We start from the raw sequence: 54,593 nt of genomic DNA, 5'->3' as shown, positions 1-54,593 counted from the left end.
CACACGAACATCCAGCCTTCGAATCGAAGGTGATTCTCAACCGGAGGTGTCGTTCACGCTATGTCACGATCTTCGCAAGTTTTCCAGTCCCTGTCAAATCAACCGATTTGACATCGACCTGATCATCTTGCGGAACTTCGGACCGCCCCGTTTCCGGGGCAACCCCTCTAACTTACCAGCTCTTCGGACGCCATGCGAATCGACACCCAAGCGGCTTGTGAGAGGGGAGCCGGCGGCCAACACCACGACCGTACCGACTCCTGAAGATTAACATCCTCCCCGACCGTCCGCGCCCCAAACCCGCGGCGTACCAATCGGAAGACCGGATCTTTGCGGGCTCTGGGGGTACAAACGGAGCGTGAAGGAATTACTGGTGCCGCGTGCGCTGATCGTCCTGCTCTGTGCCGCCGGAGCGGTGGTGACGCTCGCCGGGATCCAGGCGGTCGGGTCGATTCTCGGGCCGGTGGTGCTGGCCCTGGTGCTGGTGATCGCGGTGTCGCCGCTGCGCGACTGGCTGGCCAGGAAGAACGCGCCGACCTGGGTGATGGTGCTGATCCCGCTGGCGGTCGTGCTGGTGGTGCTGCTCGGCATGGTGGCGATCCTCACCATCGCGGCGGCGCAGCTGGCCCTGCTCGCGCCGACCTACTCCGACCAGTTCACCCAGCTGGTCGCGGAGGCGCAGCGCTGGGCGGCGAGTCTCGGCATGGGCAGCGAGCAGATCAACAAGGCGATCTCCAGCTTCGACCCGGCCAACCTCATCGGGGTGGCGCAGGGCGTGCTGTCCGGGCTGCTCGGGGTGCTGTCCAGCGTGTTCCTGATCGTGGTGCTGCTGCTGGCGATGAGCCTGGACGCGCCGATCTACAGCCGGATCATCAAGGCGTCCGAGGAGCGGCGCCCGGCGATGTACAAGGCGCTCACCACGTTCACCAACCGGACCCGCCGCTACCTCATCGTGTCGACGATCTTCGGTCTGATCTGCGCGGTCCTGGATGTGGTCGCGCTGTACATCCTGAGTGTGCCGCTGCCGCTGCTCTGGGGGATCCTGGCGCTGATCACGAACTACATCCCGAACATCGGCTTCATCCTCGGGCTGGTCCCGCCGGCGCTGCTCGGCCTGCTGGACGGCGGCTTCCGGACCATGCTCTTCGTGATCGTCGCGTACATCGTGATCAACGTGGTGATCCAGTCGTTCATCCAGCCGAAGTTCCTCGGCGACGCGGTCGGGCTGTCCACCACGGCGACCTTCCTGTCGCTGATCGTGTGGGCGTTCGTGCTCGGGCCGCTGGGCGCGCTGCTGGCCATCCCGCTCAGCCTGCTGGCGCGGGCCATCCTGATCGACAGTGATCCTAACGGTTCGATGGCGGCCGCCCTGATTTCCGGGGAGCTGCCCGCCGAGGAACCTACCGCGACGTAAGGTCGTGGCCATGACCACGCGGCGCTGGGACATCGACGAGCGGCAGACCGGGATCGCGGACGGCTCCGCCATGGATCCGCAGGTCCAGAGCCTGCTGTCGACGATGCGGCGGGACGGCTGGGTGACCGAGGAGCCCGAGGTCCGCCTGCTCCCGCACCTGCGCCGCGCGTGCGGCGAGGACTGGACGCTCACCGCCGAGCAGCTCCTGGACGACGGGGTCTACGAGGTGACGCTGACCCAGGCCGCGGACCTGAAGAACATCGAGCTGCACCGCGCCGCGATCCGGCTGCTGTCCGCGATCGCCGAGCCCGTCTTCTTCGTACGGCAGAGCGAGCCCGGCGTCTTCGACTGCGTCACCGGCGTGCTCGACGGCGACCCGCCGGGCTACCGCAGCCACGGTCACTTGGTCCGGCTCATCCTCAACTGAGGCATCTCCGCGTCCACCGAAACGAGAACCCGGCGGCCCCACGGCATCCCCGCGACGATCAACGGGAAGATCAGCACCGAGCTCATCGCCCACGGCGCGTGCAGCGCGCCCCAGTCCGCGCCCCGGAACTGGGTCAGCACCAGATACCCGGTCGCCGCCCAGAGCGAGCAGCCGATGATGGCCGGCCAGGCGAACCGGGTCGGCCGGGCGACCAGGAACGGCATGAACCACAGCAGGTACTGCGCCCCCAGCCGCGGCGTGACGATCATGAACCCGAGCAGGATGGCGACGGTGACGTCGATCGGGTCGGCCTTGCGCCACCAGTACAGGCAGAACGCGGCCACCGCGTAGATCAGGTACTGGCCGACCTTCAGCTTCCACGCGCTGAGGTCCCAGTTTCCGCCGCTGGTCAGCGCGGTCCACCCCCAGTCGCCGGTGATCGGGCGCACGTCGCTGGGGCGCAGGCTGATCGTCTTGAGCACCTCGGTCAGCTGGTCCCAGCGCACCCAGCCGCCGAGCGGCATGGTCAGCAGGAACAGCACCGGCGGCACGGCGACGCCGACCACGGCGATGATCCGGGAGCGCACCCCCGGCAGGAACATCAGCAGGCCGGGGATGAGGATGGCGGGCCAGCTCTTGGCGCACAGCCCCAGGCCCATCAGCAGGCCCGCGTAGATCGCCCGCCGGGTGGCGTCCCGGTCGGTGACGAAACTGCGCCACATCCGGGACGGCCGGTCCAGCAGTGGCGCGCCCGGGGTCCATTCCCCCGGCCCGCGCGCCACCACGTACGCGGCGACCGCGAACACCAGCGACACCGGCTCGACCTGCCCGTGCACGGAGGCGACCAGGATGGCCAGCGGGTTGCACGCGTACTGGAAGGCCCGCAGGTTCGCCTTCGCGCCGCCGGCGAGCCGCCCGACCAGCGGGATCAGGATCAGGTCGGCGACCACGGTGACCAGCCGCCCGGCGATCTCCCAGGGGATGCCGAGCCAGAGCAGCAGTCCGTACACGTACGGGATGGTGGGCAGGAAGTGCCAGCCGCTGTTGACCGGGTTGTCGCCGTTGAGTATCGCCTCGCCGGCCGGCCGGAAGCTGTTGACGTAGTCGATCGGCTGCCAGTCGTCCGCGGCCGACAGCCCCATGATCAGCACCCGGACGGCGAGACCGACAGTCAGCGCGACCGCGAGGGAGGGATTCCACCCCCTCCGCTGGGCGAGGATGGCGAGCACGACACCGGTGACGAGAACGAGGCCCGTGGGGATTGCGTAGTCCATGACGGCCCCAAGACTGCCCCAATCGTGGGCCGGTCAGCCACCCGGGCGCCGAAATGAGCGCGGGAAAGTGAATGTACGGCTCGCGCCCGGCGTCCCGGCGCGGGCGCGAGCCGTACAGCCTCAGGGCCGGTTAGAAACCGGCGGTGATGCGGGTGAACTCCCACTGGGGCTGGGAGATCCCGCTGCAGTTGGACACGACGCCGCCGCCCGGGCAGGGCCGGTCACGGTTGACCGCCCAGTACGCGAAGCGGGTCAGGCCCTTGGACTTGGCCCAGTCCCTGATCGCGGTCCAGGCCGCGGTGGAGGTCAGCTCCTGCTGGTCGGACAGGCCGTTCATGCCGGAGATGCCCATCCGCGCGTACGCCTGGGCGTCGGTCCAGCCGTTCGCCGACTTGAGCGCGTTCTTGAGGCCCTCGGAGGCGTTGATGGTGTCGGTCTGGATGTTGCCGCTGCCGAAGTCGAACGGCATGATCGTGTAGTTGTCGATCGGCACGGCCAGCGCCTTGGCCTGGTTGATCAGGCGGATGCCGTGCGCGTTCGGCCCGGTGGTGGTGGTGCCGAAGGTGACGACGACCTTGACGTTCGGGTTGTTCTGCTTGACGATCTTGAGGCCGTTCAGAATCCGGTCCTGCACGGTGTAGTTCTCGAACTCGTCGAAGTTCTCGATGTCGAAGTCGACGACGGCCGGGCCGACCGCGTTGATGACGGTCTGCACCGCGCCGGCGAACGCGGCCGGGGTGGCGCAGTTCGGGCCGAGCTTGTTGCCGGACCAGCCGCCGAACGAGATCTGCACGCTGCCGCCCGCGGCCTTGATCGCCGAGATGGCCGCCGCGTCGGCGCCGCCGGTGAGCGGCCTGTTGCCGTCCCAGGCCGGGTTGCAGCCGCCGCTGGACAGGATGAACGCCATGGTGAACGACTTGACGCCGGTGGCGGCCATCACCGTGGCGGGCGCGGGCGGGTCGCCCCAGCCCATGTAGAGGTAGGGCGCGCCCGGCATCTTGCTGCCCGGCGGGGGCGGCGTGCAGCCGGTGGTGGATCCGGTCACCGGGTTGCTGGCGTTGGATTCACCCTGCGCGTTGTACGCCTTGATGGTGTACGTGTGGCTGGTGCAGGTGGCGAGTCCGGAGTGGGTGGCGATGGTGCCGGTCACGGTGGCGCGCACTGTGCTGCCCTCGTAGACGCGGTAGCCGGTCACGGTTCCGCTGGACCCGCCCCAGGACAGCGAGATCGAGGTGTTGGTCGCGCCGGTCACCGACGGGTTGCCCGGCGTGCCGGGAGTGCCGGGCGGCGGCGGAGTGCCGCCAGCGCAGGACGCGCCGTTGAGCGTGCAGTTGCTGACCACCGCACCCGCGCCGCCGGGACTGCCGTTGAAGCCGAAGCTGGCCGTTCCGCCCGGCTGAATGGTGCCGTTCCAGCCCACGTTGGTGAAGGTGAAACGCTGCCCGCTGCGGGACATCGCCGCGTCCCAGAACGACCCGATGTTGGACCCGGACGGCAGGTTGAAGGCGACCGACCAGCCGTTGATCGCGGTGGCGCCGCCGTTGGTGACGACGAACTTGCCCTCCCACCCGGTGCCCCAGTCGGAGACCTTGGTGAAGACGGCCGTGTTGGGGGCCGCGTGCGCGGGCGCGGCCAGGGCCACGCCGCCGGTGAAGGCGATCGCGAGCGCCGCGAGCGCGGACCCCGCCCGCCGACCGGCTAAGAACCGAAATTTCATGATCTGTCCCATCAGAGCGCGTTGAGGTACGAACGATGGCTGCGGGAGAACTCGAACCCGTGGTACTTGTCCCAGTTGATCGACCAGGTCATCAGGCCCCGCAGGTTCGGGTAGACCCCGCGCGGCCTGTAGGTTCCGCACCCGGTCCCCTTGGCCAGGCAGGTGAACGCCTTCTGGACCTCGGCCACGGTGGTGAAGCCGTTCCCGGCGAACGGCGCGGCGGGCAGGCCGATGGCGACCTGGTCCTGACGCAGCGCCGGGAAGACGTCGGCGGTGTTGCCCCGGACGGGGAACCCGGCGAGCAGCATGTCGGTCATCGCGACGTGGAAGTCGTGGCCGCCCATGTTGTGGTACTGGTTGTCGAGGCCCATGATCGGCCCGGAGTTGTAGTCCTGCACGTGCAGCAGGGTCAGGTCGTTGCGCATGGCGTGGATGACCGGCAGGTAGGAGGCGGAGCGCGGGTCCGCGCCGCCGGTGCCGGGTCCGTAGAACTGGTAGCCGAGCTGGACGAAGAACGTCTCGGGGGCCATGGTGAGCACGAAGCGGGAGCCGTACCTGGTCTTGAGGGAGCGGAGCGCCGAGATCAGGTTGACCACGACCGGGGTGGTCGGGCTGCGGAAGTTCGTGTCGCCCTGGTTGAGGAAGAGGGAGTGGCCCTCGAAGTCGATGTCCAGGCCGTCCAGGCCGTACCTGTCGATGATCGCGCCGACCGACTGGACGAACTTGTCGCGGGCGGCCGTGGTGGTGAGCTGGACCTGGCCGTTCTGGCCGCCGATCGAGACCAGCACCTTCTTGCCCGCGGCCTGTTTGGCCCGGATGCCGGCGATGAACTGGGCTTCGGTCTCCACGTTCGGGCATTCGGCGACCGGGCACTGACTGAACCGGATGTCGCCGGAGGTGACCGAGGTGGGTTCGCCGAAGGCGAGGTTGATGAAGTCCCACTCGTTGGGCACATCCGCCATCCGGATATATCCGGATCCGTTGGCGAATGAGGCGTGCAGGTAGCCGACCATCCACCGGTTGCCCACCGGAGGCTGCGGCGACGGGCTGGGCGACGGTGACGGGGAGGGCGAAGTGGGCGGAGAGGGCGACGGCGACGGGGAGGCCGGCGGGGTGCCGGGACCGTCGAAGACGATGTCGTCGGCGTAGTAGGCGCCCTGCCCGTGCCAGCCGTTCACGTAGATCGTCACGCTGGTCTGCCCGGCGGCCGTGGTGAAGCCGCGGGTCAGCTGGGTCCAGGCCGCGCCGGGCGCGGCCCAGGTCTCACTGAACCCGACCGCGCCCAGGAACACGAAGTTGCCCCGGACCCAGGCCGACAGCGTGTACGCGGTGCTCGGCCGGACGGTGATCGTCTGCTGGCAGCGGGCGATGTCGTTGCCCGCCGGCGTGGCGGCCAGCGCCCGGGTGCCGGTGCGCACGGGCGTGGTCACCGCCTGCGCGCCGGCGGCGCAGTTCCAGCCGGTCAGGCCCGACTCGAAGCCGGGATTGACGGCGAGGTTGGCGGCCTGGGCCGGGCTCGCGTAGAGCCCGACCGCGACCAGGACGAGGACGGCAAGAGCCGCGAGGCGTCTCATCTGCACCCCTTAAGGAAGCGTCGCGAGGTGCGGCTTGACGGTCCTGGAGAAGTTCCAGTTGTTGCTGGCGTCCCAGTTGATCGACCAGGTCATCGCGCCCCTGATGGCCGGGTACGCCCGCGGCGGCACGAAGCTGCCGCAGTTGGCGCGGGTCGCCAGGCAGGTGAGCGCCTGGTTCACCAGCGCCGGGCTGATCACGCCGCCGCCGGCCGCGCCGGGCCCGGCGGGCAGGCCGAGCGCCACCTGGTCGGGCCGCAGGCCGTTCTCCAGCTGGATGCAGGCCAGCGCGGTCATGAAGTTGACCGAGCCCTGCGAGTACGCGAAGGACTGGTCGCAGCCGAGCATCGAACCGGAGTTGTAGTACTGCATGTGCACCACGGTGAGGATGTCCTTGATGGCCAGCGCCAGTTTGAAGTACTCCATCCCGACGGACTGCATGTCGATCGTCTGCGGGGCCATCGTGATGATCAGGCCGGAGCCGGCCCTGGTCCGCAGCTGGCGCAGCGCCTCGCCCATCCACTGGGCGTTGAGGCCGTTCTCCAGGTCGATGTCGACGCCGTCGAAGCCGTAGCTCTGCATGATCGCGAAGACCGAGTTGGCGAAGGTGGCGGCCGCGGTGGCGTTGGCCACCTGGACCCGGCCGAGCTCGCCGCCGACCGAGAGGATGACCTTCTTGCCGCGCGAGTGCAGGGTCTGCACGTCGGCCCGGAACTGGGCGTCGGTGTAGCCGCCGAGCGCGCTGGACAGGCCGGCGTCGAGGTGGAAGGCGACCTGGCCGGGCGTGGTGGTGGCCTCGCCGAAGGAGATGGCGATCAGGTCGTACTCGTTGGGCACCGCGGACAGACGCAGTTCGGTGGCCGCGTTCACGAAGTTGTGCCAGTAGCCGGTGAGGAAGTGCTTGGGCAGCGGGCCGATCGGGCACCCGGTGGTGGAGCCGCTGGCCGGGTCACTGGCCGCCGACTCGCCGATCGAGTTGTAGGCGCGCACGGTGTAGGTGTGCGAGGTGCAGGTGCCGAGCCCGCTGATGGTGGCGCTGGTGCCGGTCACGGTGGCGCGCACGGTCGTGCCCTCGTAGACGCGGTAGCCGGTCACGGTTCCGCTGGACACGCCCCAGGACAGCGAGATCGAGGTGTTGGCGACCCCGGTCACCGACGGCGTGCCCGGCTTGCCGGGGGCGCTCGGGCCGGACGGGGTGGGCGAGGGCGACGGATTGGTCCCGCCGCCGCAGGCCGCGCCGTTGAGCGTGCAGTTGCTGATCACCGCGCCGGCGCCGCCCGGGCTGCCGTTGAAGCCGAAACTGGCCGTTCCGCCCGGCTGAATGGTGCCGTTCCAGCCCACGTTGGTGAAGGTGAAACGCTGGCCGCTGCGGGTCATCGAGGCGTCCCAGAAGGAGCCGATGTTGGACCCGGCGGGCAGGTTGAAGGCGACCGACCAGCCGTTGATCGCGGTGGCGCCGCCGTTGGTGATGACGAACTTGCCCTCCCACCCGGAACCCCAGTCGGAGGTCTTGGTGAAGACGGCGGTGTTGGGCGCGGCCTGCGCGGGACTGGCGGCGACGAGGACGGCGGCGAACGCGACCACGATCGCGAGGATCGCGGATGGCACACGCCAGGCAAACCTGCTCTGCATGTCACAACCTCTGCGGGGTCGGATGGGGAGGCCATGCGGATACGTACGGCCGGTGGACGGCGGCCGTACGGCGTTCTGACGCGTCTGGTGACGGGACGCAGAGGGAGGTCGGTTGTCGGGGGGCTAGTTGATGTTTCTTTTAGGAAAGTTTCCTAAAAGTTGTGAGGATCGTAGCTCCGGGTTCCGGCACCGGGCAAGGCCCAATTCACTGGGGTTTCAACCACATGAACCCCGGTTGCGGAGCTCGGGCAGAAAGTGCTGAGGACCGCCCGGTTCAACCGGGCGGTCCTCGTCAAGATCCGATAATCGGCGAGTCAGTCAAGGCCCCTGTCGGCTTTGTGCGCCCGCCAGCGCTCCAGCAACTCGGGCAGCTCCCCTTCGACGAACACGAAATAGTCCCGCATTGTGGCCATCCGCCGCCCGGCCACGGACTGGTCCCCGAGAGCCCGGACGTTGTCGTCCGCCATGTCACCGAGAACCTTGAATATTCCGCCCTTCAGGGCGGTCACCTCGTACCACGCGTTCTGCGGCAGCCGGTACACGTCGCGCCGCGACCCCGGCGCCGGTTCCCGGCCGAGCATGCCCAGCTGGATCAAGTAACGGACCGCCCCGGACACGGCCGCGGGACTGACGCCGAGCCGATCGCCGATCTCGGCCGCCGTCAGCAGCTCCTCGTCGGCCGTCATCACGGTCATCAGCACCCGCGCGGGCATGCGGGGAAATCCCCAGTCGGTCAACACCATGGCCATCCGCTCCGCCGACTGGCGGACGGCGTCTTCGTCTCGCATGTCCCTCCCTACGGAAACCATACGGGGTACAGAGGTTCCACACCTTTCACAAATTCGTGAATACAGTGTAGCTTCTGAAACATGTCAAACGCCATCATGGTGTCCGGCCTCCACAAGAGTTTCGGCCGGACACACGCGCTGAACGGACTGAACCTGACGGTCGGGACCGGGGAGGTGCACGGCTTCCTGGGGCCGAACGGATCAGGCAAATCCACCACGATCCGGGTGCTTCTCGGCCTCCTGAAGGCCGACGCCGGCACCGCCAGGCTCCTCGGCGGCGACCCCTGGCGGGACGCCACCACCCTGCACCGGCGGCTGGCCTACGTGCCGGGCGACGTCACACTCTGGCCGAACCTGTCCGGCGGCGAGGTCATCGACCTGCTCGGCCGGCTGCGCGGCGGCCTGAACCGGCAGCGCCGCGCCGACCTGCTGGAGCGCTTCGACCTGGACCCGCGCAAGAAGGGCCGGGCCTACTCCAAGGGCAACCGGCAGAAGGTCGGCCTGGTCGCCGCCCTCGCCTCCGACGTCGAGCTGCTCATCCTGGACGAACCCACCTCGGGCCTGGACCCGCTGATGGAGGAGGTCTTCCGGGACTGCATCCTGGAGGAGAAGCGGAACGGCCGGACCGTGCTGCTGTCCAGCCACATCCTGGCCGAGGTCGAGCAGCTGTGCGACCGGGTCAGCATCATCAGGAACGGCGAGACCGTCGAGACCGGCACCCTGACCGAGCTCCGCCACCTCAGCAGGACCTCCGTCACGGCCGACCTGGCCACCCCGATCAAGGACCTGCCGGACGTGCACGACCTGCACATCGACGGCTCCCGGGTGCGCTTCCAGGTCGACGCCGACCATCTCGACGCCGTGCTCAAGCACCTCTCCCACGCCGGGGTGCGCGGCCTGGTCAGCCAGCCGCCGACGCTGGAGGAGCTGTTCAAGCGGCACTACGAAGTGGCGGCCAGGTCATGACCGGCAGCTGGCAGCTCATCCGCCTGATCCTGCGGCGGGACCGGATCATCCTCCCGCTGTGGGTGCTCATCCTGTGCGCGCTCCCGGCCAGCTACGCGGCCAGCTACGCCGGGCTCTTCCCCGACGACGCGGCCCGCCGCCAGTACGCGGCCGGCACCGCGGGCAGCCCGTCGTTCGAGTCCCTGCTCGGCCCCATCTTCGGCGACTCGGTCGGCGCGCTCACCGCCCAGCGGGTCGGCACCCTGTACGCGATCGTCGCCCTGATCAGCCTGCTCACCGTGATCCGGCACACCAGGACCGAGGAGGACGCCGGCCGCCGCGAGCTCATCGCCGCCACCGTGGTCGGCCGGCACGCGGCCCTGTCCGCCGCGCTGATCGTGACCGCCGCCGCGAACCTGCTGCTGGGGCTGCTGATCGCGGTCACCCCGACCGGCTCCGACCTGGCCGCCGGCGGCTCGCTGCTGCTCGGCCTGTCGATCGCGGTCACCGGGATCGCGTTCGCCGGCGTGGGCGCGCTGGCCGCGCAGCTCACCGAGAACGCCGGCCCGGCCCGCGGCCTGGCGATCCTCGTGCTCGGCGTGGCCTTCCTGCTCCGCGCCGCCGGGGACCCGACCGGCTCGTGGGTGTCCTGGCTGTCGCCGGTGGCCTGGGGCCAGCAGGCCCAGCCGTTCGCCGGGGACAAATGGTGGGTGCTCGCGCTGCCGCTGGCGCTGTTCGCGCTGCTGGCCGGGGCGGCGTACATGCTGTCGGTCCGGCGGGACGTCGGCGCCGGGCTGCTCCCCGCCCGGCTCGGCCCGGCCGGATCCACCCGGCTGGCCAGCCCGCTGGCGCTCGCCTGGCGGCTGCAGCGCGGGCTGCTGATCGGCTGGAGCGTCGGCCTCGGCGTGGCCGGGCTGGCGCTCGGCGGCACCGCGACCGCCGCGATGGACGCGCTCGCCGACAATCCCGAGATGGCCGACATCATGGCCAGGCTCGGCGGGACCGCCTCGCTGGCCGACGCGTTCGTGTCCGGTCTGCTGGGCATCCTGGCCATCGCCGTCTCCGCGTACGGCATCCAGGCCGCGCTGCGGATGCGGGCCGAGGAGACCGGGCTGCGGACCGAACCGGTGCTGGCCACCTCGGTCGGGCGGGTGTCGTGGGCGCTCAGCCACGTGGTGTTCGCGATCATCGGGCCCGCGTTGGCTCTGCTGGTGCTCGGCCTCACGCTGGGGATCAGCTACGGCGCCGGTCTGGGCGACGTCGGCGGCCAGATCCCGAGAGTGGTCGGCGCGGCGCTGGTGCAACTACCCGCCGTGGCGGTGCTGACCGGCCTGTCGGTGGCCCTGTTCGGGCTGCTGCCCCGGCTGTCCACGCTGGCCTGGGGGGCGCTCGCGGCCTTCCTGCTGCTCGGCCAGGTCGGCGCGATCCTGCGACTCGACCCGGTGGTGCTGGACCTGTCGCCGTACACGCACACCCCGCACCTGCCCGGCGGCACGCTGACCGCGACCCCCGTGCTCGCCCTCAGCGCCATCGCCGCCCTGCTGATCCTGGCCGGCCTGTACGGCTTCCGCCGCCGCGACATCGGCTAACCGGGAATCAGTTCCAGCGCACGCGAGGCGGTCGCGCCGAACGACCGCCGGGCACCGGTCGCCCAGGCCGCCTCGTACGCCTCAGGGCCCAGCCGATACCGGACCGCCGCCAGGGCTGTGTCCAGCCGGCGGGCCTCGATCCCGTATGAGGCGACCGGGGTGGTCGCGTCCAGGCCGCCCGCCAGTTCCGCCGCGGCCCGGTCGCGCGCGGTCCTGGCGAGCAGCAGCACCAGGTTGCGGAGCGCGGTGACCAGCAGCGACCTGCTCTCGGTGGCCACCCAGTGGGTGATCACCTCGCGGAACAGGCGGAGCGCGGGCTCGGCGGGGCCGTACCGGCCGCGCAGGGCCACGCTCGCGGTGCGGACGACGCCGGAGACGAGCCGGTTGCCGATCTCGTCGGCGGTCACCCTGGCGGTCTCGAAGAGCTGGAGCGCGGTGTCCGGGTCCAGGTCGGCGATGACCTCGGCGTGCACGAACCCGGCGAAGCAGATCGCGGTCGGGTTGCCGGACCCGAGCGCCAGCGCGACCGCCTTCTCCGCCCGCGCAGCCGCCTCGGCGTCGTCGCCGCCGTAGGAGCAGGCCAGCGCCTGGTTGCCCAGGGAGATCGCCTGGGCGGCCGGCTCTGGCTGGCTCTGGGCGGCCCGCTGGAAGGCGGCGAGCGCGTCGTCCAGCGTTCCGTTGAACAGCGCGAGGTCCCCGAAGACCTCGGTCACCACCGGTGAGTCCGGGTCCATCGCCATCGCCTGCGCGGCCATCGGCAGCGCCTCGTCCAGGCGGCCTTCCATGGAGGCGGCGAACGCGGTGGCGGCCAGGCACTCCGCGGATCCTGCGACTGCCCCGGGGGCGGCCAGCAGCAGCAGGTCGCCGCGCAGCCGCCAGTACGCGAACCGGAACAGCGGCACGACCAGCCGGAGCATCAGCCCGGGATCGGCGTCCCTGGTCCAGGCCCAGGCGGCGCGGATGTCGTCGAGCCTGCTCTCCAGCCGCTGCGCCCAAGCCGCCTCGTCGGGCCCGAAGAGTCCGCTGTCGGCCCGCCGGGTGAACTCGGCGAACACTTCGGCGTGGCGGCGGCGGTAACGGTCGGCGTCGGGCAGCCGGGCGGCGGCGTACACCCGGATCGTCTCCAGCATCCGATAGCGCCCGACCCCGGCCGGGCCGGGGCGGGTGAGCATCGACCGGTCGGCCAGCCGCGCGACCAGGTCGGCGATCTTCCCGGCGGGCAGGTCCGCGTCGGCGGCGACGGCCTCGGCGGTGGCGAGGTCGAAGGAGGAGGCGAACACCGACAGCCGCAGGAACAGCCGCTGCTCGTCCTCGGTGAGCAGGTCGAAGGACCAGTCGATGACGTCCTCCAGCGCGCTGTGCCGGCCCTCCCCCGCCTGGCGCAGCAGCGAGAACCGCGCGCCCAGGCGTTCGGCCAGGTCGTCCACGGTGAGCGAGCCGATCCTGGCGGCGGCCAGCTCGATCGCCAGCGGCAGCCCGTCCAGGGCCGCGCAGATCCGGCCGATCGCGGTCAGCAGGGCCGGGTCAGGGTTGAAGCCGGAGACCGGCACCCGGGCCACGAACAGTTCGACCGCGCCGGCCTCCGGCAGCGGCGGCACGTCCACGACCAGTTCGCCGGGCAGGCCCAGCCGCTCCCGGCTGGTGGCCAGGATCCGCAGCCGGGTCCCGGCCGCCAGCAGCGCGGACACCGCCGCGGCGACGGCGGGCAGCAGGTGCTCGCAGTTGTCCAGCACCAGCAGGCCATCCGCCCGGCGGGCCCACTCGCGCAGCGCGCCGGACGGCTCCACGCCCGGTTCCGCGAGCACGCCCGCGGCCTCGGCGATGGCCGGGATGACGGCCTCGGGGTCGCGCAGCGGCGCCAGGTCCACCCAGCGGTTCCGGTCGGCGAACCGGCGGGCCAGGCTGGTCTTGCCGACCCCGCCAGGCCCGACCAGGGTGACCAGCGGCCGGGCCGTGAACGCCGCGGTGACGACCGCGAGCTCGTGCTCCCGCCCGACCAGGCCGAACGCGGCCGGGGGCGGCGCGACGGCGGCCGACGGGGTGAAGTCCTCGCCGCGCAGCAGCCGCTGGCGCAGGTCGCGGAGCGCGGCCGACGGGTCCAGGCCCAGTTCGTCGCGGAGGCTGTCGCGGTGCCGGGCGAAGGCGGCCAGCGCGGCCGGGATCCGGCCGGCGGCGGCCAGCGCGTTCAGCTGGAGGGCGACCGTGCGCTCCCGCCAGGGCTCGGCGGCGGCCAGGCCGTCGAGTTCGGCCGCCGCCTCGGTGGCCCGGCCGAGTGCCAGCAGCGCGGCGGCCCGGTCCTCGCGGGCGGCCAGGCAGAGTTCGGCCAGGCGCACGCCGTCCGGTCCCGGCTCGGACATCGGGCCGCGCCAGAGCGCGAGCGCCTCGTCCAGCAGGGTCAGCGCCCGGGGCGGGGCCGACTGGCGGGCTTGGTCCAGCAGCAGGGTGAAACGTTCCGCGTCGATCGCGTCGGCGGGCGCCTCCAGCAGATAGCCGGGGGCGCGGGTGCGGACCCTTCCACCGAGCGGGCCGAGTGCCTGGCGCAGGCGGGTGACATAAGTCTGCAGGGCGTTGCGCGCGCTGCGCGGCGGGTCGTCGCCGAACACCTCGTCCACCAGCAGGTCCACCGGGACCACCCGGCCGCGCCGCAGCACCAGGGCGGCCAGCAGGGCACGCTGCCGCCCGGCGGGCGCGCACACCAGACGCCCGCCGTGCCAGGCCTCGACCGGCCCGAGAACACGGAACTCCACCCCGTCACGATCCCCCGCCGTCCGGGGCGGGGTCTACGTAGTTTTCCGGGTTCGGGGCGTACGTCAGGCGTACGCGGGATGTAAGGACCGGCGGGCACAGTCACCGGTATGAATGAGACGACAGACCCCCGTGACCTGCTCGCCGAGCGAATGATCGGCGACGTGACCACCGCCGCCGAGGTGCTGACCGTGCACCTCGGCCTCGAACTCGGCCTCTACCACGCGCTCGCCGCCGGACCGGTGACCGCCGAGCAGGGCCTGCCCGGCATCGCGCCCCGGTACGCCCGCGAGTGGCTGGAGCAGCAGGCCGCCGCCGGCTACCTGGACTACCGGGACGGCGCCTTCAGCCTGTCCCCCGCCCACGCCGAAGTGCTGCTGGACACCGAGAGCCCCTACCACGTGGCACCGGCCGCGAAGCTGTTCGCCGGGATGGCCGGCGTGCTGCCCGCCTTGCTGCGGGTGTTCCGGACCGGCGAGGGCATCCCGTACGAGGCGTACGGGCGGGACGTCCGGCACGGCATCGCCTCGATCAACCGGCCGATGTTCCTGAACGAGTACATCCAGACCTGGCTGCCGGCCGTGCCGGGACTGCGCCTGCGCCTGCGGGCCGAGCCGGGCGCGCGGGTGCTGGACCTGGGCAGCGGCCTGGGCGTGTCCTCGATCACGCTGGCCCTGGCCTACCCGAGGGTGCGGGTGCACGGCGTGGACCTGGACAAGGTCTCGGTCGAGGAGGCCGGCCGGGCCGCCGCCGCGGCGGGGGTGGCCGACCGGGTGACGTTCGCGCACGGCGACGCCCGGGCTGCGGTCGGCGCGTTCGACCTGATCACCATCTTCGAGGCGCTGCACGACATGGCCGACCCGGGCGAGGTGCTGCGGGCCGCGCGCTCCCAGCTCGTGCCCGGCGGCTCGATTCTGATCGCCGACGAGCGGGTGGCCGACGAGTACGCCGCCCCGGCCGGGCCGATCGAGCGTTTCCACTACGCCTGCAGCGTGCTGCACTGCCTGCCCGCCACCATGGCGGAGTCCCCCGCCGAGGCTTCCGGCACCGCGCTGCGCGCTCCGACCGTGGCCCGCTGGGCCGCCGCCGCCGAACTCGGCTACCAGGAGCTCCCGATCGACTCCCCGTTCTGGCGCTTCTACCACCTCACCCGCCCGTGACCTGCCGAGACCTGCCGACACCGGCCACCCGGGACGGATGGCCGGTCTCCGTTTCCACTATTCGACCGTGAAACCGCGCTGGGGAGATTTCATAGTAATCCCATAGGGATTAGAGGTAAATATCCCGCGAGCGATCTAGCAGATCGGGCGATACCGTGTCATCTCCGGCAACACAGGGAGTGACATGTTCTTCGGGATCACCGACATCTGGGCCTACGTCATCGGCGCGTTTCTGATCGTCCTGCTACCGGGGCCGAACTCCCTCTACGTCCTGTCGACGGCCGCCCAGCGCGGCGTCAGGCTGGGCTACCGGGCGGCCGGCGGGGTGTTCGTCGGCGACACCCTGCTGATGGTGGCCACGGCCGCAGGACTGGCCTCGCTGCTCCAGGTGAACCCCGTGCTGTTCGGCATCCTGCAGTACGCGGGAGCCGGTTACCTGGCCTGGATCGGCTTCACCATGATCAGGTCCGCCTGGCGGTCCAGGAAGGGGACCGTCGAAGCGGTGGAGGCCCCGATGGTGACCGCCGGGCACCCGTTCCGCAAGGCGCTGACGATCAGCCTGCTGAACCCGAAGGCGATCCTGTTCTTCGTCACCTTCTTCATCCAGTTCGTCGACCCGAGCTATGGCGCGCCGGCGCTGTCGTTCGTCATCCTCGGTGTGATCATCCAGGTCTTCAGCCTGCTCTACCTGTCCGCGCTGATCTTCGGCGGCACCTTCCTGGCCGGGCAGTTCGAGCGCCGCCGCGCCCTGTCGTCGGGCCTCACGTCCGCGGTCGGCGTGCTCTTCGTCGGCTTCAGCGCGAAGCTGGCCACCACCAGCCTGGGGTGAACCCTGAGGTAAGAACCCTGTAACCAACGGCCTATCCCCTAAGGGATAGGCGCGTGCTCCCCTAAGGGTCAGGTACCTTTACTCACCGGCCATGGTCTGCCCAAGGGTTTCTCCATACCTGCCACGGGCAGGAGAGTAAACCCTTAGCGTCGGTTCGCCGTCGCCATTTGAGGAGCCCCATGTCTCACCCTCCATTCGCGCTGCCCCGCGCCACCGCCATGCTCAGACAAGCGGTGCCGCGGCTGCTGGAGGGTGTCGTCGCGCCGCTCGCGGTCTTCTACGCGGCGCTGTACGTGCTCGGTTTCACCGGCGCGCTGATCGCGGCGGCCTCCTGGGTGTACGGAAGCGTGGGATATCGCCTGATCCGGCGCATGCCGATCCCCGGCACGATGGTGGTCGCCACCATCGCCATCACCTTCCGTACGCTGCTCGGGCTGTGGACCAACAACGCGGTCGCGTATTTCATTCAGCCGGAACTCGGCACCATCTGCATCAGCGTGATCTTCCTCGCCTCGGTCCGGTTGCGCCGCCCGCTGGTGCAGAAACTCACGCTCGACTACATCCATCTGCCCGCTTTCGTGCTCAGGCACGAGCGAATGCGGCGATTCTTTGCCCGGATTACTCTGCTCTGGGCGTTCGTCCTGCTGGCCAACTCCACGGTGAGCATCTGGCTGCTGGTGCACCAGTCGATCGCGGCCTATCCGATCACCCGCGCGCTGATCGTCGCGGTGATCACCGGGCTCGCTTTCCTGGGTTCAGTTTGGGCGTTTCGTAGGGTGTTGAGCCGTTTGCACGTTGAGGCCCCCGCTTAAGTTAAAGGTCATGTTTGGCGTGCTTCATATCAGTTTGTCTGCTTTGTTGAGCGGAAATCCTTTTGGCATGAATGCTAAGAAGAAGAACCCGCGTCAGTCCAGCACCGACCGGGACATGCGTCCTGGCGAGAACAACCCACAGTCGCCGCAACGGCGGCAGGACGAGATGCCCGGTCAGCAGCCGGGCAGCAAGCCTGGCATCGGCCGTGAGCCCGGGCGTGAGCCCGGGCGTGAGCCCGGTTCGCGCGATTCGATGCCGCCTCGCCGCCAGGGGAGTTAAGCCGCACTCCTGGTAGCGATCAGCACAGTCACTGTTCGGCCCGGCACGGCGGACGGGAGAGATCCCGATCGCCGTGCCGGGTCGGCGCTGTCGTACGATCATGACGCCTGGTGAAAGGACCGTCATGACCGGAAATCCCCTCGGTACCGCTCTTGTCACCGGTGCTTCGCGCGGTCTCGGCGCGTTCATGGCCGACCGGCTCGCCGCCGACGGCTGGCAGGTGGCGCTGAACTACGCGCACGACACCGCCGGGGCCGGTGCCGTGGCCGACCGGATCACGGCACGCGGGCACTCGGTCACCCTCGCCCGGTTCGACGTGACCGACGAGGACCAGGTCCGCACGGCGCTCGCGGAGCTCGGGCCGATCGCCGTCGTGGTCAACAACGCCACCGGCCCCCAGCCGCTGCTCACGGTCGACCGGCTGACCTGGGACGACCACCTGAACCAGCTGCGTTTCTTCATCAAGGCGCCGCTGCTGATCCTGCAGGCGGTGCTGCCGGACATGAAGGCGGCCGGGACCGGCCGCATCATCAATGTCGGCAGCGAGGTCACCGACCTCGGAAATCCCGAAATGTCGCATTACGTGTCTGCGAAGGCGGCCATGCACGGGCTGACCCGCTCCTGGGCCAGGGAACTCGGGCCGTTCGGGATCACCGTCAACACCGTCGAGCCGGGCTGGATCCCGGTGGAGCGGCACGCGGGCTCCACCGAGGACGAGTACGCGAGCTACCTGACCACCGTCGCCCTCCCCCACATGGGCGCCCCCTCCGACGTCGCCGACGTGGTCGCCTTCCTGGCCTCCGCCGATTCCCGGTACGTCACCGGCCAGCGCCTCGCCGTCAACGGCGGAAAGACAATGACCTGACCCGTTTCACCCCTTAGGGGTACGTCAGGGATCCCGTACCGAAGTCCGGGGCGATCCCCGATGGTTCCGTTTCGCTCGCTCCGACAGGCTGCGATTACCCGGTGCGAGACAGCGGAAATCTCACGTTTCCTGCCTGGATGCACGAATGAGGCATTCCCGCCATCGGGCCATGTCTTCATGCGGGTGAGAGGGGAAACGCATGACTGTGCTCGCGGCGGCGGTGGCGCTGGTCGGCTCGCTGTTCTTCGCGCTCGGCGCGGCTTTACAGCAGTTCGAGGCGGCGTCCGGCGGTGAGTTCAGCCTGCGGGTGCTGCTGCGCCGGCCGCGCTGGCTGCTCGGGGGCGCGGCCATCACGGTCGGCGGGGCGCTGCACATCTTCGCGCTGAGCCTCGGCCCGCTGACCGTGGTGCAGCCGATGGGCGTGGCCAGCCTGCTGTTCGCGCTGCCGATCGCGGCGGCCCTGCACGGCAGGCGGCCCGGCCGGAGCGAACTCGCAGCCGCGGCGGCGGTCAGCGCCGGTCTGATCGGCCTGGTGCTGATGGTCCCCAAGTCCACCGCCCCGCCGCACCTCACCGGCGCGGACGGGACGGCGATGCTGGCCGGGGCCGCGCTCACCGCGCTGGTCTGCTGGGCGGTGGCCGGCCGGGTGAACCCCGCGCCCAGGACCGCGCTGCTGGCCGTCGCGGCCGGCGTCATGTACGGCGTGACCGCCACCCTCATCCGCGTCCTGGTCGAGGGCACCAGCTGGGACCTCTGGCTGCTCGCGGCCATCCCGCTGCCCGCCCTGGCCGCGCTGATGCTGCTCCAGCGGGCGTACGCGATCGGGCACTTCGCGGTCGCCTTCGCCGCCCTCCAGGTGAGCGACCCTCTCACCGCCGTCACCTTCGGCGCCCTTCTGCTCGGCGAACCCCTCCCCGCCAACGGCCTGGCCGCGACCGCGGCGGCGCTGCTGGCGGCCGCCGGGACCGTCGCGCTGGCCCGCACCACCCCCCTGTCCCGTTGATCGGAGCCCCTCATATGACTGCGATTTTCTCCGAAGCCGCCCCCGTCGCCGTACGGCCCAAACGGGTTCTGATCGCCACCGACACCTACCCGCCGGACGTGAACGGGGCCGCGTACTTCACCCACCGGCTGGCCACCGGACTGGCCGCCCGCGGTGGTGACGTGCACGTGGTGTGCGCCTCCGACGACGGGCCGCCGCGCAGCGAGCGGGTGGACGGGGTCGTGCTGCACCGGTTGCGGTCGACCCGGCTGCTGGTGCATCCGACGATGCGGGTGACCGTGCCTGCGGGGGTGGGCCGGGCGGTGGCGCGGCTGATCGAGCGGCTCGGCCCGGACGTGGTGCACACCCAGGGTCATTTCGTGGTGGGGCGGGCGGCGGTCGCGGCGGCCCGGCGGGGCGGGGTCCCGGTGGTGGCGACCAACCATTTCATGCCGGACAACCTCTTCCAGTTCGCGCACATCCCGGCCCGGCTCAGGGACCAGGTCGGCGCGCTGGCCTGGCGGGACTTCAGCCGGGTGTTCGCCCGCGCCGACCATGTGACCACGCCGACCCCGATCGCGGCCGGGCTGCTCACCGGCAAGGGTTTCCGCCGCGAGGTCGAGCCGGTCTCGTGCGGCATCGACCTGCGCAGGTTCCGGCCGCAGCCGAGGGCCTGGGCGCGGAAGCGGTTCGACGTGCCTGAGCGCCCGACCATCCTGTTCGTGGGGCGGCTGGACGAGGAGAAGCGGCTGGAGGAGCTGGTCAGGGCGCTGCCGCTGGTGCTGAACCAGGTGGACGCGCAGGTCGTCCTGGTCGGCTCGGGCAACCGGCGGGAGAGCTTGGAGCGGCTGGCCGCCCGGATCGGGGTGGGCGATCGGGTGCGTTTCCTCGGCTTCGTGCCGGACGCGGAGCTGCCGCAGGTCTACTCGGTGGCGGACGTGTTCGCCATGCCGGGGGTGGCCGAGCTGCAGAGCATCGCCACCCTGGAGGCGATGGCCAGCGGGCTGCCGGTGGTGGCCGCCGACGCGATGGCGCTGCCGCACCTGATCGACGGCAACGGCTTCCTGTTCCGGCCCGGCGAGGTGCCGGAACTGGCCGCCCATCTGGTGACGATCCTGTCGGACGCCGAGCTGCGGGCCTCGATGGGCCGGGCCAGCCTGGCGCTGGCCGCCGGCCACGACGACCAGCGGTCGCTGGCCAGGTTCGAGCAGATATACACGGAGGTGACGTCCCGATGAGCAGACTGGCGATCGCCGGGCCGAGTGTCGCGCTGGTCATGATGGGCGCGCTGCACCTGGTCTTCCCCGGCGTGGTCGACCCGCTGCGCGGCCTGCTCAGCGACTACGCGCTGGGCGAGGGCACCGGCGCGCTGTTCCTGCTGGGCATGCTGGCGCTGGCGGGCGGCGCGTGCGCGGCGGCCTACCAGCTGGCGGCCGTGGACCCGGTCCGGAGCGCGGCGGCGCGGGTGCTGCTGGTGATGGCCTCGGCCGGGCTGGTGCTGTCGGCGGTGTTCCCGACCGACGCCGCGCCCACCCTCGACTCGCTGTCCGGCGAGATCCACCGCTGGGCCACCGCGCTGGTGTTCACCGCCATCCCGGGGGCGGGCTGGATCCTGGCCCGCCAGTCCAGGCAGCCGCTGCCGCTGGTCCGGGCGCTGGCCCTGAGCAGTGTGGCGGTGCTGGCGTTCTTCCTGCTCAGCCACCCCGGTTCGCCGGTGGCCGAACTGATCGGCGGACCCGGTTTCTACGGCCTGCTTGAACGCCTGCTGGTGGTGCTGGAGATCGTCCTGCTCATCGCCATCGCCGCCGTCGGACAGAGACCGCCGACAATAAGTAAAGAAATGCCAGCGCACGCCCCCTATGCGGAAAAAATTAGCTAACGTCCATGCATGTCCATTAACGACGTGCGTATCCAGACGGTGACCGGCACGCTGCCGGCCTCCGTCTTCGACGGGCCGATCCTGCCGCACGAGTATCTGCGTACGGACACCCGCTGGGGCATCGGCGTCGACTCCGACCCCGGCCGCTGGCTGGACGAGGAGGCGTACGTCACCGGCGAGCTCAAGCGTCTCGGCCGCGATCACGCGCTCAACCTGGTCGTCGAGCACACCGCCCTGGGCGGCGCCAGGGACACCGCGGCGCTGGCCCGCCTGTCGGCCGGCAGCCGGGTGGCCGTGGTCGCCGCCACCGGGTTCGCGGCCGAGCCGTTCGCCGGCGACCTGATCCGCCGCAGCGGCGTCGACGACCTCACCGGCGACCTGCTCCGCGAGATCGGCGTCGGCCTGGACGGGACCTCCGCCCGCCCCGGCCTGATCGTCACCTCGGCCGGCGGGGAGACCCCGACCCCGGCCGAGGAACGCGCCGCCGTCGCGGTGGCCCGCGCCTCGATCAGGACCGACCTGCCGGTGGCCACCAACGGCCTCGGCCCGCTGGAGCTCCTGCTCACCAGCGGCGTGCCGGCCGCCCGGGTCAGCGTGCGCACCGCCGACCGCCTGGTCCAGCGCAAGATCGCCGAATCCGGCTCGTACGTCAGCGTGACCGGCGTCGAGGACGTGCTCGCCCTCCTCGAAGCCGGCCACGCCGCCCGGATCCTGCTCAGCAGCGGCGTCTCCCGCCAGGACGACGTGGCCGGATACGGCGGCGACGGCTACGCCCGGCTCTTCGACCGGGTGCTGCCCGCCCTGGTCAGGTCAGGCGTCGACCCGGGCACGATCCGGCTGATCACCCAGGAGAACCCGCTGCGCTGGCTCGCGGTGCCAACCAAGCGCTGAGGAACTCCGCGGTCGCGTCCACGGCCTGGGTCAGGTAGGGCTCGGTGTCGTACAGGTCGATGTGCCGCTTGGCGTCCAGCCAGACCAGCCGCTTCGGCTCGTCCAGCCGGGCGTGCACGGCGTGCGCGCCCTCCGGCGCGCAGAACGCGTCCACCACGCCGTGCACCAGCAGGCCCGGCTTGGGTGACAGGAAGTCGGCGCCGATCAGGTTGTCCATCGTGATCAGCTCCAGGACCGACGCCCTGGTGACCTCGTTGCGCCAGTGCTCCGCCGTGCCGCGCTCGGTGCCGTAGTAGTCGAACGGCTCCTCCCCCGGCATCGCGCCGCCCTCCCCCACGGCGGGCTGGTACTCCACCGGGCCGCCCTGGTCCTCCCGTTCCAGCACGTCGCCGAAGGCGGCCAGCGCGCCCTGGTAACCCGCGCCCATGCCCTCGCGCATCGCGTACGGCGAGTTGTACGCCCCCGCGATCCCCACGAACGCCTTCACCCGGGGGTCGAACGCGGCGAACCGCAGCGCGTACCCGCCGCCCAGGCAGATGCCGACCGCGCCGACGCGCTCCGGATCGGCCTCGGGGCGGGTGCGCAGGTAGCTGACCGCCGCGCGCAGGTCGGCCAGCTTGCCCTGCGGGTCCTCGTGGCGGCGCGGCTCGCCGCCAGACTCGCCGAAGTTGCGGTGGTCGAAGGCCAGGGTGACGTAGCCACGTTCGGTGAGGCGTTCCGCGTACAGCCCTGTGACCTGCTCCTTCACCCCGGTGAACGGGCCGGTGAAGACCAGGGCGGGGTGCGGGCCCGGCCCGGCCGGGACCCGCAGTTCGCCGATCAGGGGGATGCTGGTGAACTCGACTCTCATACCGGCAGTCTAGGAATCGAAACCGAGCCCGAACCGGTCCAGTGTTCTGAGCCACAGGTTGCGGTTCCCGCCGTTGGCGTCGGCGCGGGCCAGTGACCAGCGGGTCAGCTGGATGACGCCGGAGCGCACCGGCTCCGGCGGGAACGGGACCGGCTTCTGCCGGACCATCCGCAGCCGGGTCCTTTCTGTGTCCAGGCCGTCCAGCAGGTCCAGCATGACGTTGGCGCCGAACCGGGTGGCGGCCACGCCGAGGCCGGTGTAGCCGACGGCGTAGGCCAGGCGGGAGCCGTACCCGGTGCCGTAGAAGGCGCTGAAGCGGCTGCAGGTGTCGATCAGGCCACCCCACTTGTGGGAGAAGCGGACATCCTCCAGCTGCGGGAACGTCTCGTAGAAGTGCTCGGCCAGGGTCAGGAAGGTGGCGTCGCGCTGGTTGTAGCCGACCTTGACCCGGCCGCCGTTGTAGTAGATCGCGTCGTAGCCGCCCCACAGGATGCTGTTCTCGTCGGTCAGCCGGTAGTAGTGGAACTGGTTGGCCGAGTCGCCCATGCCCTGCCGGTTCTTCCAGCCGATCGCGTCGAGCTGGTCCTCGGTGAGGGGTTCTGTCATCAGCGCGTAGTCGTACACGGGGGCCAGGTAGTGGCGCAGGCGGCGCAGCAGCGGGGAGAACGCGCCGGTGCCGAGCGCGACCCGGTTGGCCCGGACCGTCCCGTAGGGCGCGGTCAGCCGGAGCGCGGCGCCGTCCTTGACGATGTGCTTGATCGGGGAGTGCTCGTAGATGCGCACGCCGAGCGACAGGCAGGCCTGGCGCAGGCCCCAGGCCAGCCGGGCCGGGTCGATCATGGCGCAGTCGCCGCGCTCCCACACCCCCGCGATGTAGGTGGGCGAGTTCACCTCGGCCCTGACCTGGTCGCGGTCCAGGTACTCGATGTCGGCGCCGAGCTCGCGGCCGATGGTGTGCACCTCGTGCATCCCGTCCAGCTGCCACTCCTCGGTGGCCACGTTGAGCTCGCCGGTGCGCTCGAAGGAGCAGTCGATGCCGTACCTGGCGATGGTCTCCTCGATCGCGTTGAAGTTCTCCACCCCGAGCCGGTGCAGGTCGGCGATCTCGTACGGCCAGCGCTCCAGCCCGTTGGCCAGCCCGTGAGTCAGGCTGGCGTGGCAGAACCCGCCGTTGCGCCCGGTGGCCGCCCAGCCCACCCGCTGCCCTTCGAGCAGCACCACGTCCCGCCCGGGGTCACGCTCCTTGGCCAGCAACGCGGTCCAGAGCCCGGAGAAGCCGCCGCCCACGATGGCCAGATCGGCATTGGTATGACCGAAGATCCGCGGCAGCGGCTCCGGTTCGAAAGGATCCTCGTCAAGCCAGTACGGCTTGCGCTCCGCGTCCGCGAGAGCCTTCAGCGGATCCATACATTCCACTTCCCTTACATAAATAGCGATTTATACGGGTTCCCCCCGGTTTGTTACGGTCTCACCTCTCTCATGCGATAGCCGAAAGCCCCCCTCCCGGCCGGGAAGGGGGCTTCTGACGTGCTAGCGGGCGGCCCGCCGCCGGGCCGCCACCGAGTTGGCCACGGCCACCAGCGCGCCCAGCGCGAAGATGAGCGTGCCCATCACGTTGACCTGCGCCGGGATGCCGACCTTGACCGACCCGATGATCCACAGCGGGAAGGTCAGATCCGAGCCGTTAACGAAGCTGGTCACCACGTAGTCGTCGATCGACAGGGCGAACGCCAGCATCGCGCCCGCCGCCACGCCCGGCATGATCGACGGCAGCGTGACCAGCCGGAACGTCTCCCAGGTCCCGGCCCCGAGATCGCGCGCCGCCTCCTCAAGGGAGGGATCGAGCACCACCACCCGGGCCCGTACGGTCACCACCACGAACGCCAGCGAGAACAGCGTGTGCGCGATGATGATCGTGATGTGCCCGCGCGGCGCGTTCGCCGACACGAACAGCGACAGCAGCGAGGCGCCCATCACCAGTTCTGGCGTGGAGATGGCCGCGAAGATCAGGAAGTTGGTCAGGCCCTTGCCGCGGAACCGGTAGCGGCCCACGGCCAGGCCAAGCAGCGTGCCCAGCGTGGTGGCCAGGATCGTGCTGACCACCGCGATGATGATCGAGTTGATCAACGCCTGGGTCAGGCCCTGGATCTCGAACAGCTGCTGGTACCACTTGAGCGTGAAGCCCTGCCAGGAGGTGTTCGACTTGCTCTTCTTGTCGTTGAAGCCGAACACGATCATGACGGCGATGGGCAGCGACAGCCAGCCGATGATCAGCCAGGTGTACCAGTGCAGCAGGCGGTCGCCCGTCCGGATTCTCATCGGGCCGCCGCCTCCAGCACGTTGTCGGTGCCCAGGGTGCGCGCGTAGATGAAGATGCCGATCAGCAGCACCGCCATCAGCGTGAACGACAGCGCCGAAGCCGTCGGGTAGTTGCTGTTCACCAGGTACTCGGTCTGGATGATGTTGCCGATCATCGTGTTGCCTGTCCCGCCCAGCACGGCCGCGTTGACCGGGTCGGCGGTGGCCGGCACGAAGGTCATCAGCACCCCGGCGAAGACGCCGGGCAGCGACAGCGGCAGGACCACCCGGCGGAACGCGTCCAGCCGGGAGGCGTACAGGTCGTAGGCGGCCTCGACCACCCGCGGGTCGACCCGCTCCAGCGCCACGTAGATCGGCAGGATCATGAACGGCAGGAAGTTGTAGACCAGGCCGCCGATCACCGCCACCGTGGTGGCCAGCACGTGGAAGTCGGCCGGGAGCAGGCCCCAGCCCTTCAGCGTGCCGAACAGGATGCCGTCGTCGGCCAGCAGGAAGCCCCACGAGATCGTCCGCAGCACGAACGACACGAAGAACGGCAGCAGCAGCAGGAACAGGTACATCGACTTGCGGCTGCCGCCCTTGAAGGCGATCCAGTACGCCACCGGATAGCCGAGCAGCAGCATCAGCAGTGTGGCCACGCCGCCGTACACCAGCGAGCGAACCAGCTGGGTGCTGTACTTCGCGATCGCGTCGGAGTAGTTGGAGACGCTCAGCGTCTGCGCGAAACCATCGATCAGGTTCCCGGTGGTGAGCGAGACCGAGGCCATCGCCGCGATCGGCACCACCAGGAAGATACCCAGCCAGATCCAGCCCGGCAGCGCCAGCCAGTAGGGCGCCCTGCGTCCCATGTCAGCCCTGCGTGATCGTCTGGAAGATGCCGTTGAAGACCGTCTCCTCGGCTGCGGTGAGCGTCTTGTAGCTGCGCAGCTTCGCGTAGTCGGCGTCGGTCGGGAAGATCAGCGAGCTCTCCGCCAGCGCCTTCGCGTCCTTGTCGTCCTTGGCGGCCAGGATCGGCTGCACGCCGGGGACGGGCGTGACGTACTGGATGTACTCGGTGAGCTCGGCCGCGATCTCCGGCAGGTACATGTAGTCCATCAGCATCAGCGCGTCCACCGGGTTGGCGGCGCCCTTCGGGATGGCCATGTTGTCGATCCAGATCGTGCCGCCCTCGGAGGGCACCACGAACTTGACCGGCTCGCCGGCCAGCTGGCGCTGGAACACGTCGCCGGACCAGGCCTGGGCCAGCCAGATGTCGCCCTTGGCCACCGCGTCGATGTAGGACTGGTCGTAGTACTTGCGGACGACGCCGCTGTCGCGCTGCTCCTTGAGCTTGGCGCCGGCCTTCTCCCAGTCGGCCTGGGTGGACTTGTCGGGGTCCACGCCGACCGCGAACAGGCCGAAGTTGGCGATCTCCTGGGCGTCGGCCATCATGCCGACCTTGCCCTCGTACTTCTTGTCGAACATGGACTGGATGCTGGTGATGTCCTCATCGACGTACTTGGTGTTGTACGCGATGCCGGTGACGCCCGCCTGCCAGGGGATGGTGAACTGGTTGTTCGGGTCGAACGACGGGTTCTTGTACTTGGGGCCGGCGTTGGCGTTGAAGTTCGGCAGCTGCTTGTGGTCCAGCGCGACCAGGTAGCCCAGCTGGATCATCTTGGCCAGCTGCAGGCCGTTGGTCATCACCACGATGTCGTAGCCGAGCGGCTGCCCGGCCCGCAGCTGCGGCTCGGACTTGCCGAAGAAGTCGGCGTTCTCCTGGATGACTTCCTTGTACTCGTACGAGATGCCGGTGGCCGCCTGGAACTTCTTCAGCGGGCCCTGGTCCTCGGGCATGTACTCGGGCCAGTTGGCGAAGACGACCTGGCCGTTCTTCTTCTGGGTGGACCAGAAGTCGGCGACCTCGCTGGGCTTGGGGGCCGCGGCCTTCTGGCCCGACACGCCGCAGGCGGCGAGGGCGAGTCCGGCGGCGGAGAACCCGGCGACCCTGATGGCGTCCCGGCGGGAGTATCTCGACTGCGTCAGACCGCGCAGGAGGGGGTTGTTCATGAAGAGCTCCGGAGGGGTGAGAGCGTGGTGCTAGAGCGCATAGGAGTGCTGCGGCTGCCAGGACAGCCAGACCGTGTCGCCGCGTTCAGCCGTGACACTGCTGTCGTTGGCGTTCTGCTGGAAGACCATGATCTCCGCACCGTCGGCGAGGCCGACCGCGTAGCTGTTGTAAGTACCCAGGTATACGACCTCGTTGACGGTGCCCCGTACCACGCTGAGCTCGCCTTCCGGCTGCTCGGTCGAGATCGTGATCTTCTCCGGCCGGACGGTCAGGTCGACCGTCTCCCCTGCGGCCGCCGGGCTCGCGACCAGGATGCGGTCGTCCGTGCCCAGCTTCACCACGGCGCTGGAACCGTTGATCGTGTCGACCGTTCCGCTGAGCAGGTTCGAGGTGCCGATGAACCCGGCCACGAACTTGGACGCCGGGCGCTCGTAGATCTCCCGGGGGCCGGCCAGCTGCTCCACCAGGCCGTCGTTCATCACGGCGATGCGGTCGCTCATGGTGAGCGCCTCGCTCTGGTCGTGGGTCACGTAGACGAACGTGATGCCCACCTCGCGCTGGATCCGCTTCAGCTCGATCTGCATGTGCTGGCGGAGCTTGAGGTCCAGCGCGCCGAGCGGCTCGTCGAGCAGCAGCGCGCGCGGCCGGTTGACCAGCGCCCTGGCCAGCGCGACCCGCTGCTGCTGGCCGCCGGACATCTCCCGGGGGCGGCGCTTCTCCCGCCCGGTCAGGTCGACGATCTCCAGGATCTCGCCCACCCGCCGCTTGATCTCGCTCTCGGCCACCTTGCGGCGGCGCAGGCCGAACGCGACGTTCTCCCACACGTTCATGTGCGGGAACAGCGCGTACGACTGGAACACCATGTTGATGTCCCGCTTGTTCGGAGGCACGTCGGTGACGTCCTGGCCGAGGAGTTTGATAACGCCCTTCGTGGGCTCCTCGAAGCCCGCGATCATGCGCATCGTGGTGGTCTTGCCGCATCCGGAGGGCCCGAGGAGGGAGAAGAACTCCCCCTCCCCGATGGCCAGGCTGACACCCTTCACGGCCTGTACGGTCTCACCATGCGAGAGGTATTCCTTGACGACACCGTCAAGCTCGATGGCGGGTATGGCCTCGGTCATATCACCTCTCGCTATTCGCCGATGTAGTGCATCACGTGCTTCACCCTTGTGTAGTCGTGCAGGCCGAAGACCGAAAGGTCCTTGCCGTAGCCCGAGTGCTTGAAGCCGCCGTGCGGCATCTCGGAGACGAACGGGATGTGGGTGTTGACCCACACCACGCCGAAGTCGAGACGCTTGGACATGCGCATCGCCCGGCCGTGGTCGGACGTCCACACCGAACCGGACAGGCCGTACCTGACCCCGTTGGCCTTGGCCAGTGCGTCCGCCTCGTCGGTGAAGGTCTGGATGGTGATGACCGGCCCGAAGACCTCGTCCTGCACCATCTCGTCGTCCTGCCGCAGGCCGTCCACCACGGTGGGGGCGAAGAAGTAGCCCTTGTCGCCGACCTGGCTGCCGCCGGTCGTGATCGTGGCGTGGTCCGGCACCCGGGACAGGAACCCGGCCACCCGCTCCAGCTGGGCCGGGTTGTTGAGCGGCCCGTAGAAGGCGTCCTCGCCGGCGCCGGTGACGGTCGCGGCGGCGGCCTCGGTGAGGGCGGCGGCGAACTCGTCGTGGATGCTCTCGTGCACCAGCACCCGGCAGGCCGCGGTGCAGTCCTGGCCGGCGTTGTAGAGGCCCGCGCCCGCGATCGCCTCAGCCGCCGCCTTGATGTCCTTGATGTCGTCGAACACCACCACCGGGGCCTTGCCGCCCAGCTCCAGGTGGACCCGCTTGAGGTCGTCGGCGGCGGTCTTGGCCACCGACATGCCGGCCCCGACCGAGCCGGTGATGGCCACCATCGAGGCGAGCGGGTGACTGACCACCAGCGAGCCGGTCTCCCGGTCGCCGGTGACCACGTTGAAGACGCCGGCCGGCAGCACGTCGCCGATGATCTCGGCCAGCTTGACGGTGGAGACCGGCGTGGTGTCGGACGGCTTGAGCACCACGGTGTTCCCGGCCGCCAGCGCCGGGGCGATCTTCCACACGGCCATCATCATCGGGTAGTTCCACGGGGTGACCTGCCCGATCACGCCGATCGGCTCGTGCCGGATCACGCTGGTGTGGTCGGTCAGGAACTCGCCCGCCGTCGGCCCCTCCAGCGTGCGCGCCGCGCCCGCGAAGAACCGGAAGTGATCGGCGGCGACCGGCGTCTCGTCCTCGGCCATCCGCGCGGCCGGCTTGCCGGTGTTCCGGCACTCGGCCTCGTTGATCTCGTCCGCCCGCGCGTCGATCGCGTCGGCTATCTTCAGAAGCAGGCTGGCCCGCTCTCCGGGCGTGGTCTGACCCCACGTGTCAAAGGCCGAGGCCGCGGCGGCGAAGGCGGCGTCCACATCCTCCTGGCCGGAGATCGGCGCCTGCGCGTAGACCTCACCGGTGCTGGGATCGATCACATCGGAGAAGCGTCCGCTCCGGGCGTCGACGAACTTCCCGTCAATGAAGTTCTGCAGTCGGGTGGTCACCGTTGACCTCCTATGAGGCGGCTAAGGTTGTCGCGACTCTGACAGACATATCAGACAGCGACAAGGGATTTCGTGGCGAAGATATCAAACTGCTACGGAATCGCTTGACATGAGCGGCGAAACTGACAACATGTCGCTCCAAGACGGCAACATGTCAGAAACATGGGTCGGGTACGGCTTAGACGAAGGGGACGTCACGGGGATGACCACACCTCCAAAGGTACGTACGACCAGGAATGGACCGGTCATCCTGGACGATATCTCCAAGCAGATCGTCGAGCAGCTGCAGACCGACGGGCGCAAGCCGTACGCGGCGATCGGCAAGGCCGTCGGGCTCTCCGAGGCCGCCGTACGGCAGCGGGTGCAGAGGCTTCTTGACTCCGGGGTCATGCAGATCGTCGCGGTCACGGACCCGCTCACGCTGGGTTTCCCGCGCCAGGCGATGATCGGCATCAAGTGCGAGGGCGACCTGGAGCTGGTCGCCGACGAGCTCTCCTCCATCGAGGAGGTCGACTACGTGGTGCTCACCGCGGGATCGGTCGACATCATGGTGGAAGTGGTCTGCGAAGGTGATCGCCATCTTCTGGAGATTCTTGGCAAAATCCGCGCGATCCCGGCGGTCCGCGCCACCGAGACGTTCGTCTACCTCAAGCTTCACAAGCAGACCTATTCCTGGGGCACCCGCTGACACCAGGCTGATCAGGTCGGTCGCGACACGTCCGGCCAGTGGGCGGGGCGGTGGAAGGACGCGGCGAATTTTGTTGAGCCGTCGCCGTTGGCCGCGTCGAGTTGGGACTGGATCAGGAAGACGGCTCCGGTCAGGTCCGCGCCGGCGAGGTTCGCGCCGCGCAGATCGGCGCCGATGACGTCCGCGCCGCGCAGGTCCGCCCGGCGCAGATCAGCCCCGATCAGGTAGGCGCCACGCAGGCTCGCCCCGCGCAGGTCCACCTGGCGAAGATCAGCCGCGATCAGATCCGCGCCACGGCGGTCGGCCTTCTTCTTGTATCCCGCGCGGGCGAGTTCGCTCGCGCGCAGCAGCAGCACGTTGGCCTCCTGCCGGACCGCGCCGAAGTCCAGCTTGAGCAGCGCCTCCGGATCCGCACGGGTGTGGCGTTCCGTCGCGGCGTAGGCGCGGTCGAGCTCGGCGCGGATCGGCCGAGCCGCCGGCAGTGTCCGAGCTTCGGCGAGATACCAGAGCAGTTCGTGCAGCTGGCGCATGACCGCGAACACGTCGAACATCTCGGCCGCGACTCCCGGCGTCCGCCGCCAGTCCCGGCCGCCGTAGGTGACCTGGGCGACCTGCTGGCCCGCGCCGAAACAGTCGAAGACCGTACAGCCCGGGAAACCGCGCTCCCGCAGTTCCGTGTGCACGCCACAGCGGAAGTCCTGCTTCAAGTTGACGCACGGCCGCCCGGCCGGTTTGTCCAGGGCGAAGTCGGCCGAGGCCGCGAATGCCGGAGCCACGCAGCACAGCGCGAAACACCGCGTGCAGTCTGCTCGCAGCTCCGGCAAAACGCCCCCCAACCGATCGATCCACCCAGGTTAGAGCTTCGGCTTGGCCGCCTTGTACAGCCAGGCGTTGAACAGCGGGTCCAGGTCCAGGCCGGACATCTCCTCGGCGAGGTCGATGAAGTCCCGGGTGTTCGCCGTGCCGTGGCGGTGCTTCTCCGTCCAGGCGGGCAGCAGCTCGAAGAACGTCTCGTCGCCGATCTTCTGGCGGAGCGCCTGCAGCGTCATCGCGCCGCGCTGGTAGACGGCCTCCCAGTCGAACATCCCGTTCCGGCCGGGGTTGCCGGTCTTGAGCTGCCAGAACTCGCCCTTGCTCTTGTACAGCTTGGCGAAGGTCTGCTTCGCGGTCGGGCCGTTGTGGGTCTCCTCGTACAGCCATTCGGCGTAGGTGGCGAAGCCCTCGTTGAGCCAGATGTCGCGCCAGGTCTGCGGGCCGACGCTGTTGCCGAACCACTGGTGGGCGAGCTCGTGCACGATCAGCAGGTCGTCGGAGACGTCGCCGTCGTAGACCGGGCGGCCCTGGGTCTCCAGCGCGTATCCGACGTCGACCTTGTCGGCGATGCCGCCGGTCGAGGAGAACGGGTAGGGGCCGAAGTGCTTGACGCCCCACTCGGTGGCCTTGGCGGTGGTCCTGTGCAGATACTTGGAGGTCTTCGCCAGCACCGGGTCGTACGCGGTGATGTTGGGCACCCCGGCGGCCGTGCCCTGGGTGACCTTGAACTTGCCGATCGCGACCATGGCCAGATAGGGGGCCATCGGCTCGCGCATCTCCCACTTGACCGAGGACCAGCCGTTGCGCACCCGGACGATGCCGGTGTTGCGCGGCTCGCCGTTGGCCAGCACGGTCAGGCCGACCGGGACCGAGACCGTGTAGGCGAAGGTGGCCTTGTCCTTCGGGTTGTCGTTGACGGGGAACCAGGTCCTGGCGCCGTCCGGCTCGCCGAGGGCGGTCGCGCCGTCCTTGGTGTGGATCCAGCCGGTGACGCCGAGTTCGGGGTCGTTGACCGGCTTCGGCTTGCCGTCGTACTGGACCGAGACGGTGAACTTCGCCTCGTCGGCCGGGCCGGCGGCGGGGGTGACGGTGAGTTCCTGGCCCTTCCGCCGGAACGTGGCCTTCTTGCCGTTCACCTCGACCTTGCGCACGGTCAGGCCGGAGAAGTCGAGGTTGAAGCGGGACAGGTTCTTGGTCGCGGTGGCCGTGATCGTCGCGGTCCCCGAGAGCACGTCGGTCTTGGGGTTGAAGCGCAGTTTGAGGTCGTAGTGCTCGACGTCGTAGCCGCCGTTGCCCGCGTGCGGGAAATACGGATCTCCCAGACCGGCCGAGCCCGGCGAGTAGGTGTCGGCATGGGCGGTGGCGGGGACGACCAAGGTGAGGCAGGCGACGGCGAGCGCCGCGAGAGGGGTTCGTCTGCGAGACATGCGCCCCATTATTGGGATCTAGAGCGAGACACCTCCAGTCAGACGCGCGTTTCCGCATATCCTTCAGAAATATGCGCGTATCCGACCTCCACCTCAGGTATCGGCGCAAAGAGCCCTGGGTGCTCGCCGACGTGAACCTGGACCTGGCGCCGGGGAGCGTGATCGAGGTCGTCGGACCCAACGGCTCCGGCAAGTCCACCCTGCTCAGGGTCATCGCGGGCCTGCTGCAGCCGACGCGCGGCACGGTCACCGGACGGCCTGCCGTCGTCGGGTACGCCCCTGAGCGGTTCCCCTCGGCGCAGCCGTTCACGGTCGCGGGCTACCTGCGGCACATGGCGGCGGTCCGGCGGGTGGACGAGGCGGCCATCGAGGAGTGGACGTCCCGGTTACGGATGGATCATCTGCTCGGGCAGTGGTTACCCGATCTGTCCAAGGGGAGCGCGCACAAGGTCGGGCTCGCCCAGGCCCTGTTCTGCCGGCCGGACCTGCTCATCCTGGACGAGCCCTTCGCCGGCCTGGACGGATCCACCCGGGCCGAGGTCGCACTGACGGTGGAGATGGTCGCGGCTCGCGGGGGAATCGTGGTCGCCAGCGACCACCAGGGCGACCTCCGTTCGCTGTTGAACGTCACCCGTTACGAAGTCCGCGACTCCCATGTCCGGCCGGTGGCCACCGAATCGGCCGAACCCATGCTCAACCTCTCGGTCCGGCTGCCGCTGTCCCGGGCCGGGCTGCTGGCCGCGCAGTTGCGCGCCGAAGGCCACGAACCGCTGCTGAGCCAGGACGAGAGCGTGGAGGTCGCCGAATGATCGCCCTGACCGGCTTCCGGATCGCGGGGTACGGCCGCTCGCATCGGGCGTTCCAGCCCTTGCTGCTCCTGCTCGTCGTGATCAGTTTGCTGTACGCGACGGCGGTGCCGGAGGGGGACGAGCTGACCTCGTACGCGGATTCGGCCGCGATCCTGATCCCGGTGTTCGCGTGGGCGGCCCGGGGGCTGCTGGACACCGAGCCGGACGAGCAGCGCATGATCGCGCTGACGGCGGTCGGGCGGGCGGAGATCGCGAGTGGGCTGCTGGCGGCGCTGGTGTGCAACGCGATCCTGGCGCTGGTCGCGGTGGTCTGGCCGTTGGTGGCGGGGTTCGCGGTGGTTCCGCCGGGGGGCACGCTGGTGACGGGGGTCGGGTTGCACGGGCTGGCGGTGCTGGCGGGAACGGTGATCGGGGCGTTGACCAGTCGGCCGATTATGCCGTCCCCGGCGATCTCGATCGTGGTCCTCATTGGTGGATATGTCGCCATATTGATGGCGGGGTCTTCGTCGGTGTGGGCGGCGTTTCCGGCGATGAGCTGGATGCACGCGGCCAATCACGGGGAGCTGGCGGCGCGGTTGCCGGTCATCGTGGTGTCGGCGGCGATCTGGGTTGGGGTGGGGTTGTTCGGGTATGCGGGGCTGCGCCGTACCCGGCCTTAGGTCGGGATGGGGGCGTTCACCGTCCAGGTGGGGTGCCGTCGCCGACCCGGTTGAGGCGGATCGGCTGGGTTGTCGTACAGCCGGATGCCGTCGCCGGGCAGGAGCGGGGCGATGTTCAGGCCGATCAGGCCCATTTCGAGTAGCTGACGGCCGATTGCGATTTGCAATCGGTAGGGTCACGTCAGGGCACCCGGTGGTAGCTTGCAACCAGATCGGAGATGAGGTACGAGTTGGTGGAATCAGCGCGCTCGGGTTGTGCGATCAATGCCGCGGTCGAGGCGTTCGGTGACAGCTGGAGCCTGCTCGTGCTGCGGGACGTGATGTTCGGGAACCGGCGCTACTTCCGGGAGCTGCTGACCGGCTCCGAAGAGAGGATCGCCTCCAACATCCTGGCCGACCGGCTGAAGCGGCTGGTGAAGGCCAGCCTGCTGACCCGCGAGGACGCGGGGCCGGGGCGGCGGGCCGCCTACAGCCTGACCGAGTCGGCGATTCAGTTGGTGCCGATCTTCGCGCACCTTGGCGCGTGGGGTATGCGCCACCGCCCGACCACGCCGCGGCTGCGGGCGCGCGCGGAACTGCTCGCCGACGGCGGGCCGGAGCTGTGGGATGAGTACATGGCCGAACTGCGGACCATCCATCTCGGCCAGCCCGCGCCGGAACGGGACGGTCCGAGCGTGATGGAACGCCTGGCTGCGGCGCTCGGTTCAGGCGCGGGTCAGTTCGAGGTGGCCCCGGATTCCGGCGCAGTGCGGGTAGAGGTTGGGAGCGGCGCTGGTCCATTCGCCGGACAGGACCGGGACCTGGTCGCGGACGGAGAGGCGCAGGGAGGCGTTGATCAGGCACCAGGCGTGCGGCGGACTCGCCTCCAGGATCCCGACCTGACGTAACTCCACCCGGTCACCGTGAACTGAGCCGATCAGGTCGAAAAGCGCACGCTTGGCGCCATTGCGGCCCTCCGCCGTGCCGGTGAGTTCGCTACCGGACTGCTTCAGACGCACGTCGTAGTTCAGCGGTCCCGGAGTCCCGGTCAGCCGGCCGGTCCATCGGCCCTCGACGTCGGTCTCCTGCGCGGGGCCCATCTCAAAGATCCGCGTTCGATCACCGCGAAGGTACAGAACCGGCGTGATCCATTCCAACGTCTCGCCGGTCAGCCCCAGAATCGCGATCCGGCCGATGGACACCGCCTCATCGATCCCCCGGCCTCCGGCGATAGCCGAATAAAAGCCGTGCGCGAACGCGATGGCCGCCCGATTCGAGATCTCGAACTGCATCGCGGCGACCGCGCTGACTCCGGCGCGGATCAGCGTCGTGGCCGTACCCGCGAACAGGTCGAAGGCGTCGGCCGCCGCGCCGGAACACGAGTTCAGCACGACCAGCCGCGGTGACGGCCGGAGCAGGTCGGCGAAACGGCGGGCTTCCACCCAGTTGGCCCGCCGGTCCTCCTGCTCCAGCGCCAGCAGTCCCTCGCCGCGGTGGTCGCCGTGGCCGATGAAGTGCACGACGTGCCAGTCCCCGGCCAGCAGCAGTTCCTGCAGGCCGGACCAGGTCGGCCGGTCGGCCCAGTGGATCTCGATCAGGCCCTCGGAGACGGGGAGGCTCAGGGCGGAATTCAGCTGGTCGTGTTCGCGGGCCACGAGGAGCGGCGGCAGACCTCGGGGGGATGGGGCCAGGGCCAGGACGCGGAGCGGTCGCCGTACCTTGATCGGAACTGGTAGGGCGGGGACCGGGATGTGGCGGACCAGTTGTTCGGTGCGGCAGATGTACGAATCGAGGGCCGCGTCGTACATGGCCTCCCAGGGGAGGCCGGCCAGTTCGGCGGAGTCGAGCCGGAGCACCACCCGCAGTCGCTCGCCCCGGTCGGCGGCGACGGCCCTGGCCGCCTGGTAGCGGGAGGCCACCTCGCCGGAGCCCAGCAGCGCGGTGAACAGGGCCTGACCCACGTCCCGCACGACCGACTCGGGTGCCGAACCGAGCACCGCCCGCCGGAACTCCGCCCGGCGCGCGAGCAGGCCCGCCACATCCAGCGGCACGATCGCCGAAGCCTCACCGGCGGCGGAACGGACCACCTCCACCTTGTACGACCCCGGCTGCGCCGCCGCCATCGAAACCTCGACGACGCTGCTCAAGAGGCTCATACACCCACGCTACGCGGAAAACCCCGGTCAGGACGTGGGGTTCGCGGCGGCGAGCTGGCCGCACGCGCCGTCGATCTCACGGCCCCGGGTGTCGCGGACAGTGACCGGCACGCCGTGGAATTCCAGGCGACGTACGAAGGCCCGCTCATCCTCCGGACGGGACGCCGTCCACTTGGAGCCCGGGGTCGGATTAAGCGGGATCAAATTGACATGCACGAGCTTGTTCTTCAGCAGGCGGCCGAGCAGGTCGGCGCGCCATTCCTGGTCATTGATGTCCTTGATCAGCGCGTACTCGATAGAGACGCGGCGTTTGGTCTTCGCGGCGTACGCCCAGGCGGCGTCCAAGACCTCGGCGACCTTCCACCGGGTGTTGATCGGGACCAGGGTGTCGCGGAGCTCGTCGTCGGGGGCGTGCAGTGAGACGGCGAGCGTCACCGGCAGGCCCTCGTTGGAGAGCTTCTCGATCGCGGGCACCAGGCCGACCGTGGAGACCGTGACCCCGCGGGCCGAGATGCCCAGGCCCTCCGGCGACGGGTCGACCATGCGGTGCACGGCGCCGATCACGGCCTTGTAGTTGGCCATCGGCTCGCCCATGCCCATGAACACGATGTTGTTGACCCGCCCGGGGCCGCCGGGGACCTCGCCCCTGGCCAAGGTGCGGGCGCCCGCGACGACCTGGCCGACGATCTCGGCGGTCGACATGTTCCGGGTCAGCCCGGCCTGGCCGGTCGCGCAGAACGGGCAGTTCATCCCGCAACCGGCCTGGGACGAGACGCAGATCGTGGCCCGGTCGGGGTAGCGCATCAGCACCGACTCGACCAGGGAGCCGTCGAACAGCTTCCACAGCGTCTTGCGGGTGGTGCCGTCGTCGCAGGTGATCTCCCGGACCGGGGTGAGCAGGTCCGGCATCAGCTGGGCGAGCACCTCGCGGGACGCGGCCGGCAGATCGGTCATCTCGTCGGCGGTCTCGGTGAGCTTGCCGAAGTAGTGGCGGGAGAGCTGGTCGGCCCGGAACGCCTTCTCGCCGAGCTCCACCACCGCCGCCCGGCGCTCGGCCATGGTCAGGTCGGCCAGGTGCCGTTGCGGCTTGGCCCGGCGTGGCGCGACAAAGGTCAGCTGGCCCGCCTTAGGCGCCTCGGTCATTGCCCATCCTCGCGATCTCGATACTCATCACCGCGTCTGCACTTAACGACGGCGGGAAGCGGCCATAGAGTCCTGATCGGGAGGTGAGATTTGGCTAGCGCCCTCGTGCTCACCAGCACCAACCCCTACGGGAGCCGCACACTGTCCGTCGAGCGCGATCAGGTTTCGACCGTAGCTTACCTGCGCGACCCGAGCGGCACGGTCCATGGGGCGGTCTGGCTGGCCAATCACGTGCCCGCGCCGACCTCGGTCGATCATGGCCGGCTGGCGGCGGGGCTGCCGCCGATCATGCCGATCGCGCATACCCGGTTCCCGCAGGGGACCGAGCCCTTCGACGGGTCACGGCTGCAAGCGCTGTGGTTCGAGGAGGGCGACGGGGTCGCGCTGTTCGAGGAGGAGGAGTTGCTGGCCGTCATCCCGGGGTGGGCCGATCTCGATCGGGGCATGCCGGGGTACGCGCGCGACGCCCGGGGGGAGTCGCCGTTCGGGTGGGAGCTGGCGGAGGCGCTGGACGGGCTGGTGCCGCGGGTGCGGAAGGCGATGGAGTACTGGACCTGGCGGGAGGCGGAGGGGAGCTGGTCGTCCTACCAGCAGTTCGCGATGGGGCATCTGGACAGTCGGCTGGGGCCGCCTGGGCGGTACTGGGATGCCGGGGAGGGCGGGCCGCGGCTCGGGGTGACTGAGCGGCCTGGGGGGTTCGGGCGGGATTACACGGTTCTGTCGACGGTGGGGATGAGCTGTCAGCGGATGCCGAAGGCGGAGTTGTACGACACGCCCAACCGGGTGGAGCTGGCGGTGGCCACGGGGCGGGATCCTCGGGTGGCGGCTCGGTTGTTCCTGTGGCTGGGGCGGTATCCGTGGCGGTCGGTGACCTGGTTGGGGCATGGGCATACGGCCCGCTGGCAGCATCAGGCTGGCACGTTCCCGTTGGGTGGGTACGAAGGCGTGATCATGCTGGCGGAGCCGGCGGGGTTGCCGGATATTTCGGGATTTGCGGTGGGGGGCGACGCCGTACAGTGGCTGTGGCTGGTGCCGGTGACGGACACCGAGCTGCGGCTGGCGGCCGAGCGTGGGCACGAGGTGCTGTCCAGCCGCCTGATCCCGCAGAACCGCATTTAACGCGATTTATCGGCGTTTAGTGGATGAAAAGGCTTAGCAGTAGCCAGCACGGGACCAGGGCGAACAGGAGCGAGTCGAGGCGGTCCATCAGGCCGCCGTGACCGGGCAGCAGCGTGCCCAGGTCCTTGATCCCCAGATCGCGCTTGATCACCGATTCGATCAGATCGCCGATGGTCGCGCAGACCACCATGACCGCGCCCAGCAGCGCGCCCTGCCACAGCGCGCCGTCCAGCCGCCACGCCACCAGCCACGCGCCCACCACGATGCACGCCAGCGCGGACCCGGCGAAACCCTCCCAGGTCTTCTTCGGGCTGATGATCGGCGACATCTTGTGCCGCCCGAACAGAACCCCGGCGACATATCCCCCGATGTCACTGGCGACCGTGATCGCGACGAAGGCGACCACCCGGTCCGCGCCGTCCTCCGGCCGCAGCAGCAACGCCACGAACCCGGCCAGCAGCCCCGGATAGACCGCCACGAACACACCCGCCGTGGCATCCCGGACAAACCCATCCGTGCCCTGGAATGTCCGCCAGCCCAGCAGCACCATCACGGTCAGCGCGAACGACCCGACCAGCGACACGGGCCCGCCGTAGTAGGCGCCGCCCAGCATCGCCACCAGCCCGGCCAGCTGGAGCGTCAGCGGCACCCGGATGTCCCGCGAGCCGAACGCCCTGACCAGCTCGTGCACGCCGACCCCGACCGCCGCCAGCACGACGAGCAGGAAAGCCGCCTTGAACGTGTAGAGCGACCCGATGACCAGCGCGCCGAGCACGACCCCGACCCCGATCGCCGCGGGCAGATTCCGCCCGGTACGGCCACCGGAGGTAGTGCCCGTATTCTGATCAGCCGTTCCGTCCAAGCCGTTTACTCCCTTAATGCGCGTGATCCCTGCCCAGGCGGTGGCCACGTCGTTCGCGGTTCCGCGCGGACAAGGATCACGGTGACGCTCGCCGCCTAGACTTCCAGCAGCTCGGCTTCCTTGTGCTTCAGCAGGTCGTCGATCTTCGCGACGTGCTTCTGGGTCAGGTCGTCGAGCTCCTTCACGGCGCGGTGCACTTCGTCCTCGCCCGACTCGCCGTCCTTGACCATCTTGTCGAGGGTCTCCTTGGCGTGCCGGCGGATGTTCCTGATCGACACCCGGCTGTTCTCCGCCTTGGTGCGCGCGATCTTGATGTACTCCTTGCGCCGCTCACCCGACAGCTCAGGGAAGACCACGCGGACGATCGTGCCGTCGTTGCCGGGGTTGACGCCAAGGTCACTGTCCCGGATGGCCTTCTCGATGGCGGTCATCGACCCCTTGTCATACGGCTGGATGAGGACCATCCGCGCCTCGGGGACGTGAAACGACGCCAGCTGCTGGATCGGCGTGAGCGACCCGTAATAGTCCACGTTGATCTTGTTGAACATCGCGGGCGTGACCCTGCCGGTCCGGATGGCCGCGAAGTCCTCCTTGGCGACCGTCACCGCCTTGTCCATTTTCTCTTCGGCCTCGAAGAGGATTTCCTCGATCACTGCGGCTCCCTATTTCCCTGCCGGACTCACCAGCGTGCCGATCTTCTCACCGCGGACCGCCCGCAGGATGTTGCCCTCGCCCATCAGTTCGAAAACGACGATGGGCAGGCCGTTGTCCTTGCACAGGCTGATCGCGGTGGCGTCCATGACCGCGAGGTCGCGCGCCAGGACCTCGCTGTACTCCAGCCGGTCGAAGCGCACCGCGTCGGGGTTCTTGCGCGGGTCCGCGTCGTACACGCCGTCCACCTTGGTGCCCTTCAGCAGGGCCTCCGCACCGATCTCCAGCGCGCGCTGGGCGGCGCAGGTGTCGGTGGAGAAGAACGGCGAGCCGAGGCCCGCGCCGAAGATGACGACCCGGCCCTTCTCCAGATGCCGGATCGCGCGCCTGGGCAGGAACGGCTCGGCCACCTGCTGCATCGTGATCGCGGTCTGGACCCGGGTCTCGACGCCCCGCTTCTCCAGGAAGTCCTGGAGCGCGAGGCAGTTGATGACGGTGCCGAGCATGCCCATGTAGTCGGCGCGGGCGCGGTCCATCCCGCGCTCCGACAGCGCGGCGCCGCGGAACATGTTCCCGCCGCCGACCACCACGGAGACCTGCAGGCCCTCCCGGACAGCCTCGGCGATGGAGTCGGCGAGCTTGCCGACCGTGACCGGATCGATGCCGAGCGAATCCCCGCCCGCGAAGGACTCGCCGGACAGCTTCAGCATCACGCGCTTCCAGCGCAGCGGCCCGTCGAACGACGGAGCCGCCGGCGTGGCGGGTTCGGTGTTTTCCTGCACGTCGGCGGCCTCCTCGGTGTGGCGGTTCAAGCTGAGCGGTTATCCGTGGATCGGCTCCTCAGGCATCGCACGGGGAACAGCCCCAGACTATGCCTGGCCGACCTTGAAGCGGGTGAAGGCCAGAACCTTGACGCCCGCCTCGGCCGCGTACTTCTTGATGGTCTTCTTGTTGTCCTTCACGAACGCCTGCTCCAGCAGCGTGAAGTCCTTGTACCAGCCGTTGATCCGGCCTTCGACGATCTTGCCGATGGCGGCCTCGGGCTTGCCCTCCTCGCGGGTCATCTCCTCGAAGAGCGAGCGTTCCTTCTCGACGACCTCGCCCGGCACGACAGTCGGGTCCAGGTACTTCGGCGCCATCGCCGCGGCGTGCTGCGCGATGTCCTTGGCGACCTCGGCGTTGGCGGTGTCCAGCTGGACGAGCACGCCGACGGCCGGGGGCAGCTGCGGGTCGGTCTTGTGCATGTAGACGCCGATGTAGCCGCCTTCGAGCACCGAGAACCGGCGGATCTCGATCTTCTCACCGAGGGCCGCGTTGGCCTCGTCCAGGTGCTCCTTGACCGACCTGCCGGCCAGCTCCGACTCCAGCAGGCTGGGCACGTCGGCCGGGCGGGTGGTCAGGATGTGCTCGACGATCTCGGCCGCGAGCTGCTGGAAGCGCTCGCCCTTGGCGACGAAGTCGGTCTCGCAGTTGAGCTCGAGCAGCGCCGCGGCGGAGTCGCCCTCCTGCTTGACGGCGACCAGGCCGTTGGAGGCGGTCCGGGCCTCGCGCTTGCCGACATCCTTGGCGCCCTTGAGACGCAGGAGCTCGACCGCGCGGTCGAAGTCGCCCTCGGACTCCTCCAGCGCCTTCTTGCAGTCCATCATGCCGGCGGCGGTCAGCTCACGAAGCCGCTTGACATCGGCCATGTTCACGGAAGCCATTGTCATTCCTCATGGTTTTCGTCGTGGAGCGGGTGGGCGCTTCCTGCTCGGACGCGCCCACCCGGTGGAGCTTGCGGTGCCTGAACGACCAGGCTGTCGCGATCACCGGCCACTCGCCGCGGCCGGTGGTGGCGATCCGGTCAGGCCTTCTCTTCGCCGTCAGTGGTCTCGGCGGTCTCGACGACCTCGACGACCTCTTCCGGCGCCTCGGCGGTCTCGGCGGTCTCAGCGGTCTCGGCGACCTCAGCGACCTCGGCGGTCTCCGTGCTGTCGGCCTCGGCGACCGCTTCCGGCGCCTCGGCAGCGGCCTCCGGCTCGGCGGCGGCGGGCGTGCCCTCCAGGAGCTCGCGCTCCCACTCGGCCAGCGGCTCGGCGGCGGCGACGCCACTCGGCTTGTCGTCACCGCGGGAAGCGCCGGCGCGGGTCATCAGACCGTCGGCCACCGCGTCCGCGATCACGCGGGTGAGCAGGCTAACGGCGCGGATCGCGTCGTCGTTGCCCGGAATCGGGTAGTCGACCTCGTCCGGGTCACAGTTGGTGTCCAGAATCGCGACGACCGGGATGCCCAGCTTCTTGGCCTCGCTGATCCCGATGTGCTCCTTCTTGGTGTCCACCACCCAGACCGCGCTCGGCACCCGGGCCATGTCCCGGATACCACCGAGGGTGCGCTCCAGCTTCTCCTTCTCACGGCGGCGCATGAGGAGCTCTTTCTTGGTGAGCCCCGACGCGGCGACGTTCTCGAAGTCGAGCTCCTCCAGCTCCTTCAGGCGCTGAAGCCGCTTGTGCACGGTGGAGAAGTTGGTGAGCATGCCACCCAGCCAGCGCTGGTTCACATACGGCATGCCGACGCGGGCCGCCTGCTCGGCGATCGACTCCTGCGCCTGCTTCTTGGTGCCGATGAACATGATCGTGCCGCCGTGCGCCACGGTCTCCTTGACGAAGTCATACGCCCGGTCGATGAAGGCGAGGGACTTCTGCAGGTCGATGATGTAGATGCCGTTGCGCTCAGTGAAAATGAAGCGCTTCATCTTCGGGTTCCACCGGCGGGTCTGGTGCCCGAAGTGGACGCCGCTCTCAAGCAGCTGTCGCATGGTGACGACGGGGGTGGCCATGAAATGGTCCTCCATGGTTCTCGGTTGTCCGCGGGCGCCGTGTGGCGCCCACCCTGACGCCCCGAACCGTTCCAGCCAGATGGACCGAGGGAACGGTTCGTGAGGTGGGCGTGCGAATTCGGCCCACATGCCGCAGGCCACCGAACAGTCTACCTGGATCCGTACCCTTGGTTGACCGGCCCCTTGACGCCGCTACTTGGCTTTCCGGCCCCGCGGAGGGCGCGGGAACAGCCGCAGATGCACCTCCGCCAGGCGCGCCCCGGTCGGCGCCTCCGCCGCATCCCTGAACGCCACTTTGTACGGTTCGAGGATCTCGGCGATTCGCGCCCCTATGTCGCGAAGTTCGTCGGCGTCCGCCAGCAGGACCGTGTGGGTGATCGAGGCCGCCGTCCGCCACTCGGACGACTCGCGCGCGGACTGGCTGAGGTAGTCGGCGAGCCTGTCCCTGGCTTCGTCGAGCACGATCCCGATGACCGCGTCCTGGGCGGCGAGGAGATCGGGCGTGAGCTCGCCGTCGTCCGGGTCGCGGAGCATCCAGCCCCGCTGGAGCGCCCGCCAGACACGCTCCCGGCCGTCGCCGCGCGCGGGCGCGTCCTCGACGAAGCCGTGTTTGGCGAGCATGCGCAGGTGATAGCTGCAGGCGCTGGGCGACAGACCGACCACTTCGGCGCATTCGGTCGCGGTGGCGGGGCCCTCGGTCTGGAGGCGGCCGAGGATCGCCAGGCGAGCGGGGTGGGCCATGGCACGGAGCAGCCCGACGTCGTCGGTCACCAGGCGGTAGCGATCCGGATCCGGGGCCGACGGTCGCGCGGCGGCTTCGCCTGTCGACGGAGGTGCGGTGGCCTCGCCTGTCGGTCGCGCAATGGCCTCGCTTGTCGACGGATGTGCGGCGGGTTCGCCTGTTGACGGTCGCGCAGCGGCCTCGCTTGTCGACGGACGTGCCGTGGCCTCGCCTGTCGTTCCCGCAGTGGCCTCGCCTGTCGACGGACGTGCGGCGGGTTCGCCTGTCGACGATCGCGCGGCGGTTTCGCCGGAACCGGGAGCAGGTGCTGCCGCTGACGGCTGCCGATCGGTGGTCATGGCCACCAACGGTACCGCCGCCTTCAGATACGAAGGGTTGTTTTCATAGTTGTGAAGCATTAGCTTCATAATATGCTTCGGACGATTCCTCTTCGGAGACAACGGGACTACCGGCTGCTGTGGGGTGCCCGGGTGGTGACCGAGGCGGGGAGCGAGGTGTCGCGGCTCGCCGTACCACTGACGGCGGTGACCCTGCTCAGTGCCTCGCCCCTGCAGATGGGGTTCCTGACGGCGGCGGCTTCACTGCCGTTCCTGCTGGTCGGGTTACCCGTCGGCGCATTGGCCGACCGGCTGGCGCGCAGGCGGCCGGTGATGATCGGGTGCGAGGTCGTGGCGGGAAGCGCGGTGCTGACCGTTCCGGTCGCGTGGCTGGCCGGCTGGCTCAGCGTGTCCTGGCTGATCGCGGTGGCGCTGGTGGTCGGAACGTGCACCGTGGTGTTCCGTAACTTCAACACCCCCCATCTGACCAGCGTGGTGCCCGAACATCAGCGCACGGCCGCACTGGCCGGATTCCAGTCCGTGTTCGCCGTCGCGCAACTGGGCGGCCCCGGGCTGGCGGGACTACTGGTCGGCGTACTGACCGCACCACTGGCCCTGATCGTGGACGCGTTCTCGTTCCTGGTCTCGGCCCTCTGCCTACGCTCGATCCGCGCGCCGGAGACACCTGCCGAGCAGCCCCGCAAGCAGTCCCACCGGCAGCCCCGCGAGCAGTCCCACGAGCAGTCCCATCGGCAGTCGCTCCGGCACGAGATCGGGGCCGGGATCCGGACGCTCGTCGGCCACCCGGTGCTGCGGGCGCTCACGCTGGCCGGGATGACCGTCAACCTCTTCGGCGCCGCGCAGCTGGCCATCTACGTGCTCTTCGCGGTCACCGTACTCGGGCTGCCGGGGTGGCTGGTCGGGATCTCGGTCGTGGGGTTCGGGCTGGGCGGGCTGCTCGGCGCGGTCGTCGCGCCCCGGCTGGCGGAGCGGTTCGGCGGCGATCGGGTGCTGCTGGGATCGGTGCTGTTCTTCCCGGCCGGGTTCGTCGTGATGGCGGCGGCGTCGGGACCGGTCTGGCTGGTGTCCGCCCTGATCGCGGCGTCGGAGATCGTCGTCGGCGTGGCGGTGGTGTGCTTCAGCGTCTGCTCGGGAGCGGCCACGCTGCGGGAGGCCCCGGCGGACTTCATCGGCAGAGTCAACGCATCGATCAACTTCGGCACGCAAGGGGTGATGGCGTTCGGGGGGTTACTCGGGGGCGTGCTGGGCGAGGTTCTGGGGCTTCGCCCAGCGATGTGGGTGTGCGCGGCGGGTGCCGTACTGACGATCCCCTGCCTCTGGTGGTCACCGCTCACCAGAGGGGCGCGTGCTCCCCACGCCGAGGCGGCGAACTCGCCCAGTACGGCTCCGCCCCCTCGATCAAGCCCGGAGGACGAACAAAAGTGAGCTTTCCGAACACACTGTCCATGGTGTCGAGCAGGTCACCGGCGTAGGGATCGTCGCCGATCTCCCCGCGCCCCAGCTCGTCGAGCCACCACGCGGTCCTCGCCAGCGACAGTTCGGCCTGCCAGGAACCGCCCTCTTCCAGCCGCCGCGACAGCCCCGCCACCGCCGCGAACGCGGCCAGATACCCGGTCGCATGATCGAGCGCCTGACACGGCAACGGCCCCGGCCCGACCCCGTCGCCCCCTTCATGAGCGATACCGGTGACCATCTGGACCAGGCTGTCGAACCCCCGTCGTCCTCCCCAAGGACCTTGAGTCCCGTACGCGGATATGTCCACCACAACGATCCCCGGCCGAACCTTCGCGAGTTCCTCCACCGTGAACCCCGACTTCTCCAAAGCCCCGGGCCGATATCCCCGCAGAACCACATCCGCCCCGGCGATCAGCTCCCAGAGTTTCTCCGGTTCCGTCCGGAGATCGATATGACACGACCGCTTCCCGAACGCCGTCTCGACTGCCAGTCCAGGCAATTCAGGCACATGCTCAGCCCCCACCTGGAGCACATCCGCGCCATACGCGGCCAGCATCCGCCCCGCCACCGGACCTGCGATAACCCGAGTCAAATCCAGCACCCGCACCCCACTCAACGGGCGCACACCCTTCACCTCACCTGAAGCTCCAGCGGCACCCATCGCAGGTTCGCGAGATGCGGCGCGCGCACCCTCACGAGACCCGAACTGCACACCCCCTGGAAATCCGGATCGCACGCCCTCCGGAAATCCGGACCGCGCAACCCCTGGATATCCCGCCCGCCCCTCCGCAGGAGATCCGGACCGCGCGGCCCCTGGAGATTCGGACCGCGCATCCGCAGGACAACGGACAAGTCGCACCCACGGCTCCGCCGCGATCGCCGCCGCCTGCGGATGCGCTCCCCATTCCTCCCGCGTCCGCATCGCGGCCGCACACCCACCGGCCCGCGTGACCGCTTCCTCAACCTCCACGCCGGTACGTCCCGCGCAAGCTGCGGCCAATTCCTCCCGCGAGATATGACCGACCCCCAAAGCCCGCAAGGCCGCATCCCGATGGTGATCGAAATTGCAATGCAGCCGTACCCATCCATCGGTGGTCGGATAGTCGCCCGACAACGGCGCCCACATACGCAGCGCTTCACCATCCATTCGGAAATATCTCTCGCTACGAAAAGCGACCGCCGAATGCCGTACATCTACCGAGACCACCGGTCGCGTTCCGCCACTCCGGCCCCAGAACTCCGCCACGGCCGCCGTAAACGCCCCGACGCTGACCGCCGCCAACGCGCCAATCCTGAACGCCGATGGAAGAACCGGCTCCAAACCACGAACCCGCACCTCAGGCAGGGTGAGCCCAACGGACCGACCCAATTCCCCGATAAGCGCGCCAATATCCCCGGAACCCATCCCACCTGCGTTTGGCCCGTTTTCAGTCATGCCCTACCCCGGTTATCCACAAGTTTTGCCCACAGCCCACAGGGTTATCCCCAGAACACCGCTCGAAAGCTTCTGACGTCGCACGGTTGTGCACGCTTACTCTCATGCCCACCTGGATCCTGGCGACCCTCCTGGCCCTCCATGTTCTTCACGCCCCCGAGCCCCGATGGAACTGGCCACTGCCGAATCCCCAACTCCTCCAAAGATTCGACCCGCCCTCCCACCGCTGGCTCCCCGGCCACCGAGGCGTCGACCTCCAGGCTCACCCCGGACAGCCCGTCCTGGCCGCGGGCCCCGGCACCGTGACCTTCGCCGGCAAAGTCGGCGGCCTGACCGCGATCGCCATCACCCACCCAGGCGGCCTGCGAACGACCTACCTCCCCGTCGAACCCACCGTCCACCCAGGCCAGCCCATCACCACCGGAACCCAGATCGGCACAATCACCGACCACCCCGTCCCCCACTGCCCCTCGACCTGCCTCCACTGGGGCCTACTCCGCACCGACCGCTACCTCGACCCCCTCCTCCTGCTGGGCCTGGGCAAAGTCCGCCTCCTCCCCTTGAACCTGACGCAACGTCAGGTCCTACCGTGAGAAACGTGACCGACGCGAACGGCGTACGCCGATGGGGCGTAGGCGAACTGGCCCGGGCGACCGGACTGACCGTCCGCGCCCTGCACCACTACGACCAGATCGGCCTGCTCACCCCCCGGGAACGCACACCGTCCGGCCACCGCCGCTACACCGAACACGACCTCAGACGCCTCTACCGAATCCGCGCCCTCACCGCCCTCGGCCTGTCCCTGGACGAAATCTCCTCCGTCCTGGCCGACCAGAGCGACGACCTGACCGCGTTGCACACCCTCCTCACCACCCAGCTACGCGGCCTGAACGAATAGGCCGCCCGCATCGACGAACTACGCACCCGAATCGACGGCCTCCTCCAGCGAATAGCCGTCCACCAGATGCCCGACCCAGACCAGTTCCTGTCCACCCTGGAGTTGATCACCGTGTAACGAGACCTACTTCACCCCCGAACAGCGCGACCAACTGGCCCAGCGCCGCACCACCCCGGGCCCCGAAGCCATCGAAGCCGCCAAACACGAATGGAAGACCCTGGTAGAAGCCCTCCTCCCCCACGCCGAAGCGAACACCCCCACCGACGACCCCCAAGTGGCCGACCTCATCACCCGCTACCAGTCCCTCGGCGCCCACTTCCACCCCCCAGCCGAAGCCGGCCACCAGACCGCGGCAGCCGCCCGCCAGATGTGGCAGGACAACCCCACCGAACTCGCCGCCCGCCTCCCCTGGCCCCCCGACCGCCTGATCGCCCTGGTGGAGTACATCAACCGAGCAACCCAGCCCTGAATCCCACCCAGCGCAAGCACGCACCCAGAGGCTCGCACCCCCGCCGCCCCGGCATCAGGTCAGCGAGGGCAAACAGACCTCCCAGGGCGCTTATACGCGGGCACCGATGTCGCGGTCGACCTGACCAATTCCCGCGAACAGACCCCTGGGGCGTTTATAAGCGCCGGTAGTTGACAGCGACCCGGCCGGTGCCGCAGCGAACAGGCCCCCTGGAGCGCCTGGAGAGGATCTATTAGCGGCGTTATCGCCCGTCTCCGAGTCCTCGCAGTTCATGACCGTGATCACCGGTAACGCCAGCGCTGATGTCTCCCTATCGGTGGTTCGTTGGATCAAGGTGGATAGCGGGTATTTCGCTTTGCGCGGGGGTCCCGGTGAACGTAGCCGCCCATGACCAAACTCAAACCGTGTCCGCCCGCTCCGGGACCGCTGGAGGGATACGCGACCCGGTTCGATGATCTGTTCTCGCATGTGGCGCAGCGGCGCGGGTTTCGCGAGTATCTGGCCGGCCTGCTCCAGCCACGGGCACGGAACAAGACGCTGACCTGCCTGGCCGGCGTGGAACCGGTGACCGGAGCGCGACATCCGCACGCGCAGCGGCTTCAATTCTTCCTCAGCGAGTCCTGCTGGGACCCCGACCAGGTCAACGACCGGCGGCTGCAACTGCTGCTGAACAATCCGGCGACCGCCCCGCACCCCGCTGGCGTGCTGGTGATCGACGACAGCGGAGATCGCAAGGACGGGACGGCAACCGCCCACGTCGGCCGCCAGTGGCTGGGACGGCTGGGAAAAACCGACAACGGCATCGTCACCGTCACCACGCTGTGGGCCGATGAGCGGCTGTACTTCCCACTGCACGCCCAGCCCTACACACCGGCGCGCCGCCTGCCCGGCGGCAAGAACGATCCCGCCTTCCGCACCAAATGGCAGATCGCGGTGGCACTGGCCGTCGAAGCGATGCAGGCCGGAGTACTCTTCCGCGCCGCGGTGGCCGACCGCGCCTACGGCGACCTGGACAACTTCCGCGCCGAGTTACGCCAGGCCGGCCTCGGCTGGGTGATGGCGCTGCGCGCCCGCCACGGCACCTGGGCCTACGGCCCTGAGGCGCGTACTCCCCGAGACGCCGCCCGCGACCTGGCCTGGAATGGACCGGACCAGCCCGGGGACTACACCGTCATCAGGCGCACCTTCCGCGACGGGCACACCGAGACCTGGTGGGCCGCCGAAGCGCGCCTGGGCGGCTGGGGACCGGACGGGCCGACCCGGCTGGTGGTGGCCACCGCCGACCCGAGCACCCTGCCGGACAAGGCCACCTGGTACCTGGCCACCAACCTGCCCCGCCCGGGTGGAGCCCGCGAGGCCGACAGCCCTCACCCAGCCGCCGGCCTGGCCGAACTCCTCCGCCTCTACGGGATCCGGCACTGGATCGAACAAGGCTACAAACAGATCAAGGACGAGCTGGGCCGGGCCGACTTCCAAGTGCGCTCCGAGCTTGCGATCCGCCGCCATCAAAGCCTGATCAACTGCGCCCTTTCCTTCTGCTGGGCTACCTGGTTCGCCGATGCGCCCGCCGAACCGCCCCCACAGGCCCCGTCCTCGGTCCCTGCCTCAGAGAGGGGCCCGGCCGGGCAGTCCCAGCCGTGGCGGACCATCCCACACATCTCACCGACCCCCAGCTGGCCCCACACGCTGCGGGCCGTCCGCAGCTGGCTGACCCCCGCGATCACGCTCACACGCTGGTGGCGGGCATGGTCCACCGCGCCCCCACCCGCTGAATTACAGCGCTCATCGACGCTGTCGAAGCAGGCCACGGCCTATGCCTCTATCAGCCGCCTTGATTCAACGAACTACCGCTAAGCGCGTGGGTGAGCTTGGCGGTAGGCGGTGTGGAGGCGTTCGATCGAGACGTGGGTGTAGATCTGGGTGGTGCCGAGTGAGGCGTGGCCGAGGATCTCCTGGACGCTTCGAAGGTCCGCTCCGCCTTCAAGGAGGTGGGTGGCGGCGGAATGCCGGAGACCATGAGGGCTCAGGTCGGTGACACCGGCGGCGGTCAGGCGGGTGTGGACGATACGGCGGACGGTGCCTTGATCCAGGCGACCACCTCTGACACCGAGAAACAGGGCGGGACCGGTGCCGTCTCGAATCCAAAGCGGGCGCCCTCGGATACACCAGGCGTCCAACGCGCGCATCGCGGGCAACCCACAGGGAACAACGCGCTCCTTGCTTCCCTTGCCGAGCACTCGTAATGTGCGCCGATCGCGATCGACATCGTCCACATCCAGGCCGCACAACTCACTCACCCGAATACCGGTGGCATAAAGCACCTCAAGGACGGCCTGATCCCGCAACTCCCCCGGACCATCGACCCCCGTGGAGTTCAAAGCAACCTTCGCTTCCTCCTGATCGAGCACTGCCGGCAGACTCCTCCCGGCCTTCGCGCTCCCTAGCAGCAACCCAGGATCATTTGCAAGCCACCCCCGCCGATGACAGAAGGCTGTGAAAACCCGGGCACACGCCGCCCGCCTAGCCAACGTGGCCCGAGCTTTCCCCGCCTCATGCTGCTCGCCCAACCAATCACGCAGCAGCACGATGTTCAACCGCTCCAGCCCTTCACCCCCAGCACGCTCAAGATGCCCGATCAGCGAACCAACATCCCCCACATACGCCCGCACCGTATGCAGCGACAACCCCCGCTCCACCCGCAAGTGACGCTCAAACTCCCCAACCACCATCTCAATCACCGGAACCCCCATCCACCAACCCCCACACAACTGCGCCTACCACCAGCCTCCGGCATCCCAACCCCAATACCCAGCAGCCGCCCCCGCCATAGTCGCGATCACACAATGGGCAGGTCTTCCCCGCCGGATCCCAACCTCAATGCCCAATCCGCTCTTGGCCGGTCAGGATTGTGCTGGCCCGGGTGACCCGGTGACCTTCAGGTGTTCATCCAGGGCCGCGACGAGCCCGACAGCCAGGCCGGGGGTGATGTCGGCAGCCCATCGCTGGACAAGGTTGAGAAACCCGTTGAGCTGCTGGTGTGCAGCGACGAGCAGTCTCGGTAGTTCGCTGATCGTGATCTCGATGGCCCGGACCTGGGAACCGTCTTGGTCGTTTTGCCGGAGCTGGACGGTCTGGGCGCGATGTTCGATCCGGGTTTCGGGGTCGTGTCCCAGCCAGGGTTCTTGTCCGCGGGTCACCTCCCACCAGTCGCGCCAGTTCTCCAGGCCGAAACAACAGCCGGGTGCGACCTGAATGTTTGTGGCGGTGTCACGGAAACGCAGACCACCTGGAGCGATCAAGACCTCCGCCTCGGCAAGGTGGTCATCCAGATGAGCCTGAGTCAGGTCGGCAGCCGGTTCGGCGGAGATGTGGTTGTAGCTGAAGATGACGGCCATCGCGGTCCCGATTTCGGCCCAGGACATCTGACCCGAGAGCGCGAGCAGGCGATCGGCGGACGGCTCGGCGATCGGCCAGGCCGTGAAACCCACCGCATCGTAGGTCTCCAGGACGACGTCGACAATGACCACGTCTCCAAGTATCCGGCCACTGACGGTCCTCTGATCAACGTGGGACTGCAGTGAGCAGGACCCGTTCCCGGCGAAGTGACGGTCCAGCACGGCCGAACAAACGGCCCTCTGATCACATTGATGTAGTTGACTCGCGTTCTTCAAACCCAGACCAGAGATCCAACACCAGGTCAGGCCGTCGCGATCGGCAACAGGCCAGTCTCGGCTGCGGACCGGCACCCGTCACGAGAGTGGACCAGATCCGGTTCAGCGACTGGCCACCGTGTGTCTCGGGAGCTGAGGCCATTGCTCCACGTCAGTGGGGGTGGGCCTCGTGGAGGGGTGAGCCGGCAAGGCGGGCGGCGATGATGTCGGCGAAGTTGGGGCAGGTGCGGATATCTTCGTGTGGGCAAGCCAGTGCGTGGGCAAGGGCGGTGCTCGCCGCTTGGGCCTGGGCGATGCGTTCGTCGAGGTCGGCGAGCTTGCGCTTGGCGAGTTCCCGCCAGGTGTCGGGGTCGGAATGCGAGGTGACTAGCGCCTTCACCTCGCGGAGCGAGTAGCCGACGTCTCGCAGGAGCAGAATCTGACCGACCAGCCCCACTGCCGAAGCGGGGTAGCGCCGTTGGCCCGAAGCTCTGGCCGGGGTGGGGATTAGACCGAGGTCTTCCCAGTAGCGCAACGCCGAGGTGGCGACACCGGTGGCCCTGGCCAGCTCACCGATCGTCAACTGCTTCGTAGGCTGCTCGTCCGGCATGTTGACTTCAAGGGTACTTGAAGTCGTTCAATGGCGGCCATGAGATCCAGGACGCTCAGGCAGCGGGTGATCATTCGGGCCGTGGGCCAGTTCGGCCGACCGCACGGGACGGCCGGACGGGTGGCCGGCTGGGTCATGGCCCACCGCGGCTCCAACCGACAGCGCAACCTGTGGGTGGTGTCCCTGCTCGACGTGCAACCCGCCGACCGGGTGCTCGAAATCGGCTTCGGCCCTGGTCTGGCCATCGCCGAGCTGGCCCGCCACGTCACCGATGGACACATCTACGGCATCGACCACTCCGAGGTCATGGTCAGGCAGGCCAGCAAGCACAACGCGACTGCCATCCGCGCCCGCCGGGTCGAACTACTGCACACGTCAGTGGACCGGTTGCCGCGCTTCGACGAGCCGCTCGACGCCATCGTCGCCGTGAACTCGATCGGATTCTGGCCCAACCCACCCGACCAGCTCACCCAGCTGCGCGGCCTGCTCCGCCCGGGCGGACGCATCGCCCTCGCCAGCCAGCCCCGCTGCCCAGGCGCCACCGCTGACACCACCGCGCGGGCCAGCCAAGAACTTCACGATCTACTCACTCAGGCAGGATTCATCCAACCCCGCACGGAAACCCTCCATCTCAGCCCACCGGTCGCCTGCGCTCTGGCCACCAACCCGGGAGACGGACAGCCCTGACGCGGCCCCAGTTTGCAGGGGCGGCGGTTGAGCAGGACGCGTTCGCGGAACGGTGCGAGTTCCACAGCTGGCGGTAGCACTCGACGATCCGCTCGGCGCGGGAGCACGAGGCGTTTGCAGAGCAGTGACCCCGTTCGTGTGGCGACTGCGAGTAGCTCCTGGACGTTCCAGGCGTGCCGCCCTGACGGGATGTCGGCCCCGGCCCGCTGAACCAACCCGCTGAACCAACCCGCTGGACCTTCCCTACAACTCCTAACGGAATAGGCGAGTTGCCGGGTCGGGTCGCCGTTATCCGGCACCGTTAACGCAGATGATGCTTCTCACCGCGCCGGCGCCAAGAAGGCGCGGCCCATTCTGTTAGTGGTTCCTAGGGCTTGCAGAGAATTAACCCGTAGGTTCACAGGTCTCTGACCTCGATAAACCCTTAGTGGGCACCCAAGTTAATTCGCTGCGGATCCCTACTGGAGGCTGGGCCCTCCTCACTGGATGGTGGGGCTGGATGAACGTGGTCTGAGGCGCCAGCCGTCGGGGGTTCTGAGGATGTAGCCAGCGGATTCGAGGCCGCCGAGGGAGCTCAATGTGGTGGTCAGGGGGAGGGCGGCGGCATTGGCGATGGTGGCGAGGCCAGCGGGCTTGCGGGCGGGGATGGCGTCAAGGACTCGCTTGGTTTCTTCGTTGAGTGCGTCGCGGGGGTGACTGGGGCCACGCAGAGTGGGGGCCAGGTCGTCGCCGATCGAGCCGATCAATTCGATGACCTCGGGTACGGAGGTCACGCAGGTGGCGCGGGCCTGGCGGATTAGAGTGTGGCAGCCTGCGGAGACATCGCTTGTGATGGGGCCGGGAACGGCCATCAGCTGGCGGTTGAGGGCGGAAGCATGGGACGCCGTGTTGAGCGCGCCGCTCCGCAATGCGGCCTGGACGATCACGGTCCCTCGGGAGAGTGCGGCGATGACGCGGTTCCTGACCAGGAAACGCAGCCGGGTCGGCTGAACCCCTGGAGGTGACTCACTGATCACCAAGCCACGTTCCCGGACCGCACGGAACAGGTCCGCGTGAGCTGAGGGGTAGCAGACATCTGTGCCGCAGGCCAGAACGACGACTGTGGGTGCGACACCGGCAAGAGCGCCACGATGGGCCGCCGCATCGATGCCATACGCCCCACCGCTGATCACCGACCACGAGCGATCACTCAACCCGGCCGACAATTCCGCCGCCGCGTGAGTGCCGTAGGCCGTCGCCGCCCGAGCCCCGACGATGGACACCGAGCGAAGACACGCGAACCGCAGGTCCTCCTCGCCGTCCAGCCACAGCCCATACGGCCGCACCCGCCCGAGATCATTGAGCTGCGACGGCCAACCCGGATCCCCGGGCACCAACAACCTCCCCGCAGCGAGGTCATCCGCCGCCCGGCCCCCACACCCCGCCGCCCGCCCCGCCCACCCTGTAACCAACTGCCCCAGATTGAGCCGACGCCGCTCCGCGTTCGCCAGCTCCCGTTCCGTCTCGGCGAATTCCGGCTCCAACTCCCCTCGCCGAATCTGCGCCAGCGCCCCCACCGCCCCGTACTCCTCGATCAACCGCCCCATGACCGGATCCCCCGGCTCCACAA

52 protein-coding genes and 1 pseudogene are annotated in these 54,593 nt (G+C 69.1%); 24 read left to right on the top strand and 29 right to left on the bottom strand.

The window, feature by feature from the left end; all coding sequences use genetic code 11:
* The first annotated feature begins 358 nt into the window (after positions 1-358).
* A complete protein-coding gene (locus tag Acor_RS35290; protein WP_155341115.1) occupies positions 359-1,414 on the top strand; it encodes an AI-2E family transporter in 1,056 nt (351 codons plus the stop codon).
* 10 nt (positions 1,415-1,424) lie between these two features.
* The gene (locus Acor_RS35285) at positions 1,425-1,841 is read left to right on the top strand and encodes a hypothetical protein (RefSeq protein ID WP_155341114.1); all 417 of its coding nucleotides are present in this window, start codon (positions 1,425-1,427) and stop codon (positions 1,839-1,841) included.
* Here Acor_RS35285 and Acor_RS35280 read toward each other — a convergent pair.
* The 5 genes from Acor_RS35280 to Acor_RS35260 form a co-directional block, all read right to left on the bottom strand.
* Positions 1,814-3,115 (bottom strand): hypothetical protein, encoded by a 1,302-nt coding sequence (locus Acor_RS35280; RefSeq protein ID WP_155341113.1) that lies wholly within the window; start codon positions 3,113-3,115, stop codon positions 1,814-1,816. The two genes, Acor_RS35285 and Acor_RS35280, sit on opposite strands and share 28 nt — an antisense overlap.
* 130 nt (positions 3,116-3,245) lie before the next feature.
* Positions 3,246-4,832, bottom strand: coding sequence for a cellulose binding domain-containing protein (locus tag Acor_RS35275; protein ID WP_155341112.1), 1,587 nt, complete (start codon positions 4,830-4,832; stop codon positions 3,246-3,248).
* 11 nt (positions 4,833-4,843) lie between these two features.
* Complete coding sequence (locus Acor_RS35270) at positions 4,844-6,406, bottom strand: chitinase (RefSeq protein WP_155341111.1); 1,563 nt, start codon at positions 6,404-6,406, stop codon at positions 4,844-4,846.
* Positions 6,407-6,415: 9 nt separating this feature from the next.
* Positions 6,416-8,035: a chitinase gene (locus Acor_RS35265; protein WP_155341110.1), complete on the bottom strand. Its 1,620-nt coding sequence runs from the start codon at positions 8,033-8,035 to the stop codon at positions 6,416-6,418.
* Between the two features lie 314 nt (positions 8,036-8,349).
* Positions 8,350-8,823 (bottom strand): GbsR/MarR family transcriptional regulator, encoded by a 474-nt coding sequence (locus tag Acor_RS35260; RefSeq protein WP_218034676.1) that lies wholly within the window; start codon positions 8,821-8,823, stop codon positions 8,350-8,352.
* Between the two features lie 81 nt (positions 8,824-8,904).
* On the opposite strand from Acor_RS35260, the gene Acor_RS35255 reads away from it, so the two are divergent.
* Both Acor_RS35255 and Acor_RS35250 read left to right on the top strand, forming a co-directional pair.
* A complete protein-coding gene (locus Acor_RS35255; protein ID WP_155341108.1) occupies positions 8,905-9,789 on the top strand; it encodes an ABC transporter ATP-binding protein in 885 nt (294 codons plus the stop codon).
* Positions 9,786-11,357, top strand: a complete 1,572-nt coding sequence (locus Acor_RS35250; RefSeq protein ID WP_155341107.1) for an ABC transporter permease — start codon at positions 9,786-9,788, stop codon at positions 11,355-11,357. Before Acor_RS35255 ends, Acor_RS35250 begins: the two co-directional genes overlap by 4 nt.
* Here the strand turns inward: Acor_RS35250 and Acor_RS35245 are convergent.
* The gene (locus Acor_RS35245) at positions 11,354-14,104 is read right to left on the bottom strand and encodes an AfsR/SARP family transcriptional regulator (protein WP_155341106.1); all 2,751 of its coding nucleotides are present in this window, start codon (positions 14,102-14,104) and stop codon (positions 11,354-11,356) included. The two genes, Acor_RS35250 and Acor_RS35245, sit on opposite strands and share 4 nt — an antisense overlap.
* Positions 14,105-14,212: 108 nt before the next feature.
* Here Acor_RS35245 and Acor_RS35240 point away from each other — a divergent pair, with 108 nt between their 5' ends.
* The 9 genes from Acor_RS35240 to Acor_RS35200 all read left to right on the top strand — a co-directional run bounded on the left by Acor_RS35240 (position 14,213) and on the right by Acor_RS35200 (position 21,800).
* The gene (locus Acor_RS35240) at positions 14,213-15,262 is read left to right on the top strand and encodes a class I SAM-dependent methyltransferase (protein ID WP_246239544.1); all 1,050 of its coding nucleotides are present in this window, start codon (positions 14,213-14,215) and stop codon (positions 15,260-15,262) included.
* 184 nt (positions 15,263-15,446) lie between these two features.
* Positions 15,447-16,091 carry a leucine efflux protein LeuE gene (gene leuE, locus Acor_RS35235; protein WP_155341105.1) on the top strand — a complete coding sequence of 215 codons (645 nt, stop codon included), beginning with the start codon at positions 15,447-15,449 and terminating at the stop codon, positions 16,089-16,091.
* A 179-nt stretch (positions 16,092-16,270) separates the two neighbouring features.
* Positions 16,271-16,903 carry a VC0807 family protein gene (locus Acor_RS35230; protein ID WP_155341104.1) on the top strand — a complete coding sequence of 211 codons (633 nt, stop codon included), beginning with the start codon at positions 16,271-16,273 and terminating at the stop codon, positions 16,901-16,903.
* Positions 16,904-16,913: 10 nt separating this feature from the next.
* Positions 16,914-17,183: a hypothetical protein gene (locus tag Acor_RS35225; protein ID WP_155341103.1), complete on the top strand. Its 270-nt coding sequence runs from the start codon at positions 16,914-16,916 to the stop codon at positions 17,181-17,183.
* 124 nt (positions 17,184-17,307) lie between these two features.
* A complete protein-coding gene (locus Acor_RS35220; RefSeq protein WP_155341102.1) occupies positions 17,308-18,048 on the top strand; it encodes an SDR family oxidoreductase in 741 nt (246 codons plus the stop codon).
* 199 nt (positions 18,049-18,247) lie between these two features.
* Entirely contained in the window at positions 18,248-19,051 is an 804-nt protein-coding gene (locus Acor_RS35215; RefSeq protein ID WP_155341101.1) for a DMT family transporter, read from the top strand.
* 14 nt (positions 19,052-19,065) lie between these two features.
* Positions 19,066-20,268 carry a glycosyltransferase gene (locus tag Acor_RS35210; protein ID WP_155341100.1) on the top strand — a complete coding sequence of 401 codons (1,203 nt, stop codon included), beginning with the start codon at positions 19,066-19,068 and terminating at the stop codon, positions 20,266-20,268.
* Positions 20,265-20,909: a DUF998 domain-containing protein gene (locus Acor_RS35205; RefSeq protein ID WP_155341099.1), complete on the top strand. Its 645-nt coding sequence runs from the start codon at positions 20,265-20,267 to the stop codon at positions 20,907-20,909. Before Acor_RS35210 ends, Acor_RS35205 begins: the two co-directional genes overlap by 4 nt.
* 9 nt (positions 20,910-20,918) lie before the next feature.
* Entirely contained in the window at positions 20,919-21,800 is an 882-nt protein-coding gene (locus Acor_RS35200) for a phosphotriesterase family protein (protein ID WP_155341098.1), read from the top strand.
* Here Acor_RS35200 and Acor_RS35195 read toward each other — a convergent pair.
* From Acor_RS35195 to Acor_RS35165, 7 genes are all read right to left on the bottom strand, one after another.
* Positions 21,751-22,650: an alpha/beta hydrolase gene (locus Acor_RS35195; protein WP_155341097.1), complete on the bottom strand. Its 900-nt coding sequence runs from the start codon at positions 22,648-22,650 to the stop codon at positions 21,751-21,753. The two genes, Acor_RS35200 and Acor_RS35195, sit on opposite strands and share 50 nt — an antisense overlap.
* Positions 22,651-22,659: 9 nt before the next feature.
* Positions 22,660-24,057: an NAD(P)/FAD-dependent oxidoreductase gene (locus Acor_RS35190; RefSeq protein ID WP_155341096.1), complete on the bottom strand. Its 1,398-nt coding sequence runs from the start codon at positions 24,055-24,057 to the stop codon at positions 22,660-22,662.
* Between the two features lie 123 nt (positions 24,058-24,180).
* Positions 24,181-24,969, bottom strand: a complete 789-nt coding sequence (locus tag Acor_RS35185; RefSeq protein ID WP_155341095.1) for an ABC transporter permease — start codon at positions 24,967-24,969, stop codon at positions 24,181-24,183.
* Complete coding sequence (locus Acor_RS35180; RefSeq protein ID WP_155341094.1) at positions 24,966-25,817, bottom strand: ABC transporter permease; 852 nt, start codon at positions 25,815-25,817, stop codon at positions 24,966-24,968. The genes Acor_RS35185 and Acor_RS35180 overlap by 4 nt, the downstream gene beginning before the upstream one ends.
* Position 25,818: 1 nt before the next feature.
* Positions 25,819-27,018: a polyamine ABC transporter substrate-binding protein gene (locus Acor_RS35175; protein WP_155341093.1), complete on the bottom strand. Its 1,200-nt coding sequence runs from the start codon at positions 27,016-27,018 to the stop codon at positions 25,819-25,821.
* Positions 27,019-27,048: 30 nt separating this feature from the next.
* Positions 27,049-28,140: an ABC transporter ATP-binding protein gene (locus Acor_RS35170; RefSeq protein ID WP_155341092.1), complete on the bottom strand. Its 1,092-nt coding sequence runs from the start codon at positions 28,138-28,140 to the stop codon at positions 27,049-27,051.
* An 11-nt stretch (positions 28,141-28,151) separates the two neighbouring features.
* Entirely contained in the window at positions 28,152-29,579 is a 1,428-nt protein-coding gene (locus Acor_RS35165; RefSeq protein ID WP_155341091.1) for a gamma-aminobutyraldehyde dehydrogenase, read from the bottom strand.
* 202 nt (positions 29,580-29,781) lie between these two features.
* Here Acor_RS35165 and Acor_RS35160 point away from each other — a divergent pair, with 202 nt between their 5' ends.
* Entirely contained in the window at positions 29,782-30,267 is a 486-nt protein-coding gene (locus tag Acor_RS35160) for an Lrp/AsnC family transcriptional regulator (RefSeq protein WP_155341090.1), read from the top strand.
* 11 nt (positions 30,268-30,278) lie between these two features.
* On the opposite strand, the gene Acor_RS35155 is transcribed toward Acor_RS35160, so the two are convergent.
* Together Acor_RS35155 and Acor_RS35150 are read right to left on the bottom strand one after the other, a co-directional pair.
* Positions 30,279-31,043 carry a pentapeptide repeat-containing protein gene (locus Acor_RS35155; protein ID WP_218034675.1) on the bottom strand — a complete coding sequence of 255 codons (765 nt, stop codon included), beginning with the start codon at positions 31,041-31,043 and terminating at the stop codon, positions 30,279-30,281.
* Between the two features lie 78 nt (positions 31,044-31,121).
* On the bottom strand, positions 31,122-32,507 hold the full coding sequence (locus Acor_RS35150; RefSeq protein WP_155341088.1) for a M1 family metallopeptidase: 1,386 nt from the start codon (positions 32,505-32,507) through the stop codon (positions 31,122-31,124).
* A 71-nt stretch (positions 32,508-32,578) separates the two neighbouring features.
* On the opposite strand from Acor_RS35150, the gene Acor_RS35145 reads away from it, so the two are divergent.
* Together Acor_RS35145 and Acor_RS35140 are read left to right on the top strand one after the other, a co-directional pair.
* Positions 32,579-33,316 (top strand): ATP-binding cassette domain-containing protein, encoded by a 738-nt coding sequence (locus Acor_RS35145; protein WP_155341087.1) that lies wholly within the window; start codon positions 32,579-32,581, stop codon positions 33,314-33,316.
* Positions 33,313-33,975, top strand: coding sequence for a hypothetical protein (locus Acor_RS35140; RefSeq protein WP_155341086.1), 663 nt, complete (start codon positions 33,313-33,315; stop codon positions 33,973-33,975). Before Acor_RS35145 ends, Acor_RS35140 begins: the two co-directional genes overlap by 4 nt.
* On the opposite strand, the gene Acor_RS35135 is transcribed toward Acor_RS35140, so the two are convergent.
* Positions 33,972-34,109 carry a hypothetical protein gene (locus Acor_RS35135; RefSeq protein ID WP_218034674.1) on the bottom strand — a complete coding sequence of 46 codons (138 nt, stop codon included), beginning with the start codon at positions 34,107-34,109 and terminating at the stop codon, positions 33,972-33,974. The two genes, Acor_RS35140 and Acor_RS35135, sit on opposite strands and share 4 nt — an antisense overlap.
* A gap of 84 nt (positions 34,110-34,193) precedes the next feature.
* Here Acor_RS35135 and Acor_RS45725 point away from each other — a divergent pair.
* Positions 34,194-34,508: pseudogene (locus Acor_RS45725) on the top strand (winged helix-turn-helix transcriptional regulator); the annotation flags it as partial.
* A gap of 171 nt (positions 34,509-34,679) precedes the next feature.
* On the opposite strand, the gene Acor_RS45720 reads toward Acor_RS45725, so the two are convergent.
* On the bottom strand, positions 34,680-36,110 hold the full coding sequence (locus Acor_RS45720) for a CHAT domain-containing protein (RefSeq protein ID WP_155341085.1): 1,431 nt from the start codon (positions 36,108-36,110) through the stop codon (positions 34,680-34,682).
* A gap of 27 nt (positions 36,111-36,137) precedes the next feature.
* A complete protein-coding gene (gene rlmN, locus Acor_RS35120; RefSeq protein WP_155341084.1) occupies positions 36,138-37,253 on the bottom strand; it encodes a dual-specificity RNA methyltransferase RlmN in 1,116 nt (371 codons plus the stop codon).
* 90 nt (positions 37,254-37,343) lie between these two features.
* Between rlmN and Acor_RS45715 the strand changes: the two genes are divergently transcribed.
* Positions 37,344-38,372: a suppressor of fused domain protein gene (locus Acor_RS45715; protein WP_155341083.1), complete on the top strand. Its 1,029-nt coding sequence runs from the start codon at positions 37,344-37,346 to the stop codon at positions 38,370-38,372.
* A gap of 16 nt (positions 38,373-38,388) precedes the next feature.
* Here the strand turns inward: Acor_RS45715 and Acor_RS35110 are convergent, their stop codons facing one another.
* The 6 genes from Acor_RS35110 to Acor_RS35085 form a co-directional block, all read right to left on the bottom strand.
* Positions 38,389-39,234, bottom strand: coding sequence for a phosphatidate cytidylyltransferase (locus tag Acor_RS35110; protein ID WP_155341082.1), 846 nt, complete (start codon positions 39,232-39,234; stop codon positions 38,389-38,391).
* 95 nt (positions 39,235-39,329) lie between these two features.
* Positions 39,330-39,887, bottom strand: a complete 558-nt coding sequence (frr, locus tag Acor_RS35105; RefSeq protein ID WP_155341081.1) for a ribosome recycling factor — start codon at positions 39,885-39,887, stop codon at positions 39,330-39,332.
* A 9-nt stretch (positions 39,888-39,896) separates the two neighbouring features.
* Positions 39,897-40,667, bottom strand: a complete 771-nt coding sequence (pyrH, locus tag Acor_RS35100) for a UMP kinase (RefSeq protein WP_155341118.1) — start codon at positions 40,665-40,667, stop codon at positions 39,897-39,899.
* 87 nt (positions 40,668-40,754) lie between these two features.
* Positions 40,755-41,588 (bottom strand): translation elongation factor Ts, encoded by an 834-nt coding sequence (gene tsf, locus Acor_RS35095; RefSeq protein WP_155341080.1) that lies wholly within the window; start codon positions 41,586-41,588, stop codon positions 40,755-40,757.
* A 140-nt stretch (positions 41,589-41,728) separates the two neighbouring features.
* Complete coding sequence (gene rpsB / locus Acor_RS35090) at positions 41,729-42,700, bottom strand: 30S ribosomal protein S2 (protein WP_155341079.1); 972 nt, start codon at positions 42,698-42,700, stop codon at positions 41,729-41,731.
* Between the two features lie 192 nt (positions 42,701-42,892).
* Positions 42,893-43,471: a helix-turn-helix domain-containing protein gene (locus Acor_RS35085; protein ID WP_218034672.1), complete on the bottom strand. Its 579-nt coding sequence runs from the start codon at positions 43,469-43,471 to the stop codon at positions 42,893-42,895.
* Positions 43,472-43,852: 381 nt separating this feature from the next.
* On the opposite strand from Acor_RS35085, the gene Acor_RS35080 reads away from it, so the two are divergent.
* Positions 43,853-45,205, top strand: coding sequence for an MFS transporter (locus Acor_RS35080; protein WP_155341078.1), 1,353 nt, complete (start codon positions 43,853-43,855; stop codon positions 45,203-45,205).
* On the opposite strand, the gene Acor_RS45015 is transcribed toward Acor_RS35080, so the two are convergent.
* The gene (locus Acor_RS45015) at positions 45,111-45,860 is read right to left on the bottom strand and encodes a CoA transferase (protein ID WP_246239541.1); all 750 of its coding nucleotides are present in this window, start codon (positions 45,858-45,860) and stop codon (positions 45,111-45,113) included. The two genes, Acor_RS35080 and Acor_RS45015, sit on opposite strands and share 95 nt — an antisense overlap.
* Positions 45,861-46,774: 914 nt before the next feature.
* Here Acor_RS45015 and Acor_RS35070 point away from each other — a divergent pair.
* The 4 genes from Acor_RS35070 to Acor_RS43640 all read left to right on the top strand — a co-directional run bounded on the left by Acor_RS35070 (position 46,775) and on the right by Acor_RS43640 (position 49,891).
* A complete protein-coding gene (locus Acor_RS35070; RefSeq protein ID WP_155341077.1) occupies positions 46,775-47,263 on the top strand; it encodes a M23 family metallopeptidase in 489 nt (162 codons plus the stop codon).
* Positions 47,264-47,268: 5 nt separating this feature from the next.
* Positions 47,269-47,568 (top strand): MerR family transcriptional regulator, encoded by a 300-nt coding sequence (locus tag Acor_RS35065; RefSeq protein ID WP_155341076.1) that lies wholly within the window; start codon positions 47,269-47,271, stop codon positions 47,566-47,568.
* 151 nt (positions 47,569-47,719) lie between these two features.
* Positions 47,720-48,037 carry a hypothetical protein gene (locus Acor_RS46670; protein ID WP_155341075.1) on the top strand — a complete coding sequence of 106 codons (318 nt, stop codon included), beginning with the start codon at positions 47,720-47,722 and terminating at the stop codon, positions 48,035-48,037.
* Positions 48,038-48,424: 387 nt separating this feature from the next.
* A complete protein-coding gene (locus Acor_RS43640) occupies positions 48,425-49,891 on the top strand; it encodes an IS701 family transposase (protein ID WP_218034671.1) in 1,467 nt (488 codons plus the stop codon).
* Here the strand turns inward: Acor_RS43640 and Acor_RS35050 are convergent.
* From Acor_RS35050 to Acor_RS35040, 3 genes are all read right to left on the bottom strand, one after another.
* Positions 49,888-50,766, bottom strand: coding sequence for a tyrosine recombinase XerC (locus Acor_RS35050; RefSeq protein WP_246239547.1), 879 nt, complete (start codon positions 50,764-50,766; stop codon positions 49,888-49,890). The two genes, Acor_RS43640 and Acor_RS35050, sit on opposite strands and share 4 nt — an antisense overlap.
* Positions 50,767-50,937: 171 nt before the next feature.
* Positions 50,938-51,564: a hypothetical protein gene (locus Acor_RS35045; protein ID WP_155341073.1), complete on the bottom strand. Its 627-nt coding sequence runs from the start codon at positions 51,562-51,564 to the stop codon at positions 50,938-50,940.
* A gap of 295 nt (positions 51,565-51,859) precedes the next feature.
* Entirely contained in the window at positions 51,860-52,297 is a 438-nt protein-coding gene (locus tag Acor_RS35040) for a MerR family transcriptional regulator (protein ID WP_155341072.1), read from the bottom strand.
* 39 nt (positions 52,298-52,336) lie between these two features.
* Between Acor_RS35040 and Acor_RS35035 the strand changes: the two genes are divergently transcribed.
* A complete protein-coding gene (locus tag Acor_RS35035; RefSeq protein ID WP_155341071.1) occupies positions 52,337-52,984 on the top strand; it encodes a class I SAM-dependent methyltransferase in 648 nt (215 codons plus the stop codon).
* A 479-nt stretch (positions 52,985-53,463) separates the two neighbouring features.
* On the opposite strand, the gene dprA is transcribed toward Acor_RS35035, so the two are convergent.
* Positions 53,464-54,591 carry a DNA-processing protein DprA gene (gene dprA, locus Acor_RS35030; RefSeq protein ID WP_155341070.1) on the bottom strand — a complete coding sequence of 376 codons (1,128 nt, stop codon included), beginning with the start codon at positions 54,589-54,591 and terminating at the stop codon, positions 53,464-53,466.
* Between the last annotated feature and the right edge of the window lie 2 nt (positions 54,592-54,593).

Origin of the sequence: Acrocarpospora corrugata (assembly GCF_009687845.1) — a bacterium.
GTDB lineage: Bacteria > Actinomycetota > Actinomycetes > Streptosporangiales > Streptosporangiaceae > Acrocarpospora > Acrocarpospora corrugata.
The sequence above is the reverse complement of the archived record's forward strand: the minus strand, read 5'-3'. Positions and strand labels throughout refer to the sequence as shown.

Bases quoted from the DNA above. Each gene is read 5' to 3' on its own strand.
- Acor_RS35285 (WP_155341114.1), top strand. From the start codon at position 1,425: ATGACCACGCGGCGCTGGGACATCGACGAGCGGCAGACCGGGATCGCG.
- Acor_RS35280 (WP_155341113.1), bottom strand. From the start codon at position 3,115: ATGGACTACGCAATCCCCACGGGCCTCGTTCTCGTCACCGGTGTCGTG.
- Acor_RS35275 (WP_155341112.1), bottom strand. From the start codon at position 4,832: ATGAAATTTCGGTTCTTAGCCGGTCGGCGGGCGGGGTCCGCGCTCGCG.
- Acor_RS35270 (WP_155341111.1), bottom strand. From the start codon at position 6,406: ATGAGACGCCTCGCGGCTCTTGCCGTCCTCGTCCTGGTCGCGGTCGGG.
- Acor_RS35265 (WP_155341110.1), bottom strand. From the start codon at position 8,035: ATGCAGAGCAGGTTTGCCTGGCGTGTGCCATCCGCGATCCTCGCGATC.
- Acor_RS35260 (WP_218034676.1), bottom strand. From the start codon at position 8,823: ATGCGAGACGAAGACGCCGTCCGCCAGTCGGCGGAGCGGATGGCCATG.
- Acor_RS35255 (WP_155341108.1), top strand. From the start codon at position 8,905: ATGTCAAACGCCATCATGGTGTCCGGCCTCCACAAGAGTTTCGGCCGG.
- Acor_RS35250 (WP_155341107.1), top strand. From the start codon at position 9,786: ATGACCGGCAGCTGGCAGCTCATCCGCCTGATCCTGCGGCGGGACCGG.
- Acor_RS35240 (WP_246239544.1), top strand. From the start codon at position 14,213: ATGAATGAGACGACAGACCCCCGTGACCTGCTCGCCGAGCGAATGATC.
- leuE (WP_155341105.1), top strand. From the start codon at position 15,447: ATGTTCTTCGGGATCACCGACATCTGGGCCTACGTCATCGGCGCGTTT.
- Acor_RS35230 (WP_155341104.1), top strand. From the start codon at position 16,271: ATGTCTCACCCTCCATTCGCGCTGCCCCGCGCCACCGCCATGCTCAGA.
- Acor_RS35225 (WP_155341103.1), top strand. From the start codon at position 16,914: ATGTTTGGCGTGCTTCATATCAGTTTGTCTGCTTTGTTGAGCGGAAAT.
- Acor_RS35220 (WP_155341102.1), top strand. From the start codon at position 17,308: ATGACCGGAAATCCCCTCGGTACCGCTCTTGTCACCGGTGCTTCGCGC.
- Acor_RS35215 (WP_155341101.1), top strand. From the start codon at position 18,248: ATGACTGTGCTCGCGGCGGCGGTGGCGCTGGTCGGCTCGCTGTTCTTC.
- Acor_RS35210 (WP_155341100.1), top strand. From the start codon at position 19,066: ATGACTGCGATTTTCTCCGAAGCCGCCCCCGTCGCCGTACGGCCCAAA.
- Acor_RS35205 (WP_155341099.1), top strand. From the start codon at position 20,265: ATGAGCAGACTGGCGATCGCCGGGCCGAGTGTCGCGCTGGTCATGATG.
- Acor_RS35200 (WP_155341098.1), top strand. From the start codon at position 20,919: ATGTCCATTAACGACGTGCGTATCCAGACGGTGACCGGCACGCTGCCG.
- Acor_RS35195 (WP_155341097.1), bottom strand. From the start codon at position 22,650: ATGAGAGTCGAGTTCACCAGCATCCCCCTGATCGGCGAACTGCGGGTC.
- Acor_RS35190 (WP_155341096.1), bottom strand. From the start codon at position 24,057: ATGGATCCGCTGAAGGCTCTCGCGGACGCGGAGCGCAAGCCGTACTGG.
- Acor_RS35185 (WP_155341095.1), bottom strand. From the start codon at position 24,969: ATGAGAATCCGGACGGGCGACCGCCTGCTGCACTGGTACACCTGGCTG.
- Acor_RS35180 (WP_155341094.1), bottom strand. From the start codon at position 25,817: ATGGGACGCAGGGCGCCCTACTGGCTGGCGCTGCCGGGCTGGATCTGG.
- Acor_RS35175 (WP_155341093.1), bottom strand. From the start codon at position 27,018: ATGAACAACCCCCTCCTGCGCGGTCTGACGCAGTCGAGATACTCCCGC.
- Acor_RS35170 (WP_155341092.1), bottom strand. From the start codon at position 28,140: ATGACCGAGGCCATACCCGCCATCGAGCTTGACGGTGTCGTCAAGGAA.
- Acor_RS35160 (WP_155341090.1), top strand. From the start codon at position 29,782: ATGACCACACCTCCAAAGGTACGTACGACCAGGAATGGACCGGTCATC.
- Acor_RS35150 (WP_155341088.1), bottom strand. From the start codon at position 32,507: ATGTCTCGCAGACGAACCCCTCTCGCGGCGCTCGCCGTCGCCTGCCTC.
- Acor_RS35145 (WP_155341087.1), top strand. From the start codon at position 32,579: ATGCGCGTATCCGACCTCCACCTCAGGTATCGGCGCAAAGAGCCCTGG.
- Acor_RS35140 (WP_155341086.1), top strand. From the start codon at position 33,313: ATGATCGCCCTGACCGGCTTCCGGATCGCGGGGTACGGCCGCTCGCAT.
- Acor_RS35135 (WP_218034674.1), bottom strand. From the start codon at position 34,109: ATGGGCCTGATCGGCCTGAACATCGCCCCGCTCCTGCCCGGCGACGGC.
- Acor_RS45720 (WP_155341085.1), bottom strand. From the start codon at position 36,110: ATGAGCCTCTTGAGCAGCGTCGTCGAGGTTTCGATGGCGGCGGCGCAG.
- rlmN (WP_155341084.1), bottom strand. From the start codon at position 37,253: ATGACCGAGGCGCCTAAGGCGGGCCAGCTGACCTTTGTCGCGCCACGC.
- tsf (WP_155341080.1), bottom strand. From the start codon at position 41,588: ATGGCTTCCGTGAACATGGCCGATGTCAAGCGGCTTCGTGAGCTGACC.
- rpsB (WP_155341079.1), bottom strand. From the start codon at position 42,700: ATGGCCACCCCCGTCGTCACCATGCGACAGCTGCTTGAGAGCGGCGTC.
- Acor_RS35080 (WP_155341078.1), top strand. From the start codon at position 43,853: ATGCTTCGGACGATTCCTCTTCGGAGACAACGGGACTACCGGCTGCTG.
- Acor_RS35070 (WP_155341077.1), top strand. From the start codon at position 46,775: ATGCCCACCTGGATCCTGGCGACCCTCCTGGCCCTCCATGTTCTTCAC.
- Acor_RS43640 (WP_218034671.1), top strand. From the start codon at position 48,425: ATGACCAAACTCAAACCGTGTCCGCCCGCTCCGGGACCGCTGGAGGGA.
- Acor_RS35050 (WP_246239547.1), bottom strand. From the start codon at position 50,766: ATGGTGGTTGGGGAGTTTGAGCGTCACTTGCGGGTGGAGCGGGGGTTG.
- Acor_RS35040 (WP_155341072.1), bottom strand. From the start codon at position 52,297: ATGCCGGACGAGCAGCCTACGAAGCAGTTGACGATCGGTGAGCTGGCC.
- Acor_RS35035 (WP_155341071.1), top strand. From the start codon at position 52,337: ATGAGATCCAGGACGCTCAGGCAGCGGGTGATCATTCGGGCCGTGGGC.